Source organism: Streptomyces sp. NPDC001292, assembly GCF_042896465.1.
Lineage (GTDB): Bacteria > Actinomycetota > Actinomycetes > Streptomycetales > Streptomycetaceae > Streptomyces.
In genome coordinates, this window is the sequence record NZ_JBIAXG010000034.1 from 1 (window position 1) to 57,150 (window position 57,150).

General features: G+C 68.3%; 52 protein-coding genes and 3 pseudogenes (1 of these 55 only partly in view). 33 read left to right on the top strand and 22 right to left on the bottom strand.

What is annotated here, in order from left to right:
- Positions 1-89 precede the first annotated feature (89 nt).
- Positions 90-399, bottom strand: a pseudogene (locus ACFY4A_RS29575) (LD-carboxypeptidase); the annotation flags it as partial.
- A gap of 431 nt (positions 400-830) precedes the next feature.
- The gene (locus ACFY4A_RS29580; protein ID WP_390832400.1) at positions 831-2,048 is read right to left on the bottom strand and encodes a PP2C family protein-serine/threonine phosphatase; all 1,218 of its coding nucleotides are present in this window, start codon (positions 2,046-2,048) and stop codon (positions 831-833) included.
- A 194-nt stretch (positions 2,049-2,242) separates the two neighbouring features.
- Between ACFY4A_RS29580 and ACFY4A_RS29585 the strand changes: the two genes are divergently transcribed.
- Positions 2,243-2,791 carry an MFS transporter gene (locus ACFY4A_RS29585; protein ID WP_390832401.1) on the top strand — a complete coding sequence of 183 codons (549 nt, stop codon included), beginning with the start codon at positions 2,243-2,245 and terminating at the stop codon, positions 2,789-2,791.
- Positions 2,792-2,907: 116 nt separating this feature from the next.
- The gene (locus ACFY4A_RS29590; protein WP_390832402.1) at positions 2,908-3,084 is read left to right on the top strand and encodes a hypothetical protein; all 177 of its coding nucleotides are present in this window, start codon (positions 2,908-2,910) and stop codon (positions 3,082-3,084) included.
- Positions 3,085-3,408: 324 nt separating this feature from the next.
- Here ACFY4A_RS29590 and ACFY4A_RS29595 read toward each other — a convergent pair whose 3' ends face one another.
- Entirely contained in the window at positions 3,409-3,648 is a 240-nt protein-coding gene (locus ACFY4A_RS29595) for a hypothetical protein (protein WP_390832482.1), read from the bottom strand.
- 65 nt (positions 3,649-3,713) lie between these two features.
- Between ACFY4A_RS29595 and ACFY4A_RS29600 the strand changes: the two genes are divergently transcribed.
- Positions 3,714-4,067 carry an alkaline phosphatase PhoX gene (locus ACFY4A_RS29600; protein ID WP_390832479.1) on the top strand — a complete coding sequence of 118 codons (354 nt, stop codon included), beginning with the start codon at positions 3,714-3,716 and terminating at the stop codon, positions 4,065-4,067.
- A gap of 265 nt (positions 4,068-4,332) precedes the next feature.
- Here ACFY4A_RS29600 and ACFY4A_RS29605 read toward each other — a convergent pair whose 3' ends face one another.
- Entirely contained in the window at positions 4,333-5,388 is a 1,056-nt protein-coding gene (locus ACFY4A_RS29605) for a M14 family zinc carboxypeptidase (protein WP_390832403.1), read from the bottom strand.
- Between the two features lie 337 nt (positions 5,389-5,725).
- Here ACFY4A_RS29605 and ACFY4A_RS29610 point away from each other — a divergent pair, with 337 nt between their 5' ends.
- The 5 genes from ACFY4A_RS29610 to ACFY4A_RS29630 all read left to right on the top strand — a co-directional run bounded on the left by ACFY4A_RS29610 (position 5,726) and on the right by ACFY4A_RS29630 (position 12,070).
- Positions 5,726-6,907: a M14 family zinc carboxypeptidase gene (locus ACFY4A_RS29610; protein ID WP_390832404.1), complete on the top strand. Its 1,182-nt coding sequence runs from the start codon at positions 5,726-5,728 to the stop codon at positions 6,905-6,907.
- A 1,116-nt stretch (positions 6,908-8,023) separates the two neighbouring features.
- Positions 8,024-9,226, top strand: a complete 1,203-nt coding sequence (locus tag ACFY4A_RS29615) for a S8 family peptidase (RefSeq protein WP_390832405.1) — start codon at positions 8,024-8,026, stop codon at positions 9,224-9,226.
- A gap of 435 nt (positions 9,227-9,661) precedes the next feature.
- Entirely contained in the window at positions 9,662-9,880 is a 219-nt protein-coding gene (locus tag ACFY4A_RS29620; RefSeq protein ID WP_390832406.1) for an amidase family protein, read from the top strand.
- Complete coding sequence (locus ACFY4A_RS29625; protein WP_390832407.1) at positions 9,877-10,659, top strand: amidase family protein; 783 nt, start codon at positions 9,877-9,879, stop codon at positions 10,657-10,659. Before ACFY4A_RS29620 ends, ACFY4A_RS29625 begins: the two co-directional genes overlap by 4 nt.
- A gap of 883 nt (positions 10,660-11,542) precedes the next feature.
- Positions 11,543-12,070 (top strand): GNAT family N-acetyltransferase, encoded by a 528-nt coding sequence (locus ACFY4A_RS29630; RefSeq protein ID WP_390832408.1) that lies wholly within the window; start codon positions 11,543-11,545, stop codon positions 12,068-12,070.
- Positions 12,071-12,096: 26 nt separating this feature from the next.
- Here ACFY4A_RS29630 and ACFY4A_RS29635 read toward each other — a convergent pair whose 3' ends face one another.
- The 9 genes from ACFY4A_RS29635 to ACFY4A_RS29675 all read right to left on the bottom strand — a co-directional run bounded on the left by ACFY4A_RS29635 (position 12,097) and on the right by ACFY4A_RS29675 (position 20,749).
- The gene (locus tag ACFY4A_RS29635; RefSeq protein WP_390832409.1) at positions 12,097-12,384 is read right to left on the bottom strand and encodes a hypothetical protein; all 288 of its coding nucleotides are present in this window, start codon (positions 12,382-12,384) and stop codon (positions 12,097-12,099) included.
- Positions 12,385-12,581: 197 nt separating this feature from the next.
- A complete protein-coding gene (locus tag ACFY4A_RS29640) occupies positions 12,582-15,035 on the bottom strand; it encodes a GH92 family glycosyl hydrolase (RefSeq protein ID WP_390832410.1) in 2,454 nt (817 codons plus the stop codon).
- A gap of 191 nt (positions 15,036-15,226) precedes the next feature.
- Entirely contained in the window at positions 15,227-15,718 is a 492-nt protein-coding gene (locus tag ACFY4A_RS29645; RefSeq protein ID WP_390832411.1) for a hypothetical protein, read from the bottom strand.
- Positions 15,718-16,122, bottom strand: coding sequence for a type I phosphomannose isomerase catalytic subunit (locus ACFY4A_RS29650; protein WP_390832412.1), 405 nt, complete (start codon positions 16,120-16,122; stop codon positions 15,718-15,720). The genes ACFY4A_RS29645 and ACFY4A_RS29650 overlap by 1 nt, the downstream gene beginning before the upstream one ends.
- Positions 16,123-16,275: 153 nt before the next feature.
- Positions 16,276-17,199, bottom strand: a complete 924-nt coding sequence (locus tag ACFY4A_RS29655; RefSeq protein ID WP_390832413.1) for a bile acid:sodium symporter family protein — start codon at positions 17,197-17,199, stop codon at positions 16,276-16,278.
- A 59-nt stretch (positions 17,200-17,258) separates the two neighbouring features.
- Entirely contained in the window at positions 17,259-18,593 is a 1,335-nt protein-coding gene (locus ACFY4A_RS29660; protein WP_390832414.1) for a Dyp-type peroxidase, read from the bottom strand.
- Positions 18,594-18,614: 21 nt separating this feature from the next.
- The gene (locus tag ACFY4A_RS29665) at positions 18,615-19,625 is read right to left on the bottom strand and encodes a hypothetical protein (RefSeq protein ID WP_390832415.1); all 1,011 of its coding nucleotides are present in this window, start codon (positions 19,623-19,625) and stop codon (positions 18,615-18,617) included.
- Between the two features lie 10 nt (positions 19,626-19,635).
- Entirely contained in the window at positions 19,636-20,169 is a 534-nt protein-coding gene (locus ACFY4A_RS29670; protein WP_390832416.1) for a hypothetical protein, read from the bottom strand.
- 448 nt (positions 20,170-20,617) lie between these two features.
- Positions 20,618-20,749: a hypothetical protein gene (locus tag ACFY4A_RS29675; protein ID WP_390832417.1), complete on the bottom strand. Its 132-nt coding sequence runs from the start codon at positions 20,747-20,749 to the stop codon at positions 20,618-20,620.
- 28 nt (positions 20,750-20,777) lie between these two features.
- Here ACFY4A_RS29675 and ACFY4A_RS29680 point away from each other — a divergent pair, with 28 nt between their 5' ends.
- The 4 genes from ACFY4A_RS29680 to ACFY4A_RS29695 all read left to right on the top strand — a co-directional run bounded on the left by ACFY4A_RS29680 (position 20,778) and on the right by ACFY4A_RS29695 (position 28,031).
- Entirely contained in the window at positions 20,778-21,947 is a 1,170-nt protein-coding gene (locus ACFY4A_RS29680; RefSeq protein WP_390832418.1) for a DNRLRE domain-containing protein, read from the top strand.
- Entirely contained in the window at positions 21,944-22,753 is an 810-nt protein-coding gene (locus tag ACFY4A_RS29685) for a hypothetical protein (protein WP_390832419.1), read from the top strand. The genes ACFY4A_RS29680 and ACFY4A_RS29685 overlap by 4 nt, the downstream gene beginning before the upstream one ends.
- Positions 22,754-22,813: 60 nt before the next feature.
- Positions 22,814-27,385, top strand: a complete 4,572-nt coding sequence (locus tag ACFY4A_RS29690) for a carboxypeptidase regulatory-like domain-containing protein (RefSeq protein ID WP_390832420.1) — start codon at positions 22,814-22,816, stop codon at positions 27,383-27,385.
- 412 nt (positions 27,386-27,797) lie between these two features.
- The gene (locus tag ACFY4A_RS29695; RefSeq protein WP_390832421.1) at positions 27,798-28,031 is read left to right on the top strand and encodes a hypothetical protein; all 234 of its coding nucleotides are present in this window, start codon (positions 27,798-27,800) and stop codon (positions 28,029-28,031) included.
- Positions 28,032-28,087: 56 nt separating this feature from the next.
- On the opposite strand, the gene hemQ is transcribed toward ACFY4A_RS29695, so the two are convergent.
- Positions 28,088-28,807, bottom strand: coding sequence for a hydrogen peroxide-dependent heme synthase (gene hemQ, locus ACFY4A_RS29700; protein WP_390832422.1), 720 nt, complete (start codon positions 28,805-28,807; stop codon positions 28,088-28,090).
- Positions 28,800-29,435, bottom strand: coding sequence for a helix-turn-helix domain-containing protein (locus tag ACFY4A_RS29705; RefSeq protein ID WP_390832423.1), 636 nt, complete (start codon positions 29,433-29,435; stop codon positions 28,800-28,802). Before ACFY4A_RS29705 ends, hemQ begins: the two co-directional genes overlap by 8 nt.
- A gap of 314 nt (positions 29,436-29,749) precedes the next feature.
- Here ACFY4A_RS29705 and ctaD point away from each other — a divergent pair, with 314 nt between their 5' ends.
- The 3 genes from ctaD (at position 29,750) to ACFY4A_RS29720 (ending at position 33,031) form a co-directional block, all read left to right on the top strand.
- Entirely contained in the window at positions 29,750-31,432 is a 1,683-nt protein-coding gene (gene ctaD / locus ACFY4A_RS29710; RefSeq protein WP_390832424.1) for a cytochrome c oxidase subunit I, read from the top strand.
- Positions 31,419-31,754, top strand: a complete 336-nt coding sequence (locus tag ACFY4A_RS29715) for a hypothetical protein (protein ID WP_390832425.1) — start codon at positions 31,419-31,421, stop codon at positions 31,752-31,754. The genes ctaD and ACFY4A_RS29715 overlap by 14 nt, the downstream gene beginning before the upstream one ends.
- 497 nt (positions 31,755-32,251) lie before the next feature.
- Positions 32,252-33,031 carry a methylenetetrahydrofolate reductase gene (locus ACFY4A_RS29720; protein WP_390832426.1) on the top strand — a complete coding sequence of 260 codons (780 nt, stop codon included), beginning with the start codon at positions 32,252-32,254 and terminating at the stop codon, positions 33,029-33,031.
- A 150-nt stretch (positions 33,032-33,181) separates the two neighbouring features.
- Here ACFY4A_RS29720 and ACFY4A_RS29725 read toward each other — a convergent pair whose 3' ends face one another.
- Entirely contained in the window at positions 33,182-33,421 is a 240-nt protein-coding gene (locus ACFY4A_RS29725) for a hypothetical protein (protein WP_390832427.1), read from the bottom strand.
- A 132-nt stretch (positions 33,422-33,553) separates the two neighbouring features.
- Complete coding sequence (locus ACFY4A_RS29730; protein ID WP_390832428.1) at positions 33,554-33,724, bottom strand: hypothetical protein; 171 nt, start codon at positions 33,722-33,724, stop codon at positions 33,554-33,556.
- 644 nt (positions 33,725-34,368) lie between these two features.
- On the opposite strand from ACFY4A_RS29730, the gene ACFY4A_RS29735 reads away from it, so the two are divergent.
- Positions 34,369-35,493 carry a phosphodiester glycosidase family protein gene (locus ACFY4A_RS29735; protein WP_390832429.1) on the top strand — a complete coding sequence of 375 codons (1,125 nt, stop codon included), beginning with the start codon at positions 34,369-34,371 and terminating at the stop codon, positions 35,491-35,493.
- A gap of 44 nt (positions 35,494-35,537) precedes the next feature.
- On the opposite strand, the gene ACFY4A_RS29740 is transcribed toward ACFY4A_RS29735, so the two are convergent.
- The gene (locus tag ACFY4A_RS29740; RefSeq protein ID WP_390832430.1) at positions 35,538-35,957 is read right to left on the bottom strand and encodes a hypothetical protein; all 420 of its coding nucleotides are present in this window, start codon (positions 35,955-35,957) and stop codon (positions 35,538-35,540) included.
- A 363-nt stretch (positions 35,958-36,320) separates the two neighbouring features.
- On the opposite strand from ACFY4A_RS29740, the gene ACFY4A_RS29745 reads away from it, so the two are divergent.
- From ACFY4A_RS29745 to ACFY4A_RS29770, 6 genes are all read left to right on the top strand, one after another.
- Positions 36,321-37,556: an MFS transporter gene (locus ACFY4A_RS29745; protein ID WP_390832431.1), complete on the top strand. Its 1,236-nt coding sequence runs from the start codon at positions 36,321-36,323 to the stop codon at positions 37,554-37,556.
- A gap of 4 nt (positions 37,557-37,560) precedes the next feature.
- A complete protein-coding gene (locus tag ACFY4A_RS29750) occupies positions 37,561-38,040 on the top strand; it encodes a hypothetical protein (protein WP_390832432.1) in 480 nt (159 codons plus the stop codon).
- Positions 38,041-38,596: 556 nt separating this feature from the next.
- The gene (locus tag ACFY4A_RS29755; protein WP_390832433.1) at positions 38,597-38,860 is read left to right on the top strand and encodes an IS3 family transposase; all 264 of its coding nucleotides are present in this window, start codon (positions 38,597-38,599) and stop codon (positions 38,858-38,860) included.
- A gap of 210 nt (positions 38,861-39,070) precedes the next feature.
- Positions 39,071-39,427: a hypothetical protein gene (locus ACFY4A_RS29760; protein ID WP_390832434.1), complete on the top strand. Its 357-nt coding sequence runs from the start codon at positions 39,071-39,073 to the stop codon at positions 39,425-39,427.
- Positions 39,428-39,456: 29 nt separating this feature from the next.
- Positions 39,457-39,801, top strand: a complete 345-nt coding sequence (locus tag ACFY4A_RS29765; protein WP_390832435.1) for a DUF6247 family protein — start codon at positions 39,457-39,459, stop codon at positions 39,799-39,801.
- A complete protein-coding gene (locus ACFY4A_RS29770; RefSeq protein WP_390832436.1) occupies positions 39,798-39,974 on the top strand; it encodes a hypothetical protein in 177 nt (58 codons plus the stop codon). The genes ACFY4A_RS29765 and ACFY4A_RS29770 overlap by 4 nt, the downstream gene beginning before the upstream one ends.
- Before the next feature lie 888 nt (positions 39,975-40,862).
- Here ACFY4A_RS29770 and ACFY4A_RS29775 read toward each other — a convergent pair.
- Positions 40,863-41,516: a hypothetical protein gene (locus ACFY4A_RS29775; protein ID WP_390832437.1), complete on the bottom strand. Its 654-nt coding sequence runs from the start codon at positions 41,514-41,516 to the stop codon at positions 40,863-40,865.
- 341 nt (positions 41,517-41,857) lie between these two features.
- Between ACFY4A_RS29775 and ACFY4A_RS29780 the strand changes: the two genes are divergently transcribed.
- From ACFY4A_RS29780 to rox, 3 genes are all read left to right on the top strand, one after another.
- Positions 41,858-42,223 carry a hypothetical protein gene (locus ACFY4A_RS29780; RefSeq protein WP_390832438.1) on the top strand — a complete coding sequence of 122 codons (366 nt, stop codon included), beginning with the start codon at positions 41,858-41,860 and terminating at the stop codon, positions 42,221-42,223.
- A 399-nt stretch (positions 42,224-42,622) separates the two neighbouring features.
- A complete protein-coding gene (locus ACFY4A_RS29785) occupies positions 42,623-42,988 on the top strand; it encodes a hypothetical protein (protein ID WP_390832439.1) in 366 nt (121 codons plus the stop codon).
- Positions 42,989-43,391: 403 nt separating this feature from the next.
- Positions 43,392-44,936, top strand: coding sequence for a rifampin monooxygenase (gene rox / locus ACFY4A_RS29790; protein WP_390832440.1), 1,545 nt, complete (start codon positions 43,392-43,394; stop codon positions 44,934-44,936).
- Positions 44,937-45,312: 376 nt separating this feature from the next.
- Here the strand turns inward: rox and ACFY4A_RS29795 are convergent, their stop codons facing one another.
- Complete coding sequence (locus ACFY4A_RS29795; protein WP_390832441.1) at positions 45,313-46,053, bottom strand: SDR family oxidoreductase; 741 nt, start codon at positions 46,051-46,053, stop codon at positions 45,313-45,315.
- 588 nt (positions 46,054-46,641) lie between these two features.
- Between ACFY4A_RS29795 and ACFY4A_RS29800 the strand changes: the two genes are divergently transcribed.
- The 6 genes and pseudogenes from ACFY4A_RS29800 (at position 46,642) to ACFY4A_RS29825 (ending at position 54,045) form a co-directional block, all read left to right on the top strand.
- A complete protein-coding gene (locus ACFY4A_RS29800; protein WP_390832442.1) occupies positions 46,642-47,325 on the top strand; it encodes a CatB-related O-acetyltransferase in 684 nt (227 codons plus the stop codon).
- A gap of 103 nt (positions 47,326-47,428) precedes the next feature.
- A pseudogene (locus ACFY4A_RS29805) lies at positions 47,429-49,079 on the top strand (ISAzo13 family transposase).
- A gap of 1,241 nt (positions 49,080-50,320) precedes the next feature.
- Entirely contained in the window at positions 50,321-51,127 is an 807-nt protein-coding gene (locus ACFY4A_RS29810; RefSeq protein ID WP_390832443.1) for a carbohydrate ABC transporter permease, read from the top strand.
- 2 nt (positions 51,128-51,129) lie between these two features.
- Entirely contained in the window at positions 51,130-51,957 is an 828-nt protein-coding gene (locus ACFY4A_RS29815) for a carbohydrate ABC transporter permease (RefSeq protein ID WP_390832444.1), read from the top strand.
- A 176-nt stretch (positions 51,958-52,133) separates the two neighbouring features.
- Complete coding sequence (locus ACFY4A_RS29820; protein ID WP_390832445.1) at positions 52,134-53,141, top strand: aldo/keto reductase; 1,008 nt, start codon at positions 52,134-52,136, stop codon at positions 53,139-53,141.
- 61 nt (positions 53,142-53,202) lie between these two features.
- Positions 53,203-54,045: pseudogene (locus ACFY4A_RS29825) on the top strand (amidohydrolase family protein).
- Positions 54,046-54,129: 84 nt separating this feature from the next.
- Here the strand turns inward: ACFY4A_RS29825 and ACFY4A_RS29830 are convergent.
- Together ACFY4A_RS29830 and ACFY4A_RS29835 are read right to left on the bottom strand one after the other, a co-directional pair.
- Complete coding sequence (locus ACFY4A_RS29830) at positions 54,130-55,173, bottom strand: enolase C-terminal domain-like protein (protein WP_390832446.1); 1,044 nt, start codon at positions 55,171-55,173, stop codon at positions 54,130-54,132.
- A 9-nt stretch (positions 55,174-55,182) separates the two neighbouring features.
- Positions 55,183-55,356, bottom strand: coding sequence for a hypothetical protein (locus ACFY4A_RS29835; protein ID WP_390832447.1), 174 nt, complete (start codon positions 55,354-55,356; stop codon positions 55,183-55,185).
- A gap of 448 nt (positions 55,357-55,804) precedes the next feature.
- Here ACFY4A_RS29835 and ACFY4A_RS29840 point away from each other — a divergent pair, with 448 nt between their 5' ends.
- A complete protein-coding gene (locus ACFY4A_RS29840) occupies positions 55,805-56,050 on the top strand; it encodes a hypothetical protein (RefSeq protein ID WP_390832448.1) in 246 nt (81 codons plus the stop codon).
- 164 nt (positions 56,051-56,214) lie between these two features.
- A protein-coding gene (locus ACFY4A_RS29845; RefSeq protein ID WP_390832480.1) for a beta-galactosidase family protein crosses the window boundary here: on the top strand, positions 56,215-57,150 show its 5' portion. The gene runs 756 nt beyond the window's last position; the window shows 936 of its 1,692 coding nt (coding positions 1-936); its start codon is at positions 56,215-56,217; its stop codon lies off the right edge, out of view.

The following is a 57,150-nucleotide window of genomic DNA, read 5'->3' on the forward strand; positions in this document are numbered from 1 at the left end:
AACAACCCATCGCCACCACCCATACCAACATCATCCTGCATGAATGATCACGAACCGCAGGCGGGTTGCCGGTTACTGAGACACGCTCCTAGCGCGCGCAGCACCGCCTCGCGCTGCTCGGCGGCGTAACGCCGCCTGGCCTCAGGGCTATTTGGCTGCTGGAAGGACCATGCCTTGGCCCAGCCCCTCAGCAGGGCAGGGAAGCGGGCCAGCAGGCCCCGCTCACCCATGTTGCGCAGGATCCGCAAGACTTCCTCCCGTTCGGCATCTCCTCGGAGGTTTCCAGGATCAGCACGCCGCCCTGGTACGCGGTGAGGTCGCGTTCGATCTCGCGGTCGGCCATCAGCAGCCAGGAGAGGATCTCGAGGTTGCCGCCCAGGTTCGGCCCTCGACGATGGGCTCGGCTTGAAGCGAAGGCTGCGCTCAACGGGTGGCTGCGGCGCCCGGCCGCAGAAGCGGGGGCCGCCGGGGGCACGAAGCTCTACCACAAGACCAGAAAAAAATCCCGGGCTGGCTGGGGATTCTGTCCAAGTTGGCTGCGGCACCGTGTACGTCGTCCTCGAGCACCCGTCGTTCGGCGCCGCCCTCAACGTGCTTTCGGTAGTGATTGCTAGGAACTCTCCGTAGCCAATGCTGCACCAAAGGTGCGACTCCGTTCACGGATCGGTTCCTCGTGCATGCGGTGCGGGATAGATCGCTGGATGAGCCGTGCCGAGGCGGTGATTCTGCCGATCGTGGTAGTGAGCCTGGCCGCAGCCGTATGGGTACTGCGGATCTGACCAGCGTCCAGTCCGCCGAAGCGGCAAGCCGACTGATCCGCATCGAACCGCTCAACGTGTGATGCCGGGATCGGACATGGTCTCCGAGTCGGGTGCCTGGTCGCCTTCAATGGCGGGCCGAGCAGGTGGGCGGTCGGCTGCCTCGGTGGACACTGGCCGACGGCTGCGTTGGACGGCAACCATGGCCGCGTCGTCGGCCAGGTGTCCGCCGGCGTGGGCGAGCAAGTCGGTGCGCAGGTGATGGACCAGCGCGGAGGGGCTGTGGTGGCCCCAGGAGCCGGCGCGTTCGGCCAGTGGGTAGAAGGCGCCCCGGGCATCCCGTGCCTCGGTCACCCCGTCGGTGTGCAGCAGCAGCGTGTCTCCGGGTTCGAGCGCGAAGGTGTCGACGCGGTAGCGGTGGCCGGCCAGTGCGCCCAGTCCCAGCGGCGGCGCGGGGCAGGCGGCGTGCAGTGTGGAGACATTCCGGCCGTGCAGCAGCACGGGGGGCGGATGCCCGCAGGTGACCATGTTCACCTGCGGCAGCACGTCGGGGATGTCGAGGATGGCGGCGGTGATGAAAGACTCCCCGGCCGTCCCCGCCTCGGTGGAGTCGGTCACGTTCCAGTACACGCTGTGGTCCAGGTAGGACGCGAGGTCGGGCAGGGTGGCCTGGCGGTGCGCGCCTTCCCGGAAGGCTCCCAGCAGCAGGGCGGCGTCGCTGATAGCGGTCAGGCCCTTGCCCATCACATCGCCGATGATCAGTCGGGTACTCGTGGGAGTGCGGACGGCCGCGTACAAGTCGCCGCCGATCAAGGACTCCTCCTGCGCTGCCATATACACCGATCCCACCCGCAGCGGACCGATCCGCCGCGGCAGCGGCCGCAGCACCACCCGCTGCGTGGCCTCCGACACCATCCGCACCAACGCCAGCTCACGGGCGTGCCGCTCGCGCAGATATCGGAAGACGGTGACGATCACCGATACCACCAGCAGGGCGATGAACTGCGAGCCGAAAGACATCGTGCCGCCCAGCAGGTGGCCGCTTTGAAGACCGATGACGAGCATGCCCACCACAGTCAGGGCAGCAATCGCCCCGGTGACGAGGGTGGAGGCGAAGGACGCTGTGAGTGCGGGCGCCACGATCAGTAGCGATGGGCCCAGCGGCAAGCCATGTGGGGCCAGCACGTCGACCAGCACGATCGCCACGATCAGACCCAGCGGCAGCGCCAGCAGAGCGTCACCGGCCTGCCGTGAACGAGGGCGGTGTGAAAACCGCTGCCGCAGGCGCATATTTTCTCCTTACACCCTCCCGGGCACCACCGCAGGTGCAGGCACCACTCACGGCCCCGGGTGACCGTTCCCAGACGGCTGAGACTTCTGGCGCTCTCTCGCTCTTCAACCTCTGCGCTGGCCGCCCACGCGACCCTGCGGGGACAGACACAGGGTGTGGCCTCGGTTGCCGGCTGCTCGGTACGGTCGCGGCCATGGCGATCGTGCCCCGGGACGGATGGTTCGACGTGCGGGCACGGGCGACGTGGCTGGGCTCGCGCGGCTTGCGCGACGGACAGCGTCCGCTGCTCATGACCCGGAGGTGTCCAAGCGGCTCAACGAGTGAGGAGCGCATCCGTGTCCACCATCCCGCGGCCCGTAAGAGCGGACGAGGCCGGGCCCTGCTGCTGTGCGGCACGGTCTTCCTCGAGGGCAGCGACGTCGCCATGCTGGCCGTTGCCGTTCCCACCATGCGCGCGGACCTCGGCCTGACCACCGGCACCGCGGCGTCGGCGCTGAGCGGCTACGTGCTCGGCTACGCCGGTTTCACCCTGCTCGGCGGCCGCAGCGCCGGTCTGCTGGGCAGGCGGCGGATGCTCCTCACCTGGCTGGGCGTCTTCCTGGTCTTCTCGATGCTGGGCGGCTTCGCGATCGACGGCTGGATGCTGGTCGTGGCCCGGCTACGACCTGGTCGGCGCGGCCAGCGCCGCCGCCGCGATGCTGCTGTTCGCCTACGGCACCGTTCGGCTCGAGCAGCGCGGTGAAGGGCTGGGGCTGACCCTCGGCGCGCTCGCCGCCGGGCTGACGCTGGTGGCGTTCATGGTGATCGAACGGCGCCGAAGCGCCGCTCGTCCGGCTGGGAATCTTCCGCAAGGCCGCGATGGTGCGGGCCGACCTCGGCACGCTGCTCTTTCTGGGCGCGTTCTTCGGCTTCCAGTTCATCGTCACGCTCTACCTGCAGGAGCCGCGCGGCTGGTCCTCCCTGCAGGCCGCGATCGCACTGATCGTCATGGGCTGCGACGCCGTGCTGGCGCCCACCCCACCCCGCGCCTGGTGAACCGCTACGGCACCAGCCGGGTGATCTTCGACGGCTTCCTGCTGGCGATCGTGGCCTACGGGCTCTTCCTGCCCGTCGAGAGGGACTGGTCATACGCGGCGATGTTCCCGAGCCGTGATCATCACGGGCACCGCCTTCGCCCTCGCCTACGGTTCGCTCACCATCGCGGCGACCGACAGCGTGGCCAAGGAGGAGCAGGGCCTGGCCGCGGGCTCCTGTACACGTTCACCCAGTTCGGCTCGGCGGTCGGGATCTCTGCTGCGACCGCGGTGTACGGGATCGCCGCGGCCGACGCCAATGGCTCACCGGGCATGTGCTGGACGCCTACCGCACCGCGCTCATCGTCCCGGTGGCCATGGTGCTGGGGGCGACGGCCTCCGCCTTCGGCCTGCGCAGCGCCAGGCCCGCCGACGGCCGGCGGAAGGGCGCGGCGCCCGTGGCGGGCACAGTGGCCTCGCCTTCCGTCCCGAGGGGGAGGGCCACGGTCTGCTGGTCATCGGGCACGAGTCCGCCGACCCGGCACTGCTGCACACCGACGGGGGCGCCGCGGCGACTTCCGAGCAAGCGGCCAAGGCACTCGCCGCTCAGGGAGTCACGGTGGTGGGGGTCCGCCGGACGGCGGCTGGCGGATCGTTGACTCGGCGCGCAACTTCCGTGTCACCGGCGCCACTCCAGTGGCCTTCTCCGGGCCGGTGCCCGTGGATCACCCGCTGTTGCGCACCGGGGCCGCGCCACTTGGGACGCTGGGCAACAGCCATGGCGGCATGACCCCCTGGGGGACGTACCTGACCTGTGAGGAGAACGCCGACGCCGTCTTCGGCACCGAGGACCCGACGTGGGTGCCGTCCGAGGCACAACGCCGCCACGGCCTGAGCATGGCGGGGCATGTCAACAAGATGACCGGCGCCGGACTGACCGTGGACGGCGGCTTCGGTCCTGCCACCATCAAGGCACTGCAGATCGCCCTCAACCGGGCCCAGTAGGGTCCGGCTTCAAAGATCATCGAATGGTGGATCATGGTTGCTGTGACAGGCCGCCATGAACTCACCGACCGGGAGTGGGAGTTACTCGCTGCGCTGATACCGTGAGCTGCGACGGGCCGGCCGCGTGTGGTGGACCGGCAGGTCATCAACCGTGACGCCTGGTGGGACACCGCTCCCCCGTAGAGAGCCTGCCAGGCAGCGGAGCCCCCGGGTCACCGCCCTCCGAGGGGCGGTGACCCGGGGGCTCACCGCGGTGGTGCCGTCGTCAGCAGGTGCTGCACTGCTGGGGAAGAGTGTTCCAGAAGGAGGTGTCCGCCCGGTCGATCGAGCCGTCGGCGACCGCCTGGATAGTGGCCTCCATGGTGAGCACCGACTGCCTGATCAGGTAGCCGTTGGACTTCTGGCCGAGTACATACGGTGCGTACTCGTGGTCGCTCATCCCGCGCATCTCGAACAGCAGCGTGGCGATGCCGTACTCGGCCGCCATGCCGTTACGGCCGATGGTGTTGGCCGAGCCCCCGTCGTACCGGCCGATGTGGCCCCAGCCGGTTCGGTCGACGTTGTGGTACACCACGGAGCCGAGCCGCTTGGACTTCTCGACCAGTTCGGGCGAGACGTCCGGGGTCGTCGGGTACAGGATCGAACCGGACACCAGATCCCCGTTCACGCGGGACTGGGTGCCCTGGTGGTGCAGGTCGATCGCGTAGTCCACGTCGTAGGCGCGCAGCACGTTCTTGTGCAGGGCCTGCGTCTCGGGCTGCGCCTTGGCCACGTGGTCGCGGTTGAGGTCGACCTCGTTGGCGTTGTAGCGGGTCAGGTGGCGTTCGCCTTTGGCGAGGTAGCCGTCGAGGGGGAAGTTCACGTCGCCCATTGCGCCGTCGGCGTTGAACATCGGGATGAAGAGGATGTTCACGTTTTTGAGCAGCGAGGCCTTGGACGGCGAGCCGAGGGACTTGATGGTGTGCAGCATGGCCTCGGTGGTCAGCTGCTCGTTGCCGTGCTGCTGCGCCAGGTACAGGATCGTCGGGTTGTCCGGGTCGCTGACGTACTTGACCAGGTGGATGTCGCGGCCCTTGACGGTCTGCCCGATCACCTCGAGCTCCATGGCGTCCTGCTTGGCGTCCTGGTCCTTCAGGAAGCCGACCACGTCGTCGTAGGTGGACAGGATCGAGGTGTTGATCGTCTCGTTGCCCTGGTAGTTGGGGCCTTCCCCGACCGCAGCGGCGGTGCCGGTGAACAGGGCGCCGGTCAGCAGGAGTGCGCTGGTGAGGGCGGCGGTGGTAGTACGGGCGGATCTGGTGAAAGCACTGGACCTACGCATGTGTTTCTCCCTGGTGTCGCGAGCAGCGCCTGTCGGCGGGCGGGCCTATGAGCACCGTGAAAGGTCCACAAGCCTGTCCGATCCGCGGGCCAGCGTAAGGGGCCATGATCACTCGTGCCACCCGTCAATGCCCTTGCGTTCAATCGGCGTTACTGCAGATGAGAGCATTTGGCGAGAAAATATCGCGAAGTGTATGGCAGTTGCAGGCAGGACGGCCGCCCGCCGGGCCGGGCACGTATGCGACAGGAGTAAGGCCCCGTTCACAGATGTCTCTCGGCCGCCTAGAGTGGCGCACGCCCCCCCTCGGAAGTGCCTTACGACGCCTGAGGAGCAGTGAATGTCCGCTCGAAGTTGGGTCGCCACACTGGCGAGCACGGCCCTGATCGCCGGCCTCTCCACCGTCGCCGCCAACGCCGCCGACGGCGCGATCCCGCCGGTGTCCCACTGCGGCACCGAGGCCTCCGGATCCGGCAACGAAGGCTTCGTCGACTACGCGCAACTGACCACCGCTCTCCAGCAGCTGGAGACCAGCACCGGCGGCACCGTCGACGTGGAGGTGGCCGGGTACTCCAACCAGGGCCGCGCCATCCACACCGCGCGTGTCGGCGAGGGCGACAAGGTCGTGTACGTGCAGACGCAGATCCACGGCAATGAGATGCACGGCACCGAGGCGGCCCTGGAGCTGCTCAAGCAGTGGGGCTCCGACAGCCCGGCGGCCAAGAAGCTGCGGGAGAACGTCACCGTGGTGGTCATCCCCCGGCTGAACGTCGACGGAGGCGAGCTCGACCAGCGGCAGAACGACATGACCTGGGACGAGGTCGTCGCCGACTTCCCGCAGCTGGCGGGTGCGTCCCCGTCGTGGAACTACAACTCCCGGGTCGGCGGTTTCGACATCAACCGTGACTTCCACCCGAACCTGGACTACGTTCCCGCCGCCGAGGACTTCCCGGGCAACAGCGCCGACACCGGCTGGTACATCACCCCCGAGGCGCAGACCTCCCGCGATGTCTACCGTTCGCTGGAGCAGGAGTTCGGCACCGTCGACTACTTCGTCGACCTGCACAACCAGTGGTCCTGCTACGCCACCGCTGACATGGAGAGCATGTCGCCGCTGTCCATCTCGGCCAAGTTCATCGACGACCCGGCCGAGTTCGGCAACTGGCCCAAGTTCGACATGGACGCCTCCAAGCGGGCCAACGTCGCCGTCTACCAGGCGCTCCAGGAGCGGGGCAAGTCCTCCTACGGCGACCTGACCCTCTACCCCCAGTCCACCAACCTGCCGGGCACCGCGCTCGGTTCGTACCAGCTGCGCGGCTCTGCGGCGATTCTCTTCGAGACGTCCTCGCAGACCCAGTACGACGGCATGAAGCGCAACGGCATGCTGGCCAAGATGGTTGAGACCGGGCTCGGCGGCCTGGTCGACGCCGTCGCGGACGGCTCGGTGAACTCCCTCGACACGGGCGTCTACGACGCCATCCCGGAGCGCGTCACGCTGCCTTCCGACGGCCCCGGCGTCTGACGGAGCGGACGGCCCGCGGCACCTCCCGGCGGTCCGGCTCTCCCCTGGCTTCGCACCGACGCTTCGGTCCGGAGCCAGGGGGACCGCCGCCCTGCCGGGAGGTGCCGCTTCACGCCTGCCGGACCGCGGACCCGCCTGCGCCGCGGCGAGCGCCGCGTCGGTCGTTCACTGCTGTCCGGTCGACGGGTTAGGCACCCGGCTCTACCCCTGCGGTATCGCCACGTCTACTGTCGTAGGCAATTCGACGTGGCCTCCTGATTCAGACAGACGAGACCCAATCAGAAGTTCCCCACCCTCGGAAGAGAATGGGTGCGCACCGCGAACCGGCCCAAATCCACCGCGTTAGAGCTGGCGAGCTGTCAAGAGGTGTAAATACCTTCCCGTCTTGCTCACCGCGCCCTGCCCATCCGGTAGTTCTGGACCGTCGCAACTTTGTCGAGGTTGCTTCCGTCCTCCCCGGCGATCCCCGGGGCAGACTCCCTCCAGCTTCGTCCCGCCGCTACGACGGCGGAACGATGGGCGGTCTTTCACCCCCATCCGGAACATCAGCGCTTCGTGGCGCACCGTCTGTCAACTCGAACAACGCATCGGCACGGCGCGGCATCGCCGCCTACAACTCCATCCGAAAGGACGGCAGTTCGCAAAGCGCCTCCCGGCGAGCGGCTCCAGCGGCAATACTCGACACCGGCGACCTCCTGACCCGTTGTGCGACTAGACATCACACAGCGTGAAAGGGAGGTCGCCGTCGCAGGCCAGGCAGTGCATGCCACCGCGTTCGCGGAAGGCCTTGGACGAGGACGTGCGCCTGGACGGCGTGCTCCGCCCGCAGCCGGCCGACGAGGGATTCTGCATCGGCCCGCTCACCGTCGCTGCCGCACGCAGCGCGCATCTGCACTGCCCCGACGCTCTGCATCTCGCGAAAATGGGCGCCCCTTGTCCTCGGCCTGCGCGAGCGGACCGGCCCCAACTCTCCTGATACAGCAGGTTCCTTCACGCATGTTTGACATTGACTTGAACATGCCATGAATAGGACGGGCGCCGCATGAGTGCCCACGCGCACCGCACAACCCCGCAATTGCCCGCGATCCGGACAGTGAAAGGTCAGGTGCACCGCATATGCGCGCCACCCTCCGCCGTCTAGGCGCCCTCCTACCCGCCGCATTGCTCGTGGTCGGGTTCCAGCTGGGCGGCACCCCGGCCCACAGCTCCCCCCACGCCGATCTGCGACTCGCCCCGCAGTCCACTGCGATCTCCGACAGCTGGATCGTCGTCCTGAAGGAAGGCGCCACGAACCAGCCCGCCGACACGGCCCGTTCCCTCACACGGGACCACCACGGCACCCTCGGGCACGTCTACCGCAGCGCCCTGAAGGGCTTCTCGGCGAAGCTGTCGCGCTCCGAGGCCGCTTCGCTCGCCCGGGATCCGAAGGTCGCGTACGTCCAGCAGAACCAGACTCTCCGGATCACCGACACCCAGCAGAACGCGACCTGGGGTCTCGACCGGATCGACCAGCGCGACCTGCCGCTGAACACGACGTACACGTACAACACGACCGCGTCGAACGTCACCGCGTACATCATCGACACCGGAATCCGCACCTCGCACAGCGAGTTCGGCGGGCGCGCCAGTGTCGGGGCGGACACCGTCGGCGGCGGCCAGAACGGGCAGGACTGCAACGGCCACGGCACCCATGTCGCGGGCACGGTCGGCGGAAAGACCTACGGGGTCGCCAAGGGCATCTCACTGGTCGCCGTGCGGGTGCTCGACTGCAACGGCTCCGGCACGACCGCTGGTGTCGTAGCGGGCGTCGACTGGGTCACGGCGCACGCCGTGAAGCCCGCCGTGGCGAACATGAGCCTGGGCGGCGGCGCGGACACCACGCTCGACAACGCGGTGAAGAGGTCCATCGCCTCGGGCGTGACGTACTCGATCGCCGCGGGCAACGGCAACTTCCTCGGCATGCCGCAGGACGCCTGCACCACCTCGCCGGCCCGGGTCCCCGAGGCCATCACGGTCGGCGCGACCGACAGCACCGACACCCGGGCTTCCTGGTCCAACTACGGCACCTGCCTGGATCTCTTCGCCCCGGGCGTGAGCATCACCTCGTCGTGGAGCACGAGCGACACCGCGACCAACACCATCAGCGGTACGTCGATGGCGACTCCGCATACCGTGGGGGTCACGGCCCTGTATCTGGCGACCCACCCGACAGCGACACCGCAGCAGGTGCGGGACGCCCTGGTGAACGGGGCGACCAGCGGCAAGGTACAGAACCCCCGCACCGGATCGCCGAACAAACTGCTGTACTCGCTGCTCTGACGGTCCGCACGCCCTGTGCGCGCGGCCGGGACGCCGGGGTGCACACCGGCACCCCGGTCGCGCCAGGTGCCTCCTGTCGGCGCTGGGGGTGTCCTACGGAGCACGCCCTCGCGCCATCAGCCACCGCTGGTGGCCCCGGCCACGGTCGCTGTGATGACGACGATGAGGCTGGCCGTCGTGGCGATGGTGAGTGGTTTCACCATGCGGTGCATCGTCTCTTCCCTCCTTGCCCTCGTCCCAATGGGCCTGGCATCTCGCAGGAGGTCACGGCCAGTTGTACGTTCGCCCCGGTCGAACGCTGGGTGACGGCCCGGCCGCGACTGCCACGGCCTGATGGCTTCAAGAGCAGCAGCACCGGACCACCAGCCGTTGGGGAGTGACGGCGGCCCCGTGGCGGTCAATGGCGCCCCGCCCGTTCGGGACCGGTCCTCGGCAGTGCCGAGACACGCGTGGGTGGTCCGGCGGCTGCGCAGAGCCGGGGCGATCGTGCTGGGCAAGACGGTCACCACGGAGTTCGCGTACTTCTCCCCCGGGAAGACGGCGAACCCCCGCCGGCCCGAGCACACCCCGGGCGGCTCCTCCAGCGGATCGGCGGCGGCGGTCGCCGGTGCGATGGTCCCCGCGGCGCTCGGCACCCAGACGGCCGGCTCGTGATCCGTCCGGCCTCCTATTGCGGCGTCGCCGGGTACACCGCGACACCAGGCACCTTCCCGCTCACCGGCATCAAGGGGCTGAGCCACACCCTGGACACGCTGGGCCTGCTGGCCCGCGGCACCCGGGACATGGCGCTGCTGCGGGCAGCGCTCCTCGCACCGGCACGGCGCCCCGCCGCACCGGACGGTCCGCCCGCCCTGGTGGTCTGGCGGAACACCGGACTCGGCCCGACCGACCCTGCGATGGACCGGGCGCTCGACCAGGCGGCACGAACGGCGGCCGAGGCCGGCGCCCGGATCGTCGAGGCACCGTCCGGACTGCCGTCACTGCCGGACGTCGCGGAGGCGCACGCCACGGTGATGGCCTACGAGGCGGCGCGGTCGCTGTCCGCTGAGCGCACCCGGCCGAAGTTGCTGAGCCCGCAACTCCTGGAACTGCTCATCACCGGTGACCGGGTGGGCCGGGTCGACTACCTGGCCGCGTTGGACCGGGCGGCGGCTGCCCGGCGGGAGCTGTGGGAGTGCCTCGACGGCGTGGAGGCGATACTTGCCCCCGCCGCGCCGGGTCCGGCCCCGTACGGTCTGGCCTCCACCGGCTCACCGGTCTTCAGCCGGCCGTGGCAGGCGATGGGGTTGCCCGCGGTGACGGTGCCGGGTCTGGCCACGTCGGACGGGCTGCCGCTGGGCGTTCAACTGGTGGCACGTCCCGACGACGACGAGCGGCTGCTGACAGCGGGCGCCTGGCTGGAGCAAGCGCTCCGGAGCCGATCGGCCGTCTGAGCAGAGACACTCGATCGGCGTGTCGTTCGGCAGCCGCAGTCTGTAGGCGCCCCGTGCGGATGGTGGCCGCATGGGCCGCCTGCAGCCTGCCGCCGGATCCGCAGACGTCATACACGGGGCGAAGGGCCGTCCTTGCGGGTGCCGGGCGTCTCCCTGGATCGGCTGTGCAGGATCGGCAGGGCCGGACGTGGGCGTGACGGACTCCAACCGGGTCTTGATCGAGTGCGGTTGGGCGCCGGGCACCGCAGTGCCCGGCCGTCGTGCGCGTGAGGCCTGGCCGGGGGCGGCTCAGGCGCGGAGGCGCCATCGGCGTCCTCGCCCCGGTGCGTGGCGACGGCCTGCTCCTCGACCTCGGACAGCCGGTAGCTGCCCTTGTCGTCCCTTCCGACAGGGACAAAAACCGCGTCCATGCGTCCCGGCCGACCAGGTCGGCGTGGACGTACGCCTTGATCTGCCGCCTTTCGTGGTCTTCCGCCTCGGCGGTGGCATTGGCGATCTGCGCGATCTGGGTGCGCCGCCAGCCCTTGAACGAGCCGTACGTGCCGTCCGGGCGGAGGCGGACGATGATGGGGGGTCCTGGACGCCGACGGCCTTGACGGAGTTGATCAGGGCGTCGTCGGGCTCGGTGTCGTGCTCGCTGGCGTTGCACTCGTCGCGCAGGATCGGTTCCGGGTCGAGCCGGACGGCGGTCAGGGTCGCCTCGTCGGTGCCGGCGGGCTCCGGTCCGGCCGTCTGGCCGCGGTGGTGGACGTGGTGGCTGTGGCCATGTCCGGCCCTTATGCCGGTTGACGGACTTTCAGCGGCGCCGGGAGGGAGCAACCCTCTGGACACCCCTCCGAAACGGGGCGGCGTTGTGCCGGGACCGGTCGCGAATACTGGTCCGATGGCCCTCACACTCCGCACCACCCACACCGCCGATCTCACCCCCGCCGAACTCCGTTCCATACGCGGGCTGTTGGACGACGCCTTCGACGGCGACTTCAGTGATGACGACTGGGACCACACCCTGGGAGGCCTGCACGTGCTCGCGCACGACGAGCGCGGGCTCGCCGGGCACGGGGCCGTGGTGATGCGGCGGGTGCGGTATCGGGGGCGGTGGGTGCGGGTCGGGTATGTCGAGGGGGTGGCGGTCCGGCGGGATGTGCGGCGGGCCGGGATCGGCGGTCGGGTGATAGCCGTGCTGGAGAGGGTCATCGCGCGTGCGTACGCGTTCGGGGCGCTGTCCGCGACCGACGACGGAGCCCGGCTGTACGAGACCCGCGGCTGGCGGTTGTGGGGCGGGCGGATCTGCGCGCTCGGTCCCGAGGGGTTGGTGCGGCTGAGGGAGGAGGAGGGGGCCGTGTACGTGTGGTCCGCGGTCGAGGCGGATGGCGAGCTGGTCTTCGACTGGCGTGACGGGGATGTGCTGTGATCCGGCTGAGCGGAAGAAAGTGCAGGTCAGCGTCCCAGGGCGGCTCCGCTGCCCGCCGAGGGCACGGCCGCTTTCCCGTCACCGCACCCGTCGCCGTGCCGGCGTAGGAGTTTTTCTCGGGCCCTGGTCCGGTCGCGGATCTGGGCAACGTCGGCTCGGGCCGCGGACAGCGGCCGCTCGAACTCGCCGTCGGAGTAGCCCACCTGGCCAAAACTGCGGGATCTTGGCTGGCGCCGGAACAGAGAGTCCCGGGCCTCGGGCGGCAGGAGCGAGACGATCGCGTCCATGTCGAGCAGGAGCTTGATGTCCTGCACGTCCCTGAGAGCCGTTTCCTCGCCTGCTTGGGACGTGCGGAGCCGTAAAAACTCTTTTCCTCCGGATCCGACTGCTGCTGACGCTCCCGCCTGAGCCCGTATCGGTCGACGCCACAGTGTGATCGTGACGTCGACCGATGCTTGGGCCTCCGATCGATAGATGTGCGGCCGTCAACTCACCGGATGGAATCAGTGGGTCAGTGAGGCAGGGTGCCCGGGTCGGTCGCCCAGCCGGTGTCGGCGCGGTCGCTCAGCTCGAACGACAGGGAGCCGCCTCGGCGCACGAACGAGCCGTCCACCCAGGAGGACTCGTGCTTCCTGTCGTCGAGGCTCACCGAGTCCACGTACAGGTTGGTGTGGGATGTCCTGGGAGCGTCGATCGTGATCTCCTCCCGGTCGCCGGCGCCCGCGATGACGGCGTGCGGGAAGACCGGAGCGCCCAGCAGCAGGTCGGCCGAGCCCGGCGCCTTCGGGTAGATACCGAGCGCTGCGAAGACGTACCACGCCGACATGGTGCCGAGGTCGTCGTTGCCGGGGAGGCCGGCCGGGCCGGTCCCGTACACGGTGTCGATGATCTGGCGGACGGTCTCCTGGGTCTTCCACGGCTTGCCGAGCGCGTTGTACATCCACGGAGCGTGGATGCCCGGCTCGTTGGTGGGGTCGTAGCGCAGCGCGTCGCCGCCCCGCACGGACCAGGAGCCGTCGGGCTTGTGGAAGAAGTCGTCCAGGCGGGCCGCTGCCTTGTCGCGTCCGCCCATGGCGGTGGCGAGTCCCTGGATGTCCTGCGGCACCATCCACACATAGGTGGCGGCGCTGCCCTGGGCGAAGCCCAGACTGGAAGCGGGGTTGAACGGGGTCACCCAGGAACCGTCGGCGTTGCGGGCCTGGATGTAGCCGGCGGTCGGGGTGGCCGCGGGGTTGAACACGTTCCGCCAGTAACCGCCGCGTTCGCTCAGCGTCCGGTACTCCTCGTCACGGCCCAGCTGCTGGGCCCACTGTGCGAGAGCCGCGTCGGCGACGGAGTCCTCGAGCGTCTCGGCGGCGCCGCCCCAGCAGTGACACTGATCCTGGGCGGCGTATCCGGACTTCATGTACTGGGCGAGGTTGGGACGATTGCCCTCGCACTGGCCCGGGCAGCCGGCGTCAGACAGTCCGGACGGGTGCGGCACGGTGGCCTGGCGGTACAGGGAGTCGAAGGCGCCCCGGACGTCGAAGTTGCGCACGCCCATCGCGTAGAACGTCGCCAGGGTGGCCGCCGAGGGGTCGCCGGTCATCACGTGGGTGGCGCCGCTGATGTGCACCCAGCGGTCCCAGATCCCGTCGTTCTGCTGCGCGAAGTTGTACAGCGACTGGGCGAAGTCGCCCGCGACGCGCGGTTCGAGCAGGGCGAGGAGCTGCACCTGGGCCCGGTACTGGTCCCAGCCGGAGAAGTTGCTGTACTGCGCCTTCTGGCCGCGGGCGAGGGCTTGGACCTTGCGGTCCATGCCCACATAGGTGCCGTCGCGGTCGCTGATCAGGTTGGGCTGCTGCAGGGCGTGGTAAAGGGCGGTGTAGAAGGCGGTACGGCGATCCTCGTCGCCCCCGCTGATCTTCACGGACTTCAGTGCACGGTCCCAGGCACCCTTCCCGGCCTTCGCCACGTCCTCGACTCCCGCGGTCGGGGCGATCTCACCGCGCAGGTTCGCCTCCGCACCGGCCAGGGAGACGTACGAGATGCCGATACGCATGCGGACATCGTTGTCATTCGCCGTGTCGAAGGAGACGTAACCGCCGGAGCCCCGGCCTGCCCGGTCGGCGCCGGTCAGGTAGCCCTCGCCACCGTCGGCGCTGGTGGACCCGGGGGAGAGCTGGTCGTCGTGCCAGGTCCCCACGCCGGAGAAGCCGCGGTCGAAGGCGGCGGTGAAGTACAGGCGGTAGTAGCTCTTGCGATTGTTGTTGGGGGTGCCGCCGTTGGCGCGCCTGCCGCAGAAAGCGCCGGTCTCCACCCAGCCGGTGACCTTGTTGTTCGCGGTGTCGATGTCGACGTGGGCGTCCTCGCTGCCGTTCAGGGAGTTGGAGACCCGGAACAGCAGGCTGGCGGGCTTGTCCGCGGGAAAGGTGAAGTCGGCCACGCCGGCGCGCTCGCTGACCGCCAGGTCGGTGGTGACACCCGAGTCGAGGCCCACCCGGTAACGGCCCGGCTCGGCCGTCTCGTTGGCGTGCGAGAAGTTCGCCGCGTACTTCGCGTCCTTGGTGTCGGCTGTGGGTGAGGAGTCCACGCTGCCGGCGAACGGCATGATGGGCACGTCACCGGCTGCTCCGGGGTGACACCCCGCGCCGTTGACGTGAGTGAGGGAGAAGCCCCGCAGGCGGGTGGTGTTGTAGGAGTACCCGTTGGCGGCGGCGGTGTTGGTCTGGTCGCCCGCGGTGCTGGTGGGCGACCAGGCGATCATCCCGAACGGCACATTGGCGCCGGGGTAGGTGTTGCCGCCGTTGCTGGTGCCGATGAGCGGGTCCACGTACTGAACGGGGTGAGGAACCGGGGCCGCCGCGGTGGAGTCGGCGATTGCTGCGGGACTTCCCAGGAGCGGGAGGAGCAGCCCGGCCGAGATCACGGCGACGCCGACGGCGGTGGCCGGACGGTGGCCCCGTCGTCTCCGGAACTTCTTCATGATGAAGCACTTTCCTTTCGTGCGTACTTGGCCAATTCCGGGCGTCCCTTGTGGAGTACACGTTCCCGGAACGATCACGAAGATAGACAGGACGCGCAGGCACGACGAGGCCCTCGATGCTACGTCGGGTGAATTCGTCGTGAATCGCGGCATGTCGAGGTGTGACGACCCAGCGGGTGCGGGCCGGGTCCTCAAGGGGTTGCGTGTGCGAGTCCGGCCGTGGCGCGGAACACCATCCCCTCTCCGCTGAGCCGGAGCCCTTCGCCTGCGGGAGCGTACACAGCGCGGCCGGGACCGAGCCCCACCGAGCGCTTTTCCGAGGCGACGGTCGCGTCACCCCGGACACACAGCACGATCTGGGGCGCGTCGGCGGTGAGCGCGCGCGGCGCGTCCGTTCGTACGAGGTGGAACCGCGAGAGTCTGAAGTCGTCGACACGAGCCGGGTACAGGTGCTCCCCGGGCGCCGCGTCCCACCGCGCGGCGGGGGCTCGAACCGGGAGCGCGTTGAATTGGACGATCTCCAGCAGTTCGGCCGCATCCACGTGCTTCGGCGTCAGCCCGCAGCGCAGGACGTTGTCGGAACTCGCCATGACCTCCACGCCGAGCCCGGACAGATAGGCGTGCGCGATGCCCGCACCGAGGAACAGCGCCTGCCCGGGTTCCAGCTCCACATGATTCGGCATCAGGCAGGCAGCAGGCCGGGATCGTCCGGGTGGGCGTGAGTGATGGCCGCGTACGCGGCGAGGTCCGCCCCGTAAGGCCCACCGCCCGCGGACGCGCGCCGGACGGCCTCGGTGACGGCGGCGAGGAGACCGGTCGGCGGTGTCAGGAACGCGGTGAAGGCCTGTCGGAGGGCGGCTTCGCCAGGGCGGGCGTGAAGCACCGCGGCATATGGCCTCGGGTCGGGAACATCGAGGAGCTCCAGGAGGTCGGCGCACTGTTCCGGAGAGCGGAAGCCGCACAGCGCCCGGAACCGGGTCAGGGCGACGATCATCTCGGGCTTGTGCTGGTCGTCGCGGTACGTGCGATGCGGAGCGTCGAGCGGTATCCCCTGGGCGCCGGCCCGGGTGCCGACAAGGCAGTCCATCCGTACGACGCTTCCGGCAGGGGTGCTCGCGCTGGTCGTCTGGTTGATCTGCCGGTTGATCGTCTGCCGCGTCGCGTCAGCGGCTGAGTCGGGTTGTCCGGGTCGCCGTCCCGCCCGACGAACCCCAGGTCGGCCAGGGCGCCCAGGCCGGCTTCACGGAGCTGATGGGGTCTGTCCTCGCGTGATCGCTTCGCCGGTGGATTGACTCGGCGGCGTTGAGGCACTTCGCCAGCCACTGAGGATCGTGGCGATCGGAAGGGCAGCCGCCAGGCCGCTGAGCAGGACTGCGGCGAGTGCGCCCAGGACGGCGGGTTGGTCGGCGAAGGCGAGGCCGATCGCGGCGAGGGCGGGGCCGGCGTTGCGTACGGAGGCGACGCCGCCCATGGTGGTGCGCCGCGCTGTCGATCCGGTTGCCAGCAGCGTTCCGGTGGCGAAGGACAGGGCCGCCAGCAGGAATCCGGCGAGGAGGGCGAGGGAGCCGAAGAGCGCGACGACGTCGCGCCAGTTACCGAGCAGCATGCCCGCGAGAACGACCAGGAACGTGACGTTGGAAACGGCGGCCGCCTTGGGGAGCCACGACTGTGCGGTGGGCGTGGCGTAGCGGCGCATGAGCAGTCCGATGGCGAACGGAACGAGTTGTAGGAGGGCCACGGTCCGCACCAGTGCCCCGACGTCGAGCGAGACGTTGGCGCCCACGTGTGCGGCACCGAGGATCGCGTTGGCGGTGGGGGCGAAGGTCAGGCTGCCGATGGAGGCGAGCAGGACCTGCATGGCCGCGCCCGCGACGACGTTGCCCTTTTGCACCATGGCGAGTTTCGCCCCGAAGGGGCCGCCCGGGGACGATGCGACCAGGACGAGCGCGATGAACGCCGAGGAGGGCAGGCCGAACAGCGCCGCGATGCCCCAGCCGAGCAGCGGAACGACCGCCATGTTGGTGATCAGCGCCAGCAACAGCAGCGGGATGTCGCTGAAGACAGCCCGCAGTGCCGGAGTCGTGGCTCCCAGGCCGGCAGTGAACATCGTGGCCGCGATGAAGATGACGGTGACGGCGTTGAGCACGAGGTGCAGGGTGTCCATCGGGTTTTCCCTTGGGAAGGGTCCGTGTCCTCGGGACTTCGGCAGCGCGCGTCTCCCTGTCAGTCCTGAAGGTCGCCGAGCCAGCGCAAGGCGGTGAGGCTCGGCAGGAAGCAGTACTCGCCGCCGCGGGTGACGACGAACCGGGGCAGGGGGGCGAGGCGTCGCCGCAGTGGTCGGCGGGGGATGGTGTAGCCGGCTTCCTGCTCGGCGGAGCCGGCAACGGGATCCCTCGTGTTGCCGGCTCCGAAGAAGACGCCGTCGTTCATCCATTCCGACTGGACGAACTCGAACTGCCGCCCCAGGTGTGCGCCGATGAACGCGAACATCAGGCCACGGTCCACTCCGTCGTCCTCCAGGGCCCCTTCGGGCAGCGGCGGACCGTAGACCGCGCCGCGACGGATCATACGGTGAAGCCGTACTTCTCCGGCCACCGAGGCATCGCGCGGGTTGGCCCGGCGGATGTGGCAGCCACCTGGAGTGGTGAAGCCCGCTGGATCGTCCCGCTCGTACAGGAAGGTGTTGCGGCGATACGGATCCGCGCCGAGTTCGGGGTCGTCGCACTGCGGGGCAAGGGCCAGCGGGGCTCCACTGCGCCAGCGGCCCATGATCTTCGCCGCGATCAGCTCTTCGTCCTGAGGGCCGGTGGAGTTGTCCCGCAGGTAGCGTCTGAACTCGGCGACTTTCTGGTGGAGCTTGCGGAAGACCGCGTAACTGCCGTTGCGTCCCAGCACGGTCGGCTGCGGTGTCTGGACGCCGCCGATCTCGTCCGGGTAGCCGAGGACGAACTCGCCGGCCTTGAGGGGCACTTCCAGCCGGTTGGATCCCGGAATGCCACTGCCTTCGACGGCTGGGTGACTGACACCGTCGCGATAGCCGAAGTGCTCCGCCTCGGTGGGCAGGGCATAGCAGTCCTGCCGCCAGATGGCCGTGACACCGGACAGGCGTTCGTAGGCGGGCCGGGCACGGTCCACAGCCGCCTCCAGGAGCAGGGGGGCGGGCGCGACCGCCGTGATCACCACATGGACGTCGCGGGTGCCAAGCGGTGGTTCCCAGTTCCCTGGGCTGCTCTCCCCGACATCGCTCAGCGCCTTGGCGCGGTCGGCCATCCCCTGACGGAACTCCCACGCGAAGGTGTCCAGCGACGAACGTGGCACACCGAGCGCCTCCAGCCCGGCGCACGTGACGGCGACACTCACCCAGGTCTCCCCGAGCGAGTTGACCGGGTCGGCGACAGAGGTCACTGCCCCGCTCAGCCTTCGCATCAGCTCCCGCCCGCGCGCCCGGTCGTCGATCCGGAAGACCGTATACGTCGCCGCGTAGGGCGTCGGCCGGGGACTGAGGACCCCTCGCTGGATGTCGTCGAGCTCCAGTTCCACTTCGGTGGGCGCACTCACTGCCGGCCTCCTCGGGCATGGTCAGGACACGAGGTTCCGCCAGAAATTCCGCAGGCTCTCGTCGGCGCCGAAGAGCGTGCTGAAGATCGTCGAGTCGGCGAGGAGGATGTCGCCTGCCCGATCACCGCCCGGAGGCATCCACAGGAACATGTTGAACTCGGTGTTGCCTTCCTCGGTGAACGGGTGCGGCCGGGACATGTCGATCGGCTGCCGCGCCAGAACGTGGATGGCCTTCGGCTCATCCGTCGTCACGGCGTAGTGCGGCAGATGCATGTGGAAGTTGAAGTTCGTCACCCCTTGCAGCCAGCCCTTCTCGTCCAGGTCCCTGACGGTGGACAGGGGGGCGATCCGGTTGTCCTCCCCGGTGGCAGGGCGCAGCCCGTACCGGTTCATCACCGGCACGCCCAGCCCCTTCATCAGGTCCCTGACGTACGTGGCGAACCGCTGCTGGCGAGGTACGAGGGGATCGCCGTGGTGCCGGTACTCCATGTCACGCACCGATAGATCGTCCGACGCACCGACGTCATGGTGGGGCCCCAGAACCAGGCAGGCGTCCTCCCGGGTCAGGAAGGCCCGCAGCGCCTCGATCTCCCCCGACTGGGCCTCCTGCCCCGTGACCATGTGGTCCAGTCCGAACACGAACAGAATGTCGGTGTCGCCGAGTACCCGCTCATCCAGCGGGGTGTGGAAACCGGCCTGGTCGATGCGCTGATACACGGGGACGGGATGCCCGGTGACCTCCTCGACGAAGTCCTGGAACGGCACCCATGCCCAGAAGAACAACTCCAGCGACCCTGCGATGCCCTGCTGGAACCGGTACGGGTCGGACCACTTCGGGTCCTCGTAGGCCGGCCACGCCACCCGCCGCACCTCGGTCATGGTGGAGAAGCGGTTGTCCAGCTCGGCCGCGTTCCGGCCGGCCTCGGCCGGATAGCTCCACGAGACGTAGACACTCACGCGCCGCCCGCCCGGGGTGTACGGCCGTGGAATGTGCCTCTGGTTGTACGTCCGCGCGGTCTTTGCCTCGCTCATCTCGGTCGCCTCACTGCATCTGGTCGAGCATCTCCGACAGCGCGCTCTTGACACGCAGAGCCTTTTTGATCTCGTCCGCCGTCACATACGGATACTCTCCGTACTCGATGAAGCTCGGACAGTGGTGTTCGCGCACAAACCTGACGAACGCTTCCGGGTTGGTCCGCCAGTCCTCGGGAAATCCTTCGAGGTGCTCGAACGCCGTGCTCACCCCGGCCTTCGAGAACAGAGCGATCGCGTCCTCGGTGTACTTGTCGAAGTCGGTGTCGAAGATCCCCTGGTACATGAAACGCGTGTCGTCGTCGAACAGCACCCACCGCAGGTAGTGCAGCTTGAGCGGCGCCAGCAGACAGGGATCCTGCTCCAGTGCCTTCGCCAGCGCGTAGCCGTACTCCCGCATGGCATCGGCATGGCCCGGCTTGACCCGCGCGACGATGGTGAACCCGTAACACGCAGGAGTCCTCGGGAAAATCGGGCCGTATTTCCCCTGCTCCAGATGATCGGTTTCTTTGGGGATGACAACGGCCTGAGGCTTGATCTCCATGTCCGGTCCTCCCTCTGCCTGGAGTCTTCGGACCGTCCCTCATGTGCCTGTTCATCGTCTCACCTGACCGGCTGCTTCGCCCAGCGACTGACCGCATGAGCACGCACCTCCGGCGCGGGGGAGCGTCTAATCAACGGCGGATCTGCTGATCAAGGAGAGACGCCAGATGAGTGAGTCCGTTGTCGAGACGAGTCCTGCAGGAGCCGGCCGCGGGGGCGGTGTCGGACGAGCAGTTGATCGCGATGCTCGTGGACCGGGCCCGGTCGGAGGGGGCTGCAGCTGACCGGTGAGGGAGGGCTGCCGCAGCAGCTACCGGTTGCCCATCTCGGCCGACGGCCTCACCCTGCACGAGACCGCCGACGAACGGCTGCGCTGGAGCGACAGCGGCGGCCGTACCGTGGCCACCGCGCCGCTTCCGGTGATGTGGGGCTCGGGCGAGGAGCGCGCATCAGGTGAGCCCGAGGACCTCACGGCCATCGACGTCACGATCGAGCGGGACGCGGACACCGGCGACCAGGTCCTGGTCCTGGAGCCCGACGAGGAGTTCCTCGCCGACCGAGCTGGAGTACCCGGTCACCATCGACCCGACCGACTCCCTGCTCGGCCCGGTGACCGACACCTGGATCCAGTACGACGACTACCTCACCTCGCAGCGCGGCTCGACCGAGCTGAAGTCCGGTACCTACAACGGCACCCAGAAGGCCCGCTCCTACCTGAAGTTCGACGTGGCGAAGTACGCAGGCAAGCACGTCCTCGACACCGACCTGCGCCTGTACTCGTACTGCTCGTCCACGTGCAGCACCGCCAACTCCGGCAACCAGGTACGCCGTATCACCCCGGCCTGGGACCCGTCGGCCATCTCCTGGGCCGAGCAGCCGACGACCACCTCGACCGGCGCCGTGACGTCCACCGCGGCCAAGGGCTACAACTCCAACTGCCTGGCCGGGCACGTCTCCTGGGACATCGACGGAATCGTCCAGGCGTGGGCCGACGGCCAGCCGAACCACGGTGTGCGGATCGCGGCCGTCGACGAGACGGACCCGCTGACCTGGCGCCGCTACTACTCGGCGAACCAGACGGACGGCTCGCACAACGCCACCTACGAGCCCTCCCTGACGGTCACCTACAACTCCAAGCCCGATACCGCGACGGCCGTCTCCCCGCTGTCCGGCACCTACACCTCGCACACCACGCCCACCATGTCCGCCAAGGCCACCGACGCCGACGCCCAGCAGCTCACGTTGGCCTTCGAGGTCTGGGCGGCGAACGGCACCGCGGCCCTGCAGTCCGGCACGTCCGCCTCCGTGGCCTCCGGGGCGGTGGCGACCCACACGGCCGCTGCCCTGGCGCCGGGCGACTACAAGTGGCGGGCCAGGGCGTCCGACGGCATCGACACCGGGGCCTGGTCGGCGTGGCAGACGTTCATCGTCGACACCGCCGCCCCGTCGGCCCCGGCCATCACCTCCACCAGCCATCCCTCCGCGTCGGCCTGGTACAACGCCACCACCTTCACGGGCACGCTCGCCGCGACGGACGCCTCCGGCGTGACCGGATACGCCGTCAAGCTCGACCAGAGCCCGACGACCGCTGCCGGAACCACCGTCACGCAGACGACGACCGACGTGAACTGGTCCGGGCGCACCGACGGCACTTGGTGGGTGCACGCGGCCGCCAAGGACAAGGCGGGGCTGTGGTCCCCGGCCCACACCGCGGCTTCAACGTCGACACGACCGCCCCGGGCGCGCCCGGCGGCCTGGTCTCCTCCACGCACCCCGTGACCACCAGCGCGTACGCCAACCGCACCGCGTCCTTCAGCTGGTCGGCGCCCGCCGACCTGTCCGGCGTCGCGGGTTACGTGGTCACCGTGGACCGCGTCGCGGACACCCTGCCGGCCACCACCGGCACTGTGCAGACGTCGACGAAGTTCACCACCACCGTTGACGCGGACGGCACCTGGTACCTGCACGTGCGGGCCAAGGACCAGGCGGGCAACTGGTCGTCCACCGCCGCGCATCTGCCGTTCCGGGTCGACATGACGCTGCCGGCGAGCCCGGTGATCAGCTCGTCCACGCACCCGGACCAAACGGACGCGTACAAGAGCGGCTCCTTCAGCGCGACCTGGACCGCGCCCTCCGGCGCCTCCGCCGGGTACAGCATCGTCGTCGACAACAGCTCCGACACCGTGCCCGACAGCATGGCCGAGACGACCGGCACCTCATACACGACGACCCGCACCGAGGGCACCTGGTACCTGCACGTGCGCGGCATCGACAGCAACGGAACGGGCGGGGCGACCTCGCATTACCGCTTCACCGTCGGCACCACTGCGCCCGGCGCCCCGGCCGTCACCTCCGCGGCCTACCCGGTGGACGCGTGGGCCGGCGGCGCACAGGTGACCGGGACGTTCACGCTGACGCCCGACGGCTCCGACACCCGGAGCCTTACGTACCGGATCGATGAGTCCGGGCTCTGGCTCCACGTATGTCCAGAAATCACTCTACTCAACAGGCTTTACGCTCTCTTAACTGTTGTGGACACGTCACCCGGACCCGACCGACCCGGACGACGACTACGAACCCTGTAGCCCAAACCCCCCACGTGGTCTGAGACATCCCTGGTTTGACTCGGCAAGGAGTAATGTCCCATGCAACGTACACGACGAAGATCGCTACGAGCGGGACTGGTGGCAGTCCTGGCCATGTTGGCCCTGCTCGTCGGCGGCCTACCAGCCGCGGCGAAGGCCGCCGACACGGTGCCCGCCGCCGCACCCGTAGCCCGGCCGGCCGCGAAGGCCAAGGTACGTGACGCGGTGCAACACGACCTCTCCCCAAAGCTGCGTGACATCGCCGCGAAGCCTGGCGGTGACAAGCGCAGCAGCGCCAAGCCCTCCGTGCAGCCGGCCCGTTCGCTGGAGCGCGCCGCCGTCAACCCGTCCGCGAAGGAGGGCAGCAGCCAGGTCCAGCGTGGCCTCACCGCCAGCCAGGTACCCGAGTTCAAGGCCAACTTCGAGGGCGTCGGCAACGTCGACGGGGTGCTTCCGCCGGACACCAACGGCGATGTCGGCCCCAACCACTACGTCCAGATGGTCAACCTCCACTACGCCGTGTTCGACAAGAGCGGCAACAAGCTGCTCGGGCCACTGCCGGGCAATGCGGTCTTCGCCGGCTTCGGCGGACCGTGCGAGACCAGGAACGACGGCGACCCGGTGGTCCTCTACGACGAGACCGCCGATCGCTGGATGATCACCCAGTTCGCCCTGCCGGGCGGATCCGCCGGCAACCACCAGTGCATGGCGATCTCGCAGACCCCGGACCCGACCGGGGCCTTCTACCGGTACGACTTCCTCTACCACCAGACCCGGATGAACGACTACCCGAAGTACGGGATCTGGCCGGACGCCTACTACATGACCACCAACGAGTTCGCGCCGTCCTTTGTCGGCGCCGGAGCGGTGGCCTTCGAGCGGGAGAAGATGCTCACCGGCCAGCCGGCCCGGATGGTGTACTTCCACCTCGGTCCGGACTTCGGCGGCCTGCTGCCCGCCGACGCAGAGGGTCAGGCGCCGCCGGCCGGGGCACCCAACCCGTTCGTCATGTTCGACGACGACGCGTGGGGCACCTCGCCCACCGACCGGCTGCTGATGTGGGACTTCCACGTCGACTGGACCAACCCGGCGAACTCCACCTTCGGCAACAACCTGGCCCCGAACCGGTCCCTGGAGACCGCACCGTTCGACTCGAACATGTGCAACAACGCCCGGTCCTGCATCCCGCAGCAGGGCACGTCGGCGCGGCTGGACGCGATCTCCGACCGGTTGATGTACCGGGCGGCCTACCGCAACTTCGGCGACCACGCCTCCATGGTGCTCAACCACACCGTGGATGCCGGCGGCGACCACGCCGGCGTACGGTGGTACGAACTGCGCAGCAACTCGCCCACCGATTGGGCTGTCCATCAGCAGGGCACCTATGCGCCGGACGGCGAGAACCGGTGGATGGCCAGCGCGGCCATGGACGTATCCGGCAACATGGCCATCGGCTACTCGTCATCGGGCAGCACGTCCTTCCCGTCGATCCGGGTGGCCGGGCGACTCTCCGGTGACCCGCTGGGCGAACTGGGGCAGAGCGAGCGGACCCTGATCGCCGGGACCGGCGCACAGACCCACTCGGCGGCGCGCTGGGGCGACTACAGCTCGATGTCGGTGGACCCGACGGACGGCTGCACGTTCTGGTTCACCTCCGAGTACCTGTCCCAGACCAGCTCCGCCAACTGGCAGACCCGCATCGGTGCGATGAAGTTCCCCAACTGCGTGAACGGCCCGCGGGGTGAGGTGACCGGCAAGGTCACCAAGTCCGGTGGCGGAGCGATCGCCGGTGCGACGGTACGCGTCGGCGGTAGCGGCACCGTCACCGACGACCAGGGCGGGTACAAGCTGACCCTGCCGGCTGGTCAGCACGAGGTGACCGCTTCGGCATTCGGCTACGCGTCGAAGTCCGAGACGGTGACCGTGCCGGACGGTGGCGCGGTGACGGCGAGCTTCGCGCTCGACCCGGTTCCGCTGCGCAAGGTCAGCGGCGTGGTGAAGGACGGCTCCGGGCATGGCTGGCCGCTCTACGCGCGCATCGACGTGGCCGGCAAGCCAGGCGGCCCGGTCTTCACCGACCCGGCGACCGGCGCGTACAGCGTCGATCTGCCGCAGGGGGCCGAGTACGGCCTGACGGTCAAGGCGATGTACCCGTCTTACCAGCAAGGCACGGCACAAGTCACCGTCACTGACAGCAACCTGGTGCGGAACTTCGACCTTGCGGTCGAGAACTCCTGCGACGCCACCGGGTACAAGACCGGCTACGGCGAACCGGTCGTCGCCGAGCAGTTCGAGTCCGGGGACACACCGGCCGGCTGGAGCGTGGTGAACACCACCCCCAACGGCGGCTGGAACTTCACCGACCCGAGGAACCGGGGCAACCTCACCGGCGGCAGCGGCAAGTACGCCATCGCGGACAGCGACAACGCCGGTTCCGGCAAGCCGATGGACACCGCGCTGATCACCCCGGCGATGGACCTGTCCGCCGTACCGGCACCGGTACTGCGGTTCAACAGCGACTACCGGGCGCTCGGCGGGTTCGCCGACGTCGACGTGAGCGTTGACGACGGCACGACCTGGAAGAACGTGTCGCGCTGGACCAGCACCAGCCGGCGTGGTCCGGTGCTGGAGGAGATCCCGGTGCCGCAGGCGGCCGGGAAGTCCGACGTGCGGATCCGGTTCCATTACCAGGCCACCTACGCATGGTGGTGGGAGCTGGACAACGTGTCGATCGTCAACCGGTCCTGCGACCCGATCCCGGGTGGCCTGGTGGTCGGCCGGGTGCTGGACGGCAACACCAGCGCCGGGCTCAACGATGCGACAGTGACCAGTGAGGACAAGCCGGCGGAGAAGGCGGTGACCGGGCCGACTCCGGACGACGCCGAACTCGGCGACGGCTTCTACTGGATGTTCTCGACCCTGACCGGGAACCACCCGTTCACCGGGGTGAAAACACAGTACAAATCGGTCACGTCCACGGTAGATGTGGCGGCTGACCGGGCCACGCGGGAGGACTTCGCGCTCAAGGCGGGCCGGCTGACCATCACCCCGCCATCGGTGGAGAGCACCCTGACGCTGGGCCAGACCAAGACGGCGACGACGACAATCCGCAACGACGGCACCGCAGCTGCCACGTTTGAGCTGTCCGAGCGGGCGGGCGACTTCGACATCCTCGGTACGCGTGGCGCGCGCCTGCAGAACATCCGGGTCAAGGGGGGCGGAGTATCGCCCGCCTGGCGGGGCGACAGCCAGCCCGGTGACGTCCTGGAGCCGTCCCCGTACGCGCCGCCGTGGATCAACACGGCGAACTACCCGATCAAGGTCATGGACAACGCCGTGGCCGCGTACGACGGAAAGGTGTACTCGGTTGGCGGAACCGACGGCGCCGCCAACCTCGCCAGCAGCTACGTGTACGACCCGGCGGCGAACACCTGGACGAAGATCGCCGACATGCCGGCGGCCCTGGAGAAGCCGGCAGCGGCGTTCGTCGACGGCAAGCTCTACGTCTTCGGTGGCTGGAACTCGGCGGGCAACACGTCGGCAAAGGTCTATGCCTACGACCCCGGTACCAACGCGTGGGAGACCCGGGCCGGCACCAACCCGGCCCCGCGGGCCGCGCCCGGCATCGGGGTGGTCGACGGCCAGATCTACCTGGTCGGCGGCTGCGTGGACGGAACCTGCAACAAGTCCAATGTGACCGTCCGGTACAACCCGGGGGCCGACACGTTCACCACGGTCGCCGCGTACCCGGTCGCGGTGGCGTGGCAGGGCTGCGGCGGGATCGACGGCACGCTCTACTGCGCCGGCGGCAACGGGTCGACGACGCTGAAGGGCACGTACGCCTACAACCCGGGTGCGAACGCCTGGACCCAGATGGCCGACCTGCCGGTCGACTTCTGGGGGGTGGCCGCGGACACCGCGAACGGCCTGCTGTTGGTCTCCACCGGTGTCATCAACAACTCCACCACGGTCACCAACCAGGGCTGGGCGTACGACCCGGCGGCCAACTCCTGGTCGGCGCTGCCCAACGCCAACTTCGCCCGCTACCGGGCGGGTGCGGCGTGCGGGTTCATCAAGGTCGGTGGCTCGACCGGCGGCTTCACCCCGACGCCGGACAGCGAACTGCTGCCCGGTTTCGACCAGTGCGCCACTGTCACCGACGTACCGTGGCTGTCCGCGTCCCCGACCTCGGCGACGCTGCAGCCCGGGCAGAGCATCACGGTGAACCTGACGTTTGAGGCCTCCACGACGGCGGGCGTGCAGCAGCCCGGCAAGTACACCGCCCAGCTCGGCATCAAGGCGGACACCCCGCCCGTGGCACCGATCGACGTGACGATGGCCGTGCAGCCGCCCAAGGACTGGGGCAAGGCGACGGGCGTCGTCACCGGCGTCGACTGCCGTGGCAACAGCACCGCGCTGCGCGGGGCGACCGTCCAGATCAACGGCAAGAAGGGCTGGACCCACACCCTGAAGACCGATGCGGACGGCCGATACGTCATCTGGGCGCCGAGGGACAACCCAGTCGAGATCATCGCGGCTCAGGATGGCTGGAAGCCGCAGTCCAGGCTGGTGAACCTCAAGGCGAGCGAGGCGGTGACCACCGACTTCGCCCTCCGCCCCACCGCTTGCTGAGAGGAGCCTGATCCACCGGGCCCGCGCCGTTCACCGGCGCGGGCCCTTCCCGTCTGCGCAACCTTGCCCGATCCGCGTGACCGGCGCGGAAGGCGTCACCCCTTCGTGTGCGTGTTGCTGGCAGCTCGGCTGTGGTGGCCGGGCGCGCTCGTTCGCCGCGATCGGCCAGTGGGGCCAAAGCGCCCCGCAGGACACCCTCGCCGGACTCGGCGCCCGCACCGTGACCGCGTTCGGTGTGCGCCTCGCACCGAGCACGGCGGCCATCCGCCGGGTCATCAACCACACCTGCCCCGGCGTCGCTCGCCGACCTGTTGGGAGCGGACCCGGCTGGGGCTGACGCGCGGCCGTGGATGGCAGGAGGGCCCGCGGCTCGCGTACCGGCGACAGTCCGGCCGCGCATCTGCTGGCCGCGATGACCGCAGACGGGATGGCCGACACTCAGCTGCGGGTGCCGGGCAAGACCAACGAAATCACCTGCTTCGCCATCCTGTTGACCCCTTACGATCTGACCGGCGTGACCGTGAACCGACGCGCTGGTGGCGATCAACCGGCTCCGCGGGGCCGGCCCACCAACATCGCCGCCGCTGTCCGCGCCATGTCCTACCAGCCCTTCACCCGGCCGCTGGACCCCCTACACATCGGCTGACCAGCAGCGATCCGTGATCAACCTGACTTTGCAACAGCCCTGCGTGTGTGGGTGAGTCATGCCAGGCCTGCGACGAGGTCGGTGATGTTCTTGCGGCGGCCGGTGAAGAACGGGATCTCCTCACGGACGTGGCGGCGGGCCTCGGAGCCGCGCAGGTGACGCATGAGGTCGACGATGCGGTGGAGTTCGTCGGCCTCGAAGGCGAGGATCCACTCGTAGTCGCCAAGGGAGAAGGAGGCGACGGTGTTGGCGCGCACGTCGGGGTAGCCGCGGGCCATCCTGCCGTGGTCAGCGAGCATCGTGCGGCGCTCCTCTTCGGGCAGCAGGTACCAGTCGTAGGAGCGCACGAACGGGTAGACGCTGACGTAGGTGCGGGGGGTCTCGTCGGCGAGGAACGCGGCTATGTGGGAGCGGTTGAACTCGGCGGGGCGGTGCAGGGCCATGTTCGACCAGACCGGTTCCAGGGCGCGGCCGAGCCGGGTGCGGCGAAAGAGGTTGGAGGCCTCCTGGAGTTGGTCGGCGGTGCCAGCGTGCCACCAGATCATCAGGTCGGCGTCGGCTCGCAGGCCGGAGAGGTCGTAGGTGCCGCGGACGGTGACGTCCTGGGCAGCGAGCCGGTCGAAGAGGTTCTGAACCTCGCCCGCGTGGCCGGTGCGGTCCTCGGGCAGCATGCCGCGGAGCCTGAAGACGGACCACAGCGTGTAGCGGATGACCTTGTTGAGGTCCTTGGCCTTCTTGCCGATGTTCGGGATCCGGGCGGGGGCGTCGTCACTCATGGGGTGCGGCTCCGTTCGGTGCTTGGTGGGCAGGTCCGCAGGCCCTCCCTGGGCCCAGGCCGGGCCCGGACAGGGTGTGCAGGTACAGGAGGTCGGCTCCGCCGTGCCCCGCGGCGGCTAGGTGGTGCGGGGTGCTCGAGTCGAAGTGCGCGCTGTCGCCAGGCGCCAGGGTGTAGCGGGCAGCTCCGAGACGGAGCCTCAGACATCCGTCGAGTACGTACAGCCACTCCTCACCGGGGTGGCTGTACGGGTCGCCCGCCCGGCGTCGCGGGTCCACGTGGATGCGCAGTGCCCTTGTGCCGCGACCGGGAGCGCCGGCGGGCCAGTACGTGCCGCCGTTCGCCGCGATGGGGGCCAGGTCAGTGGCGCGGACCACGGCGTGGTGGTCGACGGGGAGTTCGCCGAGCAGTTGGGCCACCGTCGTTCCGTAGGTGCGGGCCAGACAGATCAGCATGGCCAGCGACGGCCAGCGACGGCCGTTCTCCAGGCGTGAGAGATGGGCGGGGGAGAGCCCGGCGGAACGGGCCGCCTCCTCCAGGCTGAGTGCGCTTCGGCGCCGAAGCCGGCGCAGTTGCGGCGCGACGGCGTCCAGTGCGGAGCGGACCGGATCGTCCTCAAGTCTGTTCACGCTCTGGATCCAGATCTGACGGAGCGGACGAGATCGAACGGGCAGGCGGGGACGGTGTCGGGGACAGGAGCAGAAGGAGGCGCTGTCCAGAACACGGCGGGGTCGCCGGGCAAATTTGATGCCTCATAGGCAAACCGTAAGAAGGTGCATGCCTGGCTGGCAAATGGTTTGCCAACGAGGCAATCGCTTTGCCGCCGGAAGCCGGGGCCAGCTACACCCGTCAAGTCGGTCGCGCCCGAGCGCCGCGTGTCACCCAGCCGGCCCCGACGATTCCCCCGTCGTCGGGCAGCTCAGAGAACCAAGGAGAACGCACCATGACGACCCTTCGCCTGGAAAACGCCGGCGCGTCACGCGAGACATCCAGAAGTTCCCCGGTCAGGTGGCTGGTCGCCACGGACCACAAGATGATCGGCACCCTGTATCTGGTCACGTCGTTCGCGTTCTTCCTGGTGGGAGGCCTGATGGCCCTGCTCATCAGGGCCGAACTGGCACGCCCCGGCATACAGATCATGTCGGCGGAGCAGTACAACCAGGTCTTCACCATGCACGGCACCGTCATGTTGCTGATCTTCGCCACTCCGGTGTTCTCCGGATTCGCGAACTGGATCACGCCGCTGCAGATCGGCGCGCCCGATGTGGCGTTCCCACGCCTGAACATGCTGGCCTACTGGCTCTACCTGTTCGGGTCCCTCATCGTTATGGCGAGCCTGCTCACCCCGCAGGGCGCCCCGGACTTCGGCTGGACGGCCTACTCACCGCTGTCCAGTCCGGCCTACACGCCCGGCATCGGTGCAGACCTGTGGATCATGGGGCTTTCGTTGTCCGGGTTCGGCACCATCCTCGGCGCCGTCAACCTCATGACCACGATCATCTGCATGCGTGCACCGGGACTGACCATGTTCCGCATGCCGGTCTTCACCTGGACGGTGCTGATGACCGGGTTGCTGGTGCTGCTCGCCTTCCCGCCGCTGGCGGCTGCCTTGCTGGCGCTGGAATTCGACCGCAAGTTCGGTGCGCACATCTTTGACGCCGCCAATGGAGGGCCCATCCTGTGGCAGCACCTCTTCTGGTTCTTCGGCCACCCCGAGGTGTACATCATCGCTCTGCCGTTCTTCGGGATCGTCTCGGAGATCATCCCGGTCTTCTCCCGCAAGCCCATGTTCGGCTACATCGGGCTGATCGGCGCGACCATCACCATCTCCGGCCTCTCCCTGACCGTCTGGGCGCACCACATGTTCGTTACCGGTGCCGTACTGCTGCCCTTCTTCTCCCTCATGTCCTTCCTCATCGCCGTGCCGACGGGTGTGAAGTTCTTCAACTGGATCGGCACGATGTGGAAGGGCTCGCTCTCCTTCGAGACACCGATGCTGTGGTCCGTGGGATTCATGGTCACCTTCGTCTTCGGCGGGCTGACTGGTGTGCTTCTGGCGTCGCCGCCGCTGGACTCGCACGTCCACGACTCGTACTTCGTGGTCGCGCACTTCCACTACGTGGTCTTCGGTACGGTGGTCTTCGCCATGTTCGCCGGATTCCATTTCTGGTGGCCGAAGTTCACCGGAAAGATGCTTGACGAGCGCCTTGGGAAGATCACGTTCTGGACGCTCTTCGTGGGATTCCACGGCACGTTCCTCGTACAGCACTGGCTGGGTGCCGAAGGCATGCCCCGACGCTACGCCGACTACCTGGCCGCCGACGGCTTCACCGCGTTGAACACCATCTCCACGATCAGCTCTTTCCTGCTGGGCCTGTCCATGCTGCCGTTCCTCTACAACATCTGGAAGACCGCCAAGTACGGACGCCCGGTGGAGACCGACGATCCGTGGGGGTACGGCCGTTCCCTGGAGTGGGTGACCTCCTGCCCGCCGCCGCGCCACAACTTCACCCGGCTTCCGGCGATCCGCAGCGAATCCCCGGCCTTCGACCTGCACCATCCGGAGATCGCGGGCGATCTGACGTCCATCTCCCGGGGAGAGGCACATCACCATGCACTCTCTTGACGAAGAAGCGTCCTTCGGGATTCAGCGGCTCGAAGGCTATCTCCTGGTCGAGGCCGAACGCAGCCAGGCCCTGGCCGACGCGGAGACCTTCCTGGACGGCCTCATCCTGCTCGCCGTGGACCAGCGCGAGGAACTGCGCCGGGCCTACCTGGAGGAACGTGACCGGCTCACCCGCCACACCCTGGAGCGCATCGTCGCGCGCGCCGCGGAACTGCGCACCGAGTACACCGACCGCTACCGCAGGCTGCGCCTGCTCGCCTGGAGCACCGCGGCGGCAACCACCGCTACGGCAACCGGGCTTCTCGCTCTGATCCACCAGTGACAACACACCGGTTGCCGCTGATCCGGACCCGGTCCGTCCGCTGCGGGGGCAACGCCCACCGCCGACTCCTCCTGGGTGTGGCCTTCTGGGATCTTCGCGCGCAGGGTCACCATGAGGAGTGGGGCGATCAGGACCCCGCCCGCCGAGCCACGAAAGACCGCGTCCGCGCAGCCCACGCAGGCGGTGAGCCGGAACTGCCGCCACGGAATCGTGGTCACCCGGCTCGGACAGGGACTGACACACCCTCTCCTTCGGGAGCACGAACGTTCCCACACAGCCTCCGCGTTCCCCAGCTCGGCAGCCGGTCCGCCGTCCCACACCGACTTCGCCGGTTGCCGGGCAGCCGGCCCCCGCTGCTTCACCAGCAATCCCATCACCGACGGCACCCAGCACTCCACCGAAAAGACGACACGATGCGCCATCCCTGCCGTGCGGCAGCCGACTCCACACCTGAGCACCCGTACTCGAGTAAAGGCCCGTTCCATGGGTTCAATGCCATGAGCCACCAACCCTTCCAGGTCATCTGCGAGATCGAGCCCCCGACAAGGCCGGATCTCAAGCACGTCCGTCACCAGATCGGAACGCTCGGCAAGGTAGCCGACTCCTTCCTCATTCCCGATAACCACATAGGCCGTGCGACCGTGTCCAGCCTGGCGGTCGCACACGAGGTCGAGGCGATGGGCGGCCGGAGCATCGCCTGCCTGAACGCCCGTGATCGTAACCTGCTGGGATTTCAGCGGGACATGCTGACCGCAGCGGCATACGGCGTGGATCAGTTTCTCTTCGTGTACGGGGACAAGCCGGCGGCCGGAAGCCGTACAGGGCAGTTGACGGTGCGGACGATGCTTGAGGAGGTGCGGGCCGCGGCACAGGGGGCGGCGTTTGCGGGAGTGCAGCCGTTTCGTGTGGGTACGGCGGCAGGGCTGCGGCCCCTGCCCCCTTGGAAGCGAAGCGCTGACTTCGTGTTCGTGCAGGTGAGCTTTTCCCTGGATGCTTTGCTGGAGTGGCGGGAAGCCAACCCTGTCGAAGTTCCCGTCTACGCGGGCGTGATGGTTCTCGCGAGCGAGAACCACGCCCGGCGTCTCGCCGCGGCCATCCCCGACATCGACATCCCCACCGCCCTGGTGGAGAAGGTCGCCACCGACCGTCTCGCCGGTGTGGAGGCCACCTGTGAACACATCCTCCGCATCCGGGAGTCAGGAGCCTTTGACGGCGTGCACCTGATCCCAGTGGCTCGCTACCGTGAGGTCGCCGCCAGCTTGGAGGAGCTGCTATGACCGTCCGGCGGGCAGCCCCCGCCGGACCTGGTCCACCGGCTCTTCGACGTGGACCACGTCGCGGAGCAGGTGACCTGGCTCCAATCCCAGGGGTGGCATGCTCGGCGGCTCCTACCCAACGGCACCGGGCCCCTTTTCGTGCACGGGACGTCAGGTCGACGTCCACCCCTTGATCTCCTCAGCGACCTCGCGCACGTCCAGCCCGTCGCGGGCGATCCGCTCGGCCAGGTCGCCGGCCTGCTTGAAGTCCGCCGTCACCACGGCGCCGGACACCGTCAGACAGGAGGCCGCCACGTCCGTCCCGACCAGCTCGTTGGCGTACTTCAGCGCGGGCACGCGCACGAGCTGGTGCATGAGCGCCGCCGCCCGGTTCTGCGGAGCCGGGTACACGGGCCGGTCCAATCACCTTGTCGACGTGCCGCGCTACCGCGGCCTGAAGACTGCCGAAGTCGGTCACGTCCGGACCCCCGGGAAGGGACCGGTGGGCGACATCGAGCAGCCAGGCACGGTCGATGTGGACGATCACGCGGTCTGCCCGTTCGGTTCGCTCTGCACGGGCGCGGGATGGTTGAAGCGTTCCGCGAAGTGCGGGTCCCACTCCTGCGCGAAGTGGTCGGCCGCGGCGAGGAACCGGTGCCGCAGGTCGTTCGCCTCGTCGGTGACCACCTGACGGACGTAGTCCGGGACTTCCATGCCGCCGAGCAGGACCGGCAGGTCGCCGGGAACCGGCCGCCGTCGCCGCCCGCGCCTACGCTCTGTCCCACCAGCCCGAGCAGGCCCGCCAGGCAGTCGCAGCCGGCGGCGCGTTCATGGAGCGGCTGGACACCGCGCGCGGGCCGGCTTCCAAAGCCCCCCGGCGCAGGCAGCGTCACGGATCCGGGCTGCGATACTCCACCCACGCGAACTCCTGCCCGAACGCCGCCGATCGCGGATCCTGCCGCGACGGTTCAACCGTCCACGGTCCCCCTCCGCCTTCCGTAAATCCCGCAACGACCTGCCGATGAACGAGACCACGGTCAGCATCTCGATCAACCGCCCACAACCGGAGTTGACATCCCCCCAACTCGGCCTTAATTTGCTGGCATTGAGCATTAATCCGCCTGTCGCCAATCGATCAACTACCAGAGGGGCAGAAGTTTTCCCAGGTCAAAGAAGCTAGCGGCATGACTCCCAACTCCCGCTCCGTGTCCGGGCTGAAGTGTGCCGCAGCGGTCGCGACGGCAGCTGCGACGGCTGCTCTGACCTTGGTTCTCGCCCCGACCAGCCACGCCGCAGCCGCTGAGACGTCCCTTCCACTGGGCGATGCCGGTCTGGAAGAAACTCGTAGCAGCCAAACCTTGTCCGACGGCGTCACACTGACCCGCATCGTCCGTGGGACCGAGCCCGCTCCGGCCGATCAGATCAACACCACGACGCGCGGCCCCTGGATGGTCAACGTACTGACGATCGACCCCCGCATGACGCGCGGGCACCTGGAGGCGACCTACGGGCCGGACCTGGCCAAGACGGAGAAGACCACTGACCTTGTCCGCTCCTCCGGCGCCCTGGCCGGGGTCAACGCCTCCTTCTTCACCTTCACCGGTAGCGCGCAGTACCCCGGCGATCCGGTGGGCCTGGGCCTGTTCGGTGGAAAGCTCCTCAGCGAGCCCACCCAAAGAAGCGATGAGGTCGACTTCGTCGTGGATGCCAACAGCAACCGGGTCCTCATGGGCAAGCTGAGCTGGTCCGGTGGCGTGCAGAACCGGCAGACCGAGGCCACGCTGCCGCTGAAGTTCATCAACCACCCGCCGGTGGTTCCGGGCGCTTGCTCCGGCCTCACCGACCAGACCCAGTGCGCCGTGCCCGGCGACGTGGTCGAGTTCACCCCCGAGTTCGCCGACGCCACCCCGTCCGGGGCAGGCGTGGAGGTCGTCCTCGACCGGCACGGCTGTGTGGTGCGTACGTCCACGACCCGTGGCACGACGCTGACAGGCGGTCAGACTTCCTTGCAGGCGACGGGCCGGGACGCGGCGTCCCTGCTGCAGGTGGCAGGACAGGGGTGCGTCAAGGAGACCTCCACCCTGGTCAACGAGCAGGGTGAGGAACTCCCCGCGCGCAAGGGTCTGTTCGGCGTGAACGGCCGCTACCGGCTCACCGCGGACGGGCAGATCGTGGTACCGGCCGGTTCGGGTAGCTTCTTCGCGCGCAACCCCCGTACCATCGCCGGCACCACGCGAGACGGAAAGATCGTGCTTGCGACGATCGACGGCCGTATGACCAGCAGCGTCGGCACCACGATGGCCGAGACCGCCGCTGTCGCTGACGCTCTGGGCATGCACGACGCGGTCAACCTCGACGGCGGCGGCTCCACCGCCATGTCGGTCGAGGGCGCCCTGGTCAACCGGCCGAGCGGGACGACCGAGCGGCCCGTCGGCGACGCCCTTGTCTTCATGAACACTCGTTACCGCGGCGGCCTGGGCTGACGCTGCCGCCACCGCGACGACTGGCCCGAGCCCCTTGGTCCGGGTCAGTCTTGTCCAGCACCTCTGGTCTGTGATGGGGTGGCGACGGCGACCTGGGGCAGGGCCAGGCGGTAGTGCAGCACGGTGGCCAGGAGCCGGTCGGCGAGGGTGAGCATCGGCCGGCGTCCGGTGGTGCCGTCGTCCTTGACGCGTGGCCGGTGGCCACACCGCTTGTCCAGATCGGCTTCGCGCTGGTCGTCGTGGAGGGTCAGGAGCTGGACGATCAGGGCGTCCCACTCGACCGCGGTGAGTCCGGTGAACAGCGGGTGGCACAGCCAGGGCAGGTCCGGGCTCGGCTGGTCGAACGGATCCGGGGCTTCGTCGATCTCGGCGTAGGGCTCGGGCCGCAACGTGTAGTTCCAGTCGCCGTGCCAGGTGTGGCGGTTCAGCGGCAGGGCGTCCATCTGCCGGTCACCGATGGTCACGCCAAGATGGCCGCGTCCTCCTGGCCCGCCTGGAGGACGCTGGCGGCGAGGACGAACGGCGCCAGAGTCTCGCGACGATGCTCGGCATGGCCGCCGACTACGCGGCCGCGGGCGACCACCGCGCTTCAGCGTGAACAATGCTGATGAGAAGTGATGTCGCTCCGGCGCCGCCACTGGAGCTACGAACGCAAAGCCGGGCCACTTCCCTGGCCTTCGCCGGCATCGCCTGCACCCTCGTTCCGCTACCACAGACTCGCCGAATGGCGCATCCAATGGGTCACCAATGACAGACCGCAAACTGGCTCGGTGAACAGACGTGGAAACGGGGAGCCTTCGGGCGACTCCGTCCCCTAGTTTCATCCCATGGCCTCATCCGTCGATCCCGAAGACCGAGTTGCCGAGGCGCGGCCGCGTCTGGTGACCCGCCCGCTGCTGTTGCGCTTTGTGACGGTCGTCGGCTCCTCGGCGAGCTTCTTCCTGCTGCTGTCGGTCGTCCCGGCGTACACGCAGAGCGTGCCGGGCCGGGGCAGTGACCAGGCGGGCCTGGTCACCGGTGCGTTGATGCTGGCCACGGTGGGCGGCGAGTTGATGGCCCCATGGCTGGCCGCACGCTGTGGCCACCGCGTGTTGCTGGGGGCGGGGTTGTTGTTGCTGGGTGCTCCGGCACTGGCCCTGACCGTGTCGCAGAGTATGGGGTGGATCGTGGCGGTGTGCCTTGTCCGGGGGCTCGGCTTCGCATTCACTTTGGTGGCGGGCGGGGCGCTGACGGCGTCGTTGATCCCGCCCGAACGACGTGGGGAGGGGCTGGCTCTGATCGGCGTCATGGCCGGTGTGCCGTCGCTGGTGGGCCTGCCGCTCGGAGCCTGGATGGCAGTGCACACGGGATACGGGCCCGTTTGCACAGCAGCGGCACTTCTCGCCCTGGTCTCCATCGCCGCCGTCCCGGGCCTGCCCGGCCGGGAAGCGGAGCAGGGGCCACCTCTAGGGATCTTCGCCGGGGCCCGCTCCGGCACGCTCGGCCGCCCCACGGTCGTGTTCGCGGTGACGGCAGTGGGCGCGGGGATCGTCGTCACCTTTCTGCCACTGGCCGTGGCGCCGGGCTCTTCCGGCGTGGTCGCCGCGGCTCTCTTCGTGCAACCGGCCGCCGCGACGACATCCCGCTGGTTCGCCGGTCGGCGCGCCGACCGGCGCGGAGCCGCCGGGCTGGTCGTGCCGGGACTGGTCACCTCAGCAGCCGGCATCCTCGTCGTTGCCCTAACAGGCGTCCCCCTCGCGGTCGTCGCGGGTGCGGCCGTATTCGGGCTCGGCTTCGGCATCACCCAGAGCGCAACCATCACCCTGATGTACTCCCGGGTCCCGACCTCCGGGTACGCGACGGTGAGCGCCCTGTGGAATGTCGCCTACGACGCGGGCATGGGCATCGGCGCGGTCGGCTTCGGCACGGTGGCCGGCTTGACCGGCTACCCCTGGGCATTCGTCCTGACCGCGCTCCTGATGCTGACGGCCCTCGTCCCGGCCTGGTGGGACCAAACGGCAGCGCGCAAACAACGTTCGACGACCAGGGAGGACCGGACCGTCACGGCGGAGGGGCAACGGTGAGCAGTTGCCTGCGCCTTCACCCATTACCGCGAGCCGCCGCCAAGATGCCGCCAAGCTCCAGGACGGCATCCGGGAACGCACCGCCGCTCGCGACCCCCGGCCGCAGCCGGCAACCGCCGCGCCGCCCGATACACCCAGCAGCCCGGCCGCCATCCCGCGCCGGGTCCGAGGACACCCACCACGGGAGGAGCCGCATGACCACGCCGCCCAACGACTGGAGGATCGAGGCCGCCGCCGCCCGTGTGAGGGAGGCCGCGCGGAACGTGCCGCCGCGTACGGGCCGCCGCCCTGGCAGCCGATCTGGAAGCGGCCGAAGGAGCTGCGCGAGCAGCGCAAGCGGCTGCGGGAGGCCGGGAAGCGCCACTTCGCCGTCGGACAGTCCCTCCGGCCCCGCTCCCGCAGGAACCGGATCGGCAGTGCCGCCGCGCGGCGCGATGCGCGCGCCCTGTCCCGGATGCGGCACTCCAACGCGTGGCTGCGGTGACGATGCGGTGCAGTGCACCGTATTTGGCACGGTGCGCGATGCGGTGGCGCGCACCACGATGCGCGGTTGGTCCGCCAGTACGCTGTGACCAGCAGCACCCGGTCCTCCAGAGTCGGCCCTCGTGGACCGGGTCTGCCCTTTCCCCCGCAACACGGTGGTCAGCTCGCGGAACTGACGCGGACTCAACCCGGCGAACGGGCTATCCAGACAGCTCCGACGCCGTGATCACACCAGCCACAACCAAGATCATTACATGTGGTGGGGCCACCCACGGGGGCAGTAGCCCACGGCTACCGCGATCCTGGTACCGGGCCGGGTAGACCCAGGCGGCCACATACTGCTGCCACGAACCCGGCGGCAGCAGGTGTTGCCGGCCCTGTCCGTCCGTCGCGTTGGTGGGCGATGGCCGCGGCGACGACCTCGTTGTCCCCGTGGCGGTCCAGGTACCAACGGCCGCCGTCGAGCGCCCTCAAGGCCCGCGGCATCGGCCATGTCCTTGCCGTCGCCTGCTCGACGCGGGTGAGGATCAACCACGGCCGCACTCCCCTCCGTGCCGATGGAGGACGAGCTGGCTGCCGAGATCCGGCAGATCCACACCGCCTCCCGCCGTGCGTACGGTGCCCCGAGGATCACCGCGGCGCTGCGCAGGAAGGGACGGCGGATCAACCGCAAGAGGGTCGAGCGGCTGATGAGCGAGCGCGGCATCCGCGGAATCACCCGCCGCAAACGCCGGAGCCTGACCAGGTCGGACAAGAAGGCGGCCGTCTCCCCGGACCTGATCGGCCGCGACTTCACCACGAGAAGAAGGACGCCCGCGTGATGGGGAAGTTCCACATTGTCGGGGTGCACCTGTGTAAGGGGGTCACCACGATGAGCCGGAGCCATCGGACGGGGTGGTGCCGGATATGTTCCAGCGGGACTTCACCGCTGACGTGCCGATTGCGCAGGTCACGATATTGTGGTCTGTTAAACCATAGTGTCAATATCTGCAGTGTTGCAAACCGTGGTCTGTGGTGCCATGCTACGAAGCATGTCGGCGAAGCAGAACAAGGACGACCAGGACCCCGACGTGCAGAGGGTCCGCGATACCCGCGCCGAGATCACCCGCGCGGAAAAGCAGCTCGCCCAGCTCCGCAAACAACTCGAAGACGACGTTCGTGCCGCCGTCACGGCGCCCGTTGGCGGAAAGCTGCCGTACGGACGGGTCGCTAGACTTGCCCGCATGCTGGGCTACAAGGACTCCAGCATGATCTACACCCTGCGTGACAACAGCCTCGCCCGGGCCGGGCAGCGGTTCACACAAAGCGCCACCAAGGACAGCACGAAACCATCTGCCGAAGAGCCTGACGGCAGTGTCCCAGGCCGGATGAAGCCAACTGCCGCCTGACCGACCGCCAAGTATGGGGACTGCCGTTCATGACTACCGCCACCCTCGGCTCTGGAGCCGTGCCCTCCATGCCCGACAGGACACCGAAGGCGCTCCGCGCCGCCATCGCCCAGCATGCGCCGCAACTCCTCGTCGACTTCGATCGACACTGGCGCCGCGACATCGCCGACGCTTACGACCTCGCGCCGGTCCCCGCCTTCATGGCCCGCTGGTGGGGCGAATTCGCCCTCGCCCGCGACCCCCAACTGGAAGCGAAGGTGCACGGCCTGGAGGACGAGGCCAGCCGGGAACCTGACTACGTCCGCGCCAAGTCACTCATTGAAGAAGCCGGACGCATCCGCCGCACGGCAGCGAAGGTAGAGCCCGGCCAGTGACCGGCGACTTCATGGGGCCGCCCTGGCAAGCCGACTGGACCAAGAACGCAGAGGACAACAGAAGCACTCTCCCCGAAGAGGCCCGTGTCTTGGTCGACGAAGCCCGCGCCGAACTCGTCACCGCCGCTGACCCGTACTTCCGGGGCATCGACAGCGACCGCGACGCGGAATGAGTGTCGAACCCGTCCAGTCCACCCGCCCCGGTGGCGAACACGTCATCTACTTCGATCACGGCCGGGGGTGGCTCCGGTACCACTTCACCAGCAGGACCACCGATCCTCAGATCGTGATCGATGAGTGTTTCTGGCAGTGAGCCAGACTGCGGGTGTCGATAAATCATCCGTCCAGATCATGGCCTTGATCGGCCGTCTCTGATGCGGGTTGCCGGCTATCCCGCTGTCTTCACCTGGGCAGGGGAGACGGCAGCATGACCGGTCATGCTGCTGCGCCTGGCCAACATGAACGGCAACTGGGCGGGAGCAGGCTGCGGTTCGACGCGAGTGATCGGGCGTTCCTGGCGGCGTTGCTGCACCCACTCCCGGAATGTGCTGCGCAGGGTGCGGCTGCTGGTGCGCCCGGAGACGGTGCTGCGATGGCACCGCGACCTGGTCGCGCGCCGCCACGCGGCCGGTTCTGGACCGAAGCGTCCGGGCCGGCCACGGACCGTGCATGCGATAGGAGGGTGCACGGCGAGCTGCTCGTGCTGGGGATCAAGGCGGCTGCCTCTACGGTGTGGGAGATCTTGAAGGAGGCCGGATCGACCCGGCGCCCGGACGGAGCTCCCAATAACGCCATCGCCGACCGAATCCGCGGTCTCCTCGCAGACCTCGGCGAGAGCCACCGAACCCGGCCTTGACGGATGGCGTAGCAGGCGCGTGATCTGTCGGACAATGGTCTGGTGTGGATGTTCCGAGAAGGGATGTCCTTGGGCCGGGGCCCAGACGAGAATCCCGGCCCGATTGCGGCGGGCCGGGATTCTGTGTTGTGCGCCTGGCCGGAGGGCGTCGGCCCGATTACGGCGGGCCGGGTTCTCCAGCATGCGCATCACGCGGTTGCTGCTTTTAGTCTTCGTCGAATCCGCCGAATTCGCCGCGCTCGCCCTTCTCGTGATGGTGGCGCTTGATGACGCGGAAGCTGCCGACGACTCCGTTCTTGACCTTTACGCCGTCCTCCATCTCCTCGTGGTGCTTCTTGTGGTGCTCGCCCTCCTCGTGCTCGCCCTTCTCGTGCTCGCCCTTCTCGTCCTCGTCCTCGTCCTTGATCTTGCCCGGGCGGACGTTGTTGGCCTCGCTGTGGGGGCCGACGGTGGCGATGGGGGCGCCGTTGTCGCAGGTGACGCCGCGGAAGAACTCGACGGTCGTCTTGCTGTCGTTGCGGATGTTGAAGCTCTTGGAGCCCAGGCCGCTGATCACGGTGATGCAGCCGTCGGGGTGGGCGGAGAACGACCGCTCGTTGATGAAGATTCTGCCGATCTTGTGGTGGCGGCGCTCGCCGCGCTCGCCGCGCTCGTTGCGCTCGCCGCGCTCGTTGCGCTCGCCGCGCTCGTTGCCCATCGGTCCGTAGGCCGGAGCGGGCGCCTGCTGGACGACGGCCGGGGCCGCCTGGGCCTGGGCCTGGGGGGCGGTGGCGGCGGTGGCGTAGGTGATGCCGGTCGCGGTCAGTGCCGCAGCGGTCGCGACGGCCGTGGCGATCGCGTGGGAACGGTTCATGATCATGTAACTTGTTCTCCTTCTGAGACCGAGAGAGGAACACCCGCTGTGGCAGCCGGTGCGTGATTGAACGTACTAACACCCACTATTGCTGTCATGTCGGGCAAATCGTGATCTCCGGCTTCGTGGGGCTGATCGGGTATGTAGAGGTCCGTTACGCCGCCCTGAAGCAGAGCTGAGTGGCCGTCAAAAGTCCTCTGTTTTCCGGAGATTGAATGGCAATTAGCCCTTACGGGTGATCTTCCTACGTCTGCTCACCCACTGTGGCGGTAGGTTGCCGGGAAGTGTCGGCGAGTCGCTGCTTGACATGTGGCCTGTCGTAGGTTCCGCGGAGGCCACGTGAAACGGTGGCTGTCCGACGAACGCGGCGCGGTCGCCGGGACCTCGCCGTCCTGCTGCTGGGCTTCGCCCTCGCCGCCCGCCGTTCCGAACTGCGGCTGCTGGACTGGACCGACCTCGGGGAGGTCGAGGAGGGCCTGGCCGTCGAGGTCTGGCGGCCGAAGGTCAACCATGAGGGCCCGCTCGGCGTGCCCTACGGCTCCAACCCGGCCACCTGCCCCGTCCGCGCGGTCCGCGCCTGGAGACGGTGCCTGATCGAGCACGGCCGCCAACCGGTCGGCCCCCTGTTCGTGCGCATCGACTGGCACGGCCGCATCGCCCACCCGATGCACCGGCACGGCCAACAGATCGGAGACCCCCCGGACAGATCATGATAAAGCGGGCTTGACGGGTATTCAGGGGAGATCATGACGAACACGGACCTGTCGACCGCGGTGAGCACCACGACCGGCCCGACCGGCCTCGCACACCGCCGGGCCGGTTCGACGCCACCACCGAGGCCCGGCTGGCCCAGCTCGACCGCGACGCCACCCGGCACGTCGAGGACCACCGGCCGGAGAAGACGAGGGCCAGCTACGGCGCCGACTGGAACACCTGGCTCCGGTTCTGCACGGACAGCGGCCTGCCCCCGACCGCCGTCCGGTCCGGCACCCTCGTGCTGCTCGTCGAGTGGTGCTGGCTCCAGCCCGCCCGGCCGCCCGGTCCTCTCACCGCCCCGTCGACCATCGACCGACGCCTTACGCGGCTATGCACGTTCACGTGTATGCCGACAGGTGCGGGCCTGGCGCCGCTGGTACCGCCGCCTGCACCACCGGTGGGGCACCGTCCTGCAGGCCGGGCTGACCCCCGAGGCCGTCGGCGACGTCCTGACCCGGCTCGGCACCCGCGCCGGGCTGGACATCCGGCCCAACGGCCACAGCCCCGGCCGCGGACTGGTCACCGAGTCCTCCCGCGCCGGCAACCCCGACGCCGTGGCCGAGAAGCAGGGTGGATGGGCCAAGGTCTCTACGGTGATGCGCCGCTACCGCGAGGCCGGCGACGGCTTCACCGAGAACGCCCTGCACGGAGTGCTGCAGGAACCTGTTTCTGAACCTGATCATGGCTCCGGTCTCCCATCTCTGACCCACCGTGCAAAGTAGCCGCGCGGGGGCGGCCGGTCACCCTGCTACTGGGCCTCGCGCAGCCGCCCGCGCTCGTCGAGCGCCTCCGGTTCCAGTGCGCAGCGCCTTCCGAGAACCGGTCTGCCTCGGGGCGGGCCAGGAGCAGAGCGCCGACCGTGACCGGGACCAGCCGGGCCGCCACGCCGGATTCGCCCTGCAACCGCACGGGCCCGTTCGGAGTCGTGATCACCTGGCTGGGAAAGGATTGGACGGGGTGATGCTCGGGCTTGTAGCTTGCAGTGGACCGTGACACCGCCCGAGGAGGTGAGACCCATGAACGCAGTATCGACGTGGGTGCTCCCCCTTCCCGTCACGGCCGGCGATTGACGTAGGTGTCGCCGGGAGCGCCTCGACAACAAGGCACTCCCGAAAGGCAACACCTATGGACTCTCCGCAGTTCACCGCCGAGCCGTCGTCGAACGATACGGTCGAGCGCGGCTTCACCGTGAGCGACGTGCTCGGACTCCGGTCGCCGACCTCCGGCGCCGATCGCGCGCCCCTCATGTTCGACGTGATCATTGCCGGGTGCGGGCCGACTGGTGCGATGCTGGCCGCCGAACTGCGGCTGCACGATGTGCGGGTACTCGTTCTTGAGAAGGAAACCGAGCCCGTGTCGTTCGTCCGCATCGTCGGTCTGCACATTCGCAGTCTCGAGCTGATGGCAATGCGCGGACTGCTGGATCGCATTCGCGAACACGGAAGACAGCGTCCGGCCGGCGGCTTCTTCGCCGCCATCAACAAACCCGCGCCCCAGGGCCTGGATTCCGCGCACGCCTATCTGCTGGGCATCTCGCAGCCGGTCATCGTTCACCTGCTCGAAGAACATGCGATCCAACTGGGTGCGCAGGTCCGGCGCGGTTGTGCGGTGGCCGATTTCGAGCAGGACGACGAGGGGGTGACCGTCGAGCTGGCCGACGGCGAACAGCTGCGTTCGCGCTATCTCGTCGGCTGTGACGGCGGGCGCAGTACGGTGCGCAAACTGCTCGGCGTCGGCTTCCCCGGCGAGCCCTCGCGGACCGAGACGCTGATGGGCGAGATGGAAGTGGGTGTGCCGCAGGAGGAGATCGCCGCCAAGGTGACCGAAATCGGCGAGACCAATAAGCGATTCTGGCTCAGGCCCTTCGGCGAAGGGGCGTATAGCGTCGTAGTCCCCGCCGCGGGAGTCAGCGATCGCGCGGAACCACCCACCCTCGAGGATTTCAAACAACAGCTGCGCACCATCGCCGGAACCGATTTCGGCGTGCACTCCCCGCGCTGGTTGTCCCGCTTCGGGGATGCCACCCGGCTAGCCGAACGCTATCGGGTCGGGCGGGTGCTGCTGGCCGGCGATGCGGCACACATCCATCCACCCACCGGCGGACAGGGCCTCAACCTGGGCGTTCAGGACGCATTCAACCTCGGCTGGAAACTGGCCGCACAGATCCGCGGCTGGGCACCGGAAACACTGCTGGACACCTACCAGGCCGAACGCCATCCGGTCGCCGAGGAGGTGCTGGACAACACCCGCGCCCAGATGGAACTGCTGTCCACCGAACCGGGCCCGAAGGCCGTGCGCAGGCTGCTCACCGAACTGATGGACTTCGACGAGGTGAACCGCTATCTCATCGAGAAGATCACCGCGATCGGCATCCGCTACGACTTCGGCGAAGGCCCCCACCTGCTCGGCCGCCGCCTGCCCGACATCGACGTGAAACAGGGCCACCTCTACGGTCTGCTGCATCGTGGCCGCGGCCTGCTGCTGGACCGCACCGAACGCCTGACCGTCGGCGGCTGGTCAGACCGGGTCGATTACCTCGCGGATCCCACTGCGGTACTGGATGTTCCCTGCGTCCTGCTACGCCCCGACGGCCACGTCGCCTGGATCGGCGACGATCAGCTGGACCTGGACGACCACCTCTCCCGCTGGTTCGGCAAGCCCGCCAACTGATTTCACCTGAGCAACCGAAAAGGCCCGTAGGGAGGATCGGAGCGGCCAGTAGCGGCTGACCATCGGAAGGCTGGAGGAAGCATCTGAAGTTCCCCTCTTCGCCATGCTCCGAGACGGCACGTTCTACGAGCCCCCGACCCCCGCCACGGCTTGACGAAGCGGATAGAGGCGCGTTTTTAGCCCACACGTGGGCGGAGTCGAGGACGACACGGGAGACATCGATGAGGCCGGATCGTCCACGCCTACGAAAGAGCGTCCAGAACAATATCAACTACGCTGACATCAGCCGCATAACCCGTGTGCAGGACTCGGGGGTGAAGGCCCGGTCCGCCAGCAAGCTGACGGACCCTCATGCAAGTTCGAGGTTAAACACTGTTCAGGCAAGACCGCCGTTGCTGAACAGCACCTGGCCATTGATCCAGCGGGCCGGTCCCGCGAGGAAGGCAACCGTCTCGGCGATGTCCTCGGGACGACCCAGACGTTCGAGTGGCACCGCGTTGGCGAGGTTGTCAATGACCACCTCATCCTTACCATCGAGGAACAGCGAAGTGGCCACGGGGCCGGGGGCGACGGCGTTGACAGTGATGTCCTTGCCACGCAGCTCGCGAGCGAGGACCAGGGTAATGGCCTCGACAGCCGCCTTGCTCGCCACGTATGCGCCATAGGCGGGGAACTGGGTGCGGGTCAGCGAGCTGGAGAAGTTGACGATCGTCCCGCCGGCGCGGAGCCGTCGGGCAGCCTGCTGGTCGACGACGAACGTGCCGCGGATGTTCGTGCGATGGATCTGGTCGAGGTCATTTAGGTCTAGGGTCGCAATCTGGCCGGGCCGCATGATGCCGGCGGCGTGCACCGTGACGTCGATGCCGCCGAAGGCGGCTTCGACGGCGTCAAAGGCGCAGGCCATCGCATACTCGTCGGCGACGTCACCACCAACGGCGATCGCCCGGCCGCCGCCCGAGGTGATCTCGTCGACCAAGCGGTGGGCCTCGTCCTTGTTGCTGACGTAGTGCACGCCCAGAGCCAGGCCGTCCTTGGCCAGCCTCCTGACGACCGCGCGGCCGATGCCGCCGGACCCGCCGGTCACCAGGCCGACCCGGGGGGAAGGATTTGGACTCATGAACTCTTTTCTCCCTCGACGCTGTGTGAGGTCATTGAGTGGCGTTTTACATCTCGGATTCACCTGAATCGCAACAAATGAATTCGGCGAAAGAGGACGCTATCAGGGGAAATCTTCCAGGCATCCTTGCGTATGTCGAAGATTTTCAGGGTGATGGCATCACTCTCCTCCTCAAGTTCATCGTTGCAGTCCGGAGACCGACTCTGGCAGCGGAGGGCAGCGAGCGCCAAATTGATGGCTCCATTCGGACCACGCAAGGTCCGGCCGGTCGAGACACATCAGGTCCAAGGGAACTGTGTGGAGCATCTGGTGGCAGTGGAAACGCCAGCGACCGTAGTCCACGATGTTTCGGCCAACTGACCGCTCAACCGCTCCTTTGGAGTGAAAAGGAAGGGGAAGCGCGCGTGTCTCTGAGGGATGTGGATATTCCTCACGTGTGTACCTGGGCGTTCACAGCAGCCGCATGGGCTGGTGTGAACTTTCGAACCGGTGTCAGCCGGGAACCGGGGAATAAGCGGTGCGCAGGCCATAGGGATTCCTACCTACCGGGGAGAAACTCCGTCCGCCTCTAGCTGAGAGTAAACGAACATGTCGAATGAGCGTCATTGGTCGAGGCCGCAGTACCTTCATGAGGCCGTAACCAACCCCAACATCCACGTGCGAGGCACCCACAGCTACTACAGTCACGCCTGGTCCGGCGACTTCGAGCAGTCCGTTGTGCGCTACCTCTACGGAGACGAATACAGCCGAACGGGTTGGGAACCCGCCTGGCCCATTGACCAACTGCACATCGGAGACTACGTGTGCATCGGTGGCGAAGCTGTGCTCCTCATGGGCGGCAACCACATCCATCGCACAGACTGGTTCAGTCTCTACCCCTTCCGTGACGTTCGCGTCAGGGCTTACCTGGGCAAGGGCGACACGGTGGTAAAGGACGGCGTTTGGATCGGCATGCGGGCCATGATCATGCCCGGCGTGACACTCGGTGAGGGTGCCGTCATCGCTGCTCAAAGTGTGGTCACACGTGATGTGCCGCCCTATACCGTTGTGGCTGGCGCTCCGGCCAGGGAAGTCCGTAAACGCTTCACCCCAGAGGCCATCGACAGGCTCCTGGCGCTGGAGATCTACCAGTGGAGCGACGAGAAGTTCAACGCTCTCCGGTCGGTGATCTGCGGATCCAGCATCGACGCCCTTGAGGAGGCGTCCCAGGCATGGGACGCCTCGATTCCAACAACTGGCCGCCATGCGACAGGAGTCTTGACCCAGGGCTGACGCGGAGTCCATCCGCTTAGGGCTTGCAGATCATCAACCCGCAGCTTGCAGCTCTTCAGCTCGTTGGTGTGGTATAGGCGATTCACCGGAGCAACGAGCGTTGCTGACAGCGAAGTTCGAGACGATCTTGCCGCATCTGGACGAGCGGCAGCGGCGTCTGCTGTTGGGAGCGGAGGCCCGGTCGATCGGCCACGGTGGGATCCGGCTGGTCGCGCGGGCCGCAGGTGTGCGTGAGGCGACGGTGTCGGCCGGCGTGTATGAACTGGAGTCCGGGGAACCGCCGTTGGGCAGAGCGAGGCGGCCGGGTGGCGGCCACGAGCGGGTCGTGGACCTGGATCCCGGTCTGCGCGATGCGCTGCTGGCGCTGGTGGAGCTGGATGTGCGCGGGGATCCGATGTCGCCGCTGCGCTGGACGACGAAGTCGACGCGTACCCTGGTGGCCGAGCTGACCCGGCAGGGCCACCGGGTCTCGGCCGACACGGTCGGGGACCTGCTGCGAGAGGAGGGCTTCAGCCTGCAGGGCAACGCCAAGACCTGCGAGGGCAGTCGGCACCCGGACCGGGATGGGCAGTTCCGCTACATCAACGAGCAGGCCAGGGCCCACATCGATGCGGGAGAGCCGGTGGTCAGCGTGGACACCAAGAAGAAAGAGCTGGTCGGCACCTATAAGAACGCCGGACAGCAGTGGCTGCCGGCGGGGCGGCCGGTGCAGGTCTCGACCCACGACTTCCCCGACGCGCAGCTGGGCAAGGCGATCCCGTACGGCGTGTATGACCTGGCCGCGAACACCGGCTGGGTCAGCGTCGGCACCGACCACGACACCGCCGCGTTCGCGGTCGAGTCCATCCGCCGCTGGTGGAAGGCCCGCGGCAACCTCGACTACCCGGCCGCGTCCCGGCTGCTGATCACCGCGGACGCCGGCGGCTCCAACGGCTACCGCACCCGCGCCTGGAAGAGCGAACTGGCCGCCCTGGCCCTGGAGACCGGCCTGGAGATCACCGTGTGTCACTTTCCTCCGGGAACATCGAAATGGAACAAGGTCGAACACCGGCTGTTCTCCCACATCACGATGAACTGGCGCGGCAGGCAGTTGACCAGCCATGAAGTGGTCGTGAACAGCATTGCCGCGACCACGACCGGCACCGGGCTGGCCGTCCGCGCCGCACTCGACACCGGCGCCTACCCCACCGGCGTGACCGTTGGTGACCGGCAGATGGACGCCCTGCCGCTGGACCGCCACACCTGGCACCTGGAACTACACGTTGCGGCCCGAGCTCTACGCCGAGATCGACGAAGCCTCGGACCCGTTCGACCAGCCGAGCCCGGACCTGGCCTGGCTGTGCCACCCGCTGTTCACCGGGCTCACCGCGGTCGAGTGGGACGCCCTGATCGTCCAGCTCCTGGCCCTCCACGAGGACCAGCGCGAAGCCGATCTGGACAAGCGGCGTGGCCACCGGCCCCGCATCAAGGGCGACGGCACCACCGGACGCCGGCCGATGCTCACCCTCGCCGACCGGCTCCTGGCCACCGTGCTGCACTACCGCCTGGCCCTGCCCCAGGTCGCCGTCGCCACCCTGTTCAACGTCCATCCTGGAACGGTCAACCGGCGCATCCGCGATGTCCGCCAACTCCTCCAGACCGCCGGACATGTCATCCAGCGCGCCGACCATCAACTCGCCGACCTGGACGCCCTCCACGACCTCGCGACTACAGCAGGCATCGTCATCCCCCTCAAGAGCAAATCAGCAAGTTGATGATCTGCAAGCCCTAACTACGCGGCACTGGGGTACTTCCTGGGGGCAGGCATCGTCAGATCTCCTCTCAAGAGACCCATCTGACTTGCTGTCACCACCCCGCATCTCTGGGGAACCTCACTGCGCAGTTCCACCAGGCTGTTCACCCGGCCAGAGCTGCTGACACCCACCGACAGGAAGCCCGCGATGATCCGATACGGCTGGGACGCCCCGCTGGTGGCTGTTTGCACCGCCTGAGAGGGGGAGGCGGTAAGTCCCATCGTCCCCATCGCCGTGATCGAACTCAGGCCACTGGCGGTCAGAAAGCGGCGTCTGTCCATATTTCCTCCTTGGCGAGGGGAATCTCGACGAAGCGAGCAGTGCTGATCGTTTGTACTGGAGCCGCATGGGGCCGGAATCTCGCGCCGGGAGAGGGGTGACGAACGACGCCACTCACATAGTTCGTACTCTTCCATGGGGGCAGGGGAGCAAGGGGGATGTTGAACGGACACTCCCGCCAGCTACGCCAGGAACGGAAATTCTTTGGCTCTTCCGGGTAGCCGCCAAGTACAAGTGCGATCTAGCGTGCAGCTGCCTGCAGGCTAGTCAAGGCTTAGTTAGGATCTATCTAGCCTAAGGGGGGCTTGCGGGCTGAGGTGCTCGATCGCTTGGCCCATCGGACGATCGGTCGAACGAGCAGCGAAGGGCTGTCGCCTCATGGTCAGGCGCATTGATGCGACAGACCTGTTGCTCGCCCTCAATATATCGTATCTATTCTGTACAGATCTGCGATCTGCGTGAGATGGTTGTGTTTTATATCTTGACACTGTCGTGGGTGGACTTCGATACTCAGAGCGCTTTCGGTGGGCGAGCGCTCGGAGGAAGCGGCCACATCGAGCGCAGTAGGGCTCGCGGAAGAGTCTGAATCATGTGACGGATGCGGCGGACGGTTGGGAGCGGGATCCCCACCTCGGCATGGACCGACAAGGCAGCGACACACCACAGCCTCCGACATCGACGGGTAGGGGAAGAGACGCATGGCGCGCAATTCGACACTCCTGAGGGCCGCCGCCCTCGCGGGTACCCTCACCCGACCAGAGGGTTCCGCTGCCACGCCCGGAAAACCGGGCGCTCCACGAGAGGCGCAGCCGGCCACTGCGCTGAAGCGGCCGCCGGATCGGCCCCGACGGGCACGTTCGCGGGGCGGACTGAGCCGCTTCGCCCTCTTCGCGGCGCCAGGTCTGCTGGCCTACCTTGCCCTTGTGCTGGTGCCCATCGGCATCACCACCGGCTACAGCTTCACCAACAAGAACCCCTTCAACCCACCGACCCAATGGGTGGGCCTGGACAACCTGACCAGCCTTGCCTCCGACGACGAATTCCTCAAAGCGCTGGGGAACACCGTCCTCATCACCGCCATCGTGACCGTCGTCACCAACGCGGGTGGCCTCGCTCTCGCCCTGCTTCTCGATCGACGCGGCTGGCTGTACAACGCGCTCCGCAGCGTGTTCTTCGTCCCGGTCGTCCTCAGCGCTGTGGTGGTCAGCGTCATCTGGCAGGCGATCCTCGTCGACGACGGCCTGCTCAATTCCATGCTGCGTCAGCTGGGGATGAGCGACCCGCCGGGGTGGCTCTCCGACCCGAGTCTCGCCCTCTACACGGTCTCGTGGGTCATCGCCTGGCAAGGGCTCGGATTCTGCGTGGTCATCTACCTGGCCGGGCTTCAGGGAATCCCGCAGGAGTTGCACGAGGCGGCAGCGATCGACGGCTGCGGACCACTGCTGCGGTTCCGCCATGTGACCTGGCCGATGCTGGCGCCCGCCGTCACCATCAACACGGTCATGTCGCTGATCGGCGGATTCAAGGCCTACGACCAGGTCCAGGTCCTCACCAACGGCGGCCCCGGCCCGGGCACCACATCCACCCTCGCTTTTCAGGTGATTCAGACCGCGTTCAACGGCAACCACGTCGGCTACGCCTCTGCAATGGCCGTGGCGATGCTGGCCCTGGTCGCGGCTGTTTCGGTGATCGCGCTCGGCCTGTTGCAGAAACGCGAGGTGTCTTCCTGATCATGAACGAACCCAGAGCTTGGCTTCGTCCGATGGCCGCGCTGCTCGCAGGCTGTCTGTTCTTCCTGCCGATCTACCTCGTGCTGGTCAATGTGTTCAAGGACGGTTCGGCGATCGTGTCGAATCCGGTGGGTCTCCCGATCCCACCGACCTTGGACAACATCCAGAACGTGCTGTCCCGACCGGACCATCTCTTCTGGTACGGGTTGATCAACAGCACGGAGGTCACCGTGATCTCCATCCTCGTCATCACCGCGATCTCCGCCATGCTCGGCCACTACCTGGCGCGGTCGACCGGTGTCCTGGCCAAGGTCGCCATGGCCGCGCTGTTGTGCGGCCTCATGGTGCCGCCGGCGGTCATCCTCACCCCGATCACCGAAGTGCTCCGGGCACTTGGCCTGATGAGCACCGTGCCCGGTCTGATCCTCGCGTACGTCGGCTACTACATGCCGTTCGGAGTCCTTGTCTTCGCCGGCTTCACCAAGACCATTCCACGCGAAGTCGAAGAGGCAGCGGCCATCGACGGTGCCCGCGCGTTCCGCGCCTTCTGGCAGGTCGTCTTTCCCCTGATGCGACCGGCATCGGCCAGCGTGCTGATCTTCCTCGGCGTCTGGATCTGGAACGACTTCCTCAACCCGCTGATCCTCCTGGGCCCGGCCTCCGGGACCACGGTGACCGTCGGAATCTATCGCGCCATCGGTGAACACCAGGCGGACTTCGGCTCGGTCTTCGCCCTCATGTTCCTCGCGACGCTGCCCATCCTCGTGTTCTACCTGGCCTTCCAGAAGCAATTCGTCAAAGGCCTCACCGGTGGAGCGACGAAGGGCTGATCGGCCGGCCGGCTCCGGGGCGGGGCCGTGGACACCCCCGCATCGTTGTGCCGCCTCGCCATCGAGCGCGGTACGGGCTGCCCCGCAAGCTCACCCCCAAGTACCCGGCCCGGCCGCGGGGATGACGGTTCCCAGGAGTGCGGCCGAGGCCCTGAGTGAGAGGCAGACCTGAACTCATGCGCAGCACGGCACCCGGGCGCACCGCCACGGCGGTCGGCGAACTGTCGCTGGGCGCCGCCCCGCTCGGAAACCTGTTCCACGCGATCAGCGACGAGGACGCGGCCGCCACCGTCGAAGCCGCCTGGGCCTGCGGGCTCCGCGGCTTCGACACAGCCCCGCACTACGGTCTGGGGCTGTCGGAGCGCCGGCTCGGAGACGCCCTGCGTACCCGACCGCGTGACCAGTACACGCTCTCCACCAAGGTCGGCCGCCTGTTGCGCCCACGGACCGGACCGCACGGTGACGACCGGGCGAACGGCTTCGCCGTCCCGGCCACCCACGAGAGGGTGTGGGACTTCACCGCCCGCGGTGTCCGCGTCGGCGTCGAGGAGAGCCTCACCCGGCTCGGCCTCGACCGAGTGGACATCGTCTACCTGCACGACCCGGACCACCATGAGCGGGAGGCTCTCGACTGCGCCTACCCCGAGCTGGAGCGGATGCGCGCGGAGGGCACGGTCGGCGCGATCGGCGTCGGCATGAACCAGACCGAGATGCCGGCACGGTTCATCCGCGACACCGACGTCGACGTGGTGCTGCTGGCCGGCCGCTACTCCCTGCTCGACCAGAGCGGGCTGGCCTCGCTCCTGCCGCAGGCCGAGCGACGCGGGGTGTCCGTCGTCGTGGGCGGGGTGTTCAACTCGGGTCTGCTGGCCGATCCCAAGCCGGGCGCGACCTTCGACTACGCCCCCGCCCCCCAGCCCATGCTGGAACGGGCGCTGGCGCTGAGAACCCTGTGCGAGGACTTCGAGGTCCCGCTGCGGGCAGCGGCACTGCAGTTCCCGCTCGGCCATCCGGCGGTCGCCGGTGTGGTGCTCGGGGCGCGCACCGCCGCCGAGGTGGCGGACGCCGCCGCGATGATTCGCCATCACATCCCCCCGGACATGTGGCTCGCGCTGCGTTCCCGGGGCCTGCTGCCCTGGAACGCTCCGGTGCCCGACCGGCGTCAGGACGAATGCTGCCGCTGATGCGGATCGTGCTGTTCCGCGCCGGCGGCACGGACCCACTCACCCGGAAGGCGAAGCGCACATGACCACCATCGACGCCCACCAGCACGTCTGGGACCTGTCGGTCCGTGACCAGGACTGGCTCATCGGCCCTGAAGTCGCGCCCCTGCGACGCGACTTCAGTCTCGACGACCTGCGCCCGCAAGCCGCGGCCGCCGGCGTCGATGCCACGGTGCTGGTGCAGACCGTCTGCGTACCCGAGGAGACGCCCGAGTACCTGGCCCTGGCCGCCGACGACCACCTGGTGGCCGGAGTCGTCGGCTGGACCGATCTGACCTCTCCCGCGGTCTCCGACGCTCTGGCCGAGCTGCGTGCGCTGCCCGGCGGTGACCACCTGGTCGGTATCCGCCACCAGGTGCAGAGCGAGGACGACCCGAACTGGTTGCTGCGCCCCGAAGCCGACCGTGGTCTGGCCGCCGTCGCATCCGCCGGCCTCGCCTAGGACCTGGTGCTGCGCCCCGAGCAACTGCCGTCAGCGGTGGCGGCGGCTCGCGCCCGGCCGGAGCTCACCTTCGTCCTGGACCACCTGGGCAAGCCTCCCGTTCGGCCGCGTCGACAGGACACCTGGGCCGCGGACCTGCGCGCCCTGGCCCGGCTTCCCAACACGGTGGCCAAGCTCTCCGGGCTGGTCACCGAGGCCGACTGGCATGCCCGGAGCCGCGCTGATCTGCGACCGTTCGTGCCGGTCGCGCTGGAGGCCTTCGGCTCGCAGCGGCTGATGTTCGGGTCGGACTGGCCGGTGTGCACGCTGGCGGCAGAGTACGGGCAGGTGGTCGCCACCAGCCGTGAGCTCCTGGCGGACCTGTCGGAGCACGAACGGAATGAGGTCTTCGGGGGCACGGCCTCCCGGGCCTACCGCCTCTGACTCACGGCAGGCAGGGGGCAACAGGGGGCGGGCGCAGCTGCGCCCGCCGCCTGTTGCCCCCTGCGGCGACCACGCGCGAATTCGTCACCAGCCCGGCTGGTCGAACCCGATGCCGGGGGCCGTCGGGGCGTGGACCAGCCCGTCGGCACTCACCGCAGGCTCGCGCACCACGGGATTGGTGTACACCAGGGACTCGTAGTACGTGGTGTTGGGTATCGCCATGCACAGATGGGCGTTGACCACTCCGCTGCCGTGCACCTCGGCCCGCAGTTGGTAGCTGTCGGCCAGATGCGCAATGCGCAGTGCCCCGGTGATCCCGCCCTTGTACTGAGCGCTCGTCCTGACCCGGCCCGCCGTGCCGGCCGCGATGAAGTCGCCGACGTTCAGGTGTGCGCCGTCTGAGGTCTCCGCGACCAGCAGCGGGACCTCGACCCGTTCGGCCAGCCAACGGTAGGAGGTCACGCTGAACTCGCGCATCGGCTCCTCGTACCACAGGTAGCCGGCCTCGGACAGCGCACGGCCGACGTAGACCGAGTCGTCGAGGTCGAACCCGGCCGAACCGTCGTACATCAGCGGGACGTCGTCACCGACGTGCGCCCGCAGCTTCTGGCACAGCTCCGCGTCCGCCTTCGGGTCGCCCCAGCCGTGCAGCTTGACGGCGGCGTAGCCCAACTCCAGGCACTGGTCGGCTACATCGAGGTACTCCTCCACGCTGCCGAAGGTGACCGTGCTCGCGTAGGCGGCAACGGCCTCGCGGTAGCTGCCCAGCAACCGGTGGACCGGCTGCCCGGCCGCCCTGCCCGCCAGGTCCCACAGCGCCACGTCGACCAGGCCGAGAGCATAGATCGGAAGCTCCTCGATGCGGTCCAGCTCCCACAGCCGGTGCCACAGCAGCTCGCGCATCAGCGGGTCGCGCCCGGTGAGGTCCGCACGGATACGGCGGTCCACCAGGTCGGAGACGATCAGCCCGCGCCGCGTGTGCGCCTCGCCCACGAGGCCCTCGTCGGTGTGGACGCGCAGGATTCCACCCACCACCGCCGGCTCCGAGCCCGGCAGCCCGGCCCGCCACCGGAAGGGTGGCTGAGCGGGCAGGTCGACCATTTCCACAGTCACATCGGTGATTCGCATGGATGTCCTTCACAGCTGGAGGTCCGGGGTTCCGGAGTGGGTGTCGTCGCCGGGCCGGAGCCCCGCCCGGACGGCGTGGTCGAGGATGCGTCGGGCAGCGACTTCGTACCCGGGCGCGGAGATCTGCTCTACCGCCGGTCGCCGCATTCCTATCTCGGCGCCCGCCATATGTTTCCGATACATGAAGCGATCTGTGCTCAGTGAATCACATCCAAACTCTTGACGCCAGGATCCGGTAACCCCAGACTCTTCCCCATACCAGTCGGGTTGTTCCGTCTTGGCTCCGACGCGGGAGAAATCCCGGGCGAAAAGGGTCAAACCTTCCTGTACCTGCGACGGGCCTCCAGGGAGTCCGCACGGTTCAATCTCGTGGATCTGGCATGTATCAGATCTATATCCCTCTACGTCATGCGCTCGTGACCGATCAACCGGTCCTGCCCCCAGAGGAGTCCTCCATGCAGAAGCGGGGGAGTACCACTGCAAGAACGGCTACAGCGGCATTCACCCCGCGCCCTCCGGCGACGGCAGCGTCTTCAGCGCACTGAACGCCTTCAGCAGCGACTACTACACCCCGCTCGGCAAGGCCGCCCCCGGCGACTTCGGCCGCTTCAACGACCCGGACATCGCGCTGATGGCGAAGATGGCCACCGTCGACCCCGCCGACACCGGCCGACTCAAGCAATTGGCGGGCCCGGCGCTGAAAATTCTCGCCCGGCGGGCGCCCTTCCTCCCGATCGGCGGCGCGGCCTCGTTCGTCGACATCAACTCCAGCCACTTCACCGGCTGGCCGACCCCCGAGACCGCCAAGTACGCGCCCCACACCTCCGCCGGTCCGGACACCACGCTGACCTTGCAGCATCTGCGCCCGGCCTCCTGAAAACCCGTTGGGGCCGGCGGCGAAGCGGTCGCCGCCCGCCCCACCGCCACGACCACTGTCACCACCTCACCACCCGGGAACAGCTGTGACCAATCCCCGCGCCGCCGCAGAGCTGACCATTAACCGACCACGGCTTCCTGCGCGCCGGCCGACCCCACCAGATCATCTCCGCCGCCATCCATTACTTCCGGGTCCATCCCGAGCTGTGGGAGGACCGGCTGCGCCGCCTGCGCGCCATGGGCGTCAACACCATCGAGACCTACATCGCCTGGAACCTGCACCAGCCGACCCCCGACCGCGCCGACTTCTCCGGCCCGGCCGACATCACCCGCTTCATCCGCACCGCGGCACACCTCGGCCTGGACGTGATCGTGCGGCCCGGACCCTACATCTGCGCCGAGTGGGAGTTCGGGGGCCTGCCGGCCTGGCTCCTCGCCGATCCAACGCTGCGTCTGCGCCGCACCGACCGGCGTTATCTGGCCGCCGTGGACGCCTGGTTCGACCAGCTGGTCCCGGTCCTGCGCCCGCTGCTGGCCAGTCAGGGCGGACCGGTGGTCGCCGCGCAGGTCGAGAACGGGTACGGCAGTTACGGCAACGACACCAGCTATCTCGACCACCTGCGGCGGGGCTTGATCCGACGCGGCGTGGACTGCCTCCTGTTCACTGCCGACGGCGCCACCGACGAAGTGCTGCGCGGCGGCGTCCTGCCTGGCACCTTGGCCACCGCGACCTTCGGCTCGCGCCCGAAGGAGGCGCTCGCCACGCTGCGCCGCCACCAGCCGACCGGCCCTCTGGTGTGCTCCGAGTACTGGCACGGGTGGTTCGACCACTGGGGCGGGCACCACCACGTCCGCGACCCGCACGAGGCCGCCGCGGAGCTGGACTGGATGCTGTCCCAGGGCGCCTCGGTGAACATCTACATGGGTCACGGCGGCACGAACTTCGGCTGGTGGAACGGCGCCAACCGCAACGAGACCGACTACCAGCCCACCTGCACGAGCTACGACTACGACGCACCGGTCGGCGAGGCGGGAGAGCTGACCGAGAAGTTCCACGCCTTCCGCGAGGTGATCGAGCGGCACCGCGGCCCGATCGGGCAC

Coding starts and splice junctions, on each gene's coding strand:
- ACFY4A_RS29580 (WP_390832400.1), bottom strand. CDS start 2,048: ATGCGCCTGCGGCAGCGGTTTTCACACCGCCCTCGTTCACGGCAGGCC.
- ACFY4A_RS29585 (WP_390832401.1), top strand. CDS start 2,243: ATGGCGATCGTGCCCCGGGACGGATGGTTCGACGTGCGGGCACGGGCG.
- ACFY4A_RS29590 (WP_390832402.1), top strand. CDS start 2,908: ATGGTGCGGGCCGACCTCGGCACGCTGCTCTTTCTGGGCGCGTTCTTC.
- ACFY4A_RS29605 (WP_390832403.1), bottom strand. CDS start 5,388: ATGCGTAGGTCCAGTGCTTTCACCAGATCCGCCCGTACTACCACCGCC.
- ACFY4A_RS29610 (WP_390832404.1), top strand. CDS start 5,726: ATGTCCGCTCGAAGTTGGGTCGCCACACTGGCGAGCACGGCCCTGATC.
- ACFY4A_RS29615 (WP_390832405.1), top strand. CDS start 8,024: ATGCGCGCCACCCTCCGCCGTCTAGGCGCCCTCCTACCCGCCGCATTG.
- ACFY4A_RS29630 (WP_390832408.1), top strand. CDS start 11,543: ATGGCCCTCACACTCCGCACCACCCACACCGCCGATCTCACCCCCGCC.
- ACFY4A_RS29640 (WP_390832410.1), bottom strand. CDS start 15,035: ATGAAGAAGTTCCGGAGACGACGGGGCCACCGTCCGGCCACCGCCGTC.
- ACFY4A_RS29645 (WP_390832411.1), bottom strand. CDS start 15,718: ATGCCGAATCATGTGGAGCTGGAACCCGGGCAGGCGCTGTTCCTCGGT.
- ACFY4A_RS29650 (WP_390832412.1), bottom strand. CDS start 16,122: ATGGACTGCCTTGTCGGCACCCGGGCCGGCGCCCAGGGGATACCGCTC.
- ACFY4A_RS29655 (WP_390832413.1), bottom strand. CDS start 17,199: ATGGACACCCTGCACCTCGTGCTCAACGCCGTCACCGTCATCTTCATC.
- ACFY4A_RS29665 (WP_390832415.1), bottom strand. CDS start 19,625: ATGAGCGAGGCAAAGACCGCGCGGACGTACAACCAGAGGCACATTCCA.
- ACFY4A_RS29670 (WP_390832416.1), bottom strand. CDS start 20,169: ATGGAGATCAAGCCTCAGGCCGTTGTCATCCCCAAAGAAACCGATCAT.
- ACFY4A_RS29675 (WP_390832417.1), bottom strand. CDS start 20,749: ATGGTGACCGGGTACTCCAGCTCGGTCGGCGAGGAACTCCTCGTCGGG.
- ACFY4A_RS29690 (WP_390832420.1), top strand. CDS start 22,814: ATGCAACGTACACGACGAAGATCGCTACGAGCGGGACTGGTGGCAGTC.
- ACFY4A_RS29695 (WP_390832421.1), top strand. CDS start 27,798: ATGACCGCAGACGGGATGGCCGACACTCAGCTGCGGGTGCCGGGCAAG.
- hemQ (WP_390832422.1), bottom strand. CDS start 28,807: ATGAGTGACGACGCCCCCGCCCGGATCCCGAACATCGGCAAGAAGGCC.
- ctaD (WP_390832424.1), top strand. CDS start 29,750: ATGACGACCCTTCGCCTGGAAAACGCCGGCGCGTCACGCGAGACATCC.
- ACFY4A_RS29715 (WP_390832425.1), top strand. CDS start 31,419: ATGCACTCTCTTGACGAAGAAGCGTCCTTCGGGATTCAGCGGCTCGAA.
- ACFY4A_RS29720 (WP_390832426.1), top strand. CDS start 32,252: ATGAGCCACCAACCCTTCCAGGTCATCTGCGAGATCGAGCCCCCGACA.
- ACFY4A_RS29730 (WP_390832428.1), bottom strand. CDS start 33,724: ATGGAAGTCCCGGACTACGTCCGTCAGGTGGTCACCGACGAGGCGAAC.
- ACFY4A_RS29745 (WP_390832431.1), top strand. CDS start 36,321: ATGGCCTCATCCGTCGATCCCGAAGACCGAGTTGCCGAGGCGCGGCCG.
- ACFY4A_RS29755 (WP_390832433.1), top strand. CDS start 38,597: ATGGAGGACGAGCTGGCTGCCGAGATCCGGCAGATCCACACCGCCTCC.
- ACFY4A_RS29760 (WP_390832434.1), top strand. CDS start 39,071: ATGTCGGCGAAGCAGAACAAGGACGACCAGGACCCCGACGTGCAGAGG.
- ACFY4A_RS29765 (WP_390832435.1), top strand. CDS start 39,457: ATGACTACCGCCACCCTCGGCTCTGGAGCCGTGCCCTCCATGCCCGAC.
- ACFY4A_RS29775 (WP_390832437.1), bottom strand. CDS start 41,516: ATGATCATGAACCGTTCCCACGCGATCGCCACGGCCGTCGCGACCGCT.
- rox (WP_390832440.1), top strand. CDS start 43,392: ATGGACTCTCCGCAGTTCACCGCCGAGCCGTCGTCGAACGATACGGTC.
- ACFY4A_RS29795 (WP_390832441.1), bottom strand. CDS start 46,053: ATGAGTCCAAATCCTTCCCCCCGGGTCGGCCTGGTGACCGGCGGGTCC.
- ACFY4A_RS29800 (WP_390832442.1), top strand. CDS start 46,642: ATGTCGAATGAGCGTCATTGGTCGAGGCCGCAGTACCTTCATGAGGCC.
- ACFY4A_RS29815 (WP_390832444.1), top strand. CDS start 51,130: ATGAACGAACCCAGAGCTTGGCTTCGTCCGATGGCCGCGCTGCTCGCA.
- ACFY4A_RS29820 (WP_390832445.1), top strand. CDS start 52,134: ATGCGCAGCACGGCACCCGGGCGCACCGCCACGGCGGTCGGCGAACTG.
- ACFY4A_RS29830 (WP_390832446.1), bottom strand. CDS start 55,173: ATGCGAATCACCGATGTGACTGTGGAAATGGTCGACCTGCCCGCTCAG.
- ACFY4A_RS29835 (WP_390832447.1), bottom strand. CDS start 55,356: ATGTATCGGAAACATATGGCGGGCGCCGAGATAGGAATGCGGCGACCG.
- ACFY4A_RS29840 (WP_390832448.1), top strand. CDS start 55,805: ATGGCGAAGATGGCCACCGTCGACCCCGCCGACACCGGCCGACTCAAG.